General features: G+C 48.6%; 57 protein-coding genes (1 of these 57 running past the window's edge). 40 read left to right on the plus strand and 17 right to left on the minus strand.

Annotated elements, in window-relative coordinates; genetic code table 11:
• Nucleotides 1-168: 168 nt before the first annotated feature.
• The 4 genes from H6F93_RS21410 to H6F93_RS21425 form a co-directional block, all read right to left on the minus strand.
• On the minus strand, nt 169-837 hold the full coding sequence (locus tag H6F93_RS21410) for an SDR family oxidoreductase (RefSeq protein WP_190685087.1): 669 nt from the start codon (nt 835-837) through the stop codon (nt 169-171).
• 230 nt (nt 838-1,067) lie between these two features.
• On the minus strand, nt 1,068-1,346 hold the full coding sequence (locus H6F93_RS21415; RefSeq protein ID WP_190642954.1) for an HU family DNA-binding protein: 279 nt from the start codon (nt 1,344-1,346) through the stop codon (nt 1,068-1,070).
• Between the two features lie 412 nt (nt 1,347-1,758).
• Nucleotides 1,759-2,733, minus strand: a complete 975-nt coding sequence (locus H6F93_RS21420) for a TIGR03885 family FMN-dependent LLM class oxidoreductase (RefSeq protein ID WP_190685090.1) — start codon at nt 2,731-2,733, stop codon at nt 1,759-1,761.
• A gap of 84 nt (nt 2,734-2,817) precedes the next feature.
• Entirely contained in the window at nt 2,818-3,072 is a 255-nt protein-coding gene (locus H6F93_RS21425) for a hypothetical protein (protein WP_190642956.1), read from the minus strand.
• Nucleotides 3,073-3,541: 469 nt separating this feature from the next.
• Here H6F93_RS21425 and H6F93_RS21430 point away from each other — a divergent pair, with 469 nt between their 5' ends.
• From H6F93_RS21430 to H6F93_RS21440, 3 genes are all read left to right on the plus strand, one after another.
• Nucleotides 3,542-4,954: an ATP-binding protein gene (locus H6F93_RS21430; protein ID WP_190685093.1), complete on the plus strand. Its 1,413-nt coding sequence runs from the start codon at nt 3,542-3,544 to the stop codon at nt 4,952-4,954.
• Nucleotides 4,955-5,088: 134 nt separating this feature from the next.
• On the plus strand, nt 5,089-6,714 hold the full coding sequence (locus H6F93_RS21435; RefSeq protein WP_190685098.1) for a DnaJ C-terminal domain-containing protein: 1,626 nt from the start codon (nt 5,089-5,091) through the stop codon (nt 6,712-6,714).
• Between the two features lie 213 nt (nt 6,715-6,927).
• On the plus strand, nt 6,928-7,593 hold the full coding sequence (locus tag H6F93_RS21440) for a DUF2834 domain-containing protein (protein WP_190642960.1): 666 nt from the start codon (nt 6,928-6,930) through the stop codon (nt 7,591-7,593).
• A 199-nt stretch (nt 7,594-7,792) separates the two neighbouring features.
• On the opposite strand, the gene H6F93_RS21445 is transcribed toward H6F93_RS21440, so the two are convergent.
• A complete protein-coding gene (locus H6F93_RS21445) occupies nt 7,793-9,292 on the minus strand; it encodes an MBOAT family O-acyltransferase (protein WP_190685100.1) in 1,500 nt (499 codons plus the stop codon).
• A gap of 707 nt (nt 9,293-9,999) precedes the next feature.
• Between H6F93_RS21445 and H6F93_RS21450 the strand changes: the two genes are divergently transcribed.
• From H6F93_RS21450 to H6F93_RS21455, 3 genes are all read left to right on the plus strand, one after another.
• Nucleotides 10,000-10,269, plus strand: a complete 270-nt coding sequence (locus H6F93_RS21450) for a hypothetical protein (protein ID WP_190685104.1) — start codon at nt 10,000-10,002, stop codon at nt 10,267-10,269.
• A 387-nt stretch (nt 10,270-10,656) separates the two neighbouring features.
• Nucleotides 10,657-10,935, plus strand: coding sequence for a hypothetical protein (locus H6F93_RS35885; protein ID WP_524537992.1), 279 nt, complete (start codon nt 10,657-10,659; stop codon nt 10,933-10,935).
• Nucleotides 10,936-11,282: 347 nt separating this feature from the next.
• Nucleotides 11,283-12,266 carry an alpha/beta hydrolase family protein gene (locus H6F93_RS21455; protein WP_190685106.1) on the plus strand — a complete coding sequence of 328 codons (984 nt, stop codon included), beginning with the start codon at nt 11,283-11,285 and terminating at the stop codon, nt 12,264-12,266.
• A gap of 66 nt (nt 12,267-12,332) precedes the next feature.
• On the opposite strand, the gene H6F93_RS21460 is transcribed toward H6F93_RS21455, so the two are convergent.
• Nucleotides 12,333-12,911 carry a TetR/AcrR family transcriptional regulator gene (locus tag H6F93_RS21460; protein ID WP_242043553.1) on the minus strand — a complete coding sequence of 193 codons (579 nt, stop codon included), beginning with the start codon at nt 12,909-12,911 and terminating at the stop codon, nt 12,333-12,335.
• 59 nt (nt 12,912-12,970) lie between these two features.
• Here H6F93_RS21460 and H6F93_RS21465 point away from each other — a divergent pair, with 59 nt between their 5' ends.
• The 7 genes from H6F93_RS21465 to H6F93_RS21485 all read left to right on the plus strand — a co-directional run bounded on the left by H6F93_RS21465 (nt 12,971) and on the right by H6F93_RS21485 (nt 16,590).
• The gene (locus H6F93_RS21465) at nt 12,971-13,369 is read left to right on the plus strand and encodes a DUF6463 family protein (protein ID WP_190642967.1); all 399 of its coding nucleotides are present in this window, start codon (nt 12,971-12,973) and stop codon (nt 13,367-13,369) included.
• Between the two features lie 132 nt (nt 13,370-13,501).
• Nucleotides 13,502-14,173: an HAD family hydrolase gene (locus tag H6F93_RS21470; RefSeq protein WP_190685110.1), complete on the plus strand. Its 672-nt coding sequence runs from the start codon at nt 13,502-13,504 to the stop codon at nt 14,171-14,173.
• Between the two features lie 18 nt (nt 14,174-14,191).
• Nucleotides 14,192-14,536, plus strand: coding sequence for a gamma-glutamylcyclotransferase family protein (locus H6F93_RS21475; RefSeq protein ID WP_190685114.1), 345 nt, complete (start codon nt 14,192-14,194; stop codon nt 14,534-14,536).
• Nucleotides 14,537-15,247: 711 nt separating this feature from the next.
• On the plus strand, nt 15,248-15,556 hold the full coding sequence (locus H6F93_RS33450) for a class I SAM-dependent methyltransferase (protein ID WP_199313878.1): 309 nt from the start codon (nt 15,248-15,250) through the stop codon (nt 15,554-15,556).
• Complete coding sequence (locus H6F93_RS35380; protein ID WP_524537994.1) at nt 15,557-15,778, plus strand: methyltransferase domain-containing protein; 222 nt, start codon at nt 15,557-15,559, stop codon at nt 15,776-15,778. It abuts the gene before it with no gap.
• Complete coding sequence (locus tag H6F93_RS33680) at nt 15,748-15,942, plus strand: hypothetical protein (protein ID WP_206755753.1); 195 nt, start codon at nt 15,748-15,750, stop codon at nt 15,940-15,942. Before H6F93_RS35380 ends, H6F93_RS33680 begins: the two co-directional genes overlap by 31 nt.
• A 114-nt stretch (nt 15,943-16,056) precedes the next feature.
• Nucleotides 16,057-16,590 (plus strand): type IV pilin-like G/H family protein, encoded by a 534-nt coding sequence (locus tag H6F93_RS21485; protein WP_190685116.1) that lies wholly within the window; start codon nt 16,057-16,059, stop codon nt 16,588-16,590.
• 66 nt (nt 16,591-16,656) lie between these two features.
• Here the strand turns inward: H6F93_RS21485 and H6F93_RS21490 are convergent, their stop codons facing one another.
• Entirely contained in the window at nt 16,657-17,277 is a 621-nt protein-coding gene (locus H6F93_RS21490) for a helix-turn-helix transcriptional regulator (RefSeq protein ID WP_206755754.1), read from the minus strand.
• 149 nt (nt 17,278-17,426) lie between these two features.
• On the opposite strand from H6F93_RS21490, the gene H6F93_RS21495 reads away from it, so the two are divergent.
• Nucleotides 17,427-17,936 (plus strand): MAPEG family protein, encoded by a 510-nt coding sequence (locus H6F93_RS21495; RefSeq protein WP_190685122.1) that lies wholly within the window; start codon nt 17,427-17,429, stop codon nt 17,934-17,936.
• Nucleotides 17,937-18,118: 182 nt separating this feature from the next.
• Nucleotides 18,119-18,475: a hypothetical protein gene (locus tag H6F93_RS21500; protein ID WP_190685126.1), complete on the plus strand. Its 357-nt coding sequence runs from the start codon at nt 18,119-18,121 to the stop codon at nt 18,473-18,475.
• A 108-nt stretch (nt 18,476-18,583) separates the two neighbouring features.
• Here H6F93_RS21500 and H6F93_RS21505 read toward each other — a convergent pair whose 3' ends face one another.
• Complete coding sequence (locus H6F93_RS21505) at nt 18,584-19,198, minus strand: polysaccharide deacetylase family protein (protein ID WP_190685129.1); 615 nt, start codon at nt 19,196-19,198, stop codon at nt 18,584-18,586.
• Between the two features lie 503 nt (nt 19,199-19,701).
• Between H6F93_RS21505 and H6F93_RS21510 the strand changes: the two genes are divergently transcribed.
• The 4 genes from H6F93_RS21510 to H6F93_RS21525 all read left to right on the plus strand — a co-directional run bounded on the left by H6F93_RS21510 (nt 19,702) and on the right by H6F93_RS21525 (nt 23,749).
• Nucleotides 19,702-20,418: an iron-containing redox enzyme family protein gene (locus H6F93_RS21510; protein ID WP_190685132.1), complete on the plus strand. Its 717-nt coding sequence runs from the start codon at nt 19,702-19,704 to the stop codon at nt 20,416-20,418.
• Nucleotides 20,415-21,596 carry a mandelate racemase/muconate lactonizing enzyme family protein gene (locus H6F93_RS21515; RefSeq protein ID WP_190685135.1) on the plus strand — a complete coding sequence of 394 codons (1,182 nt, stop codon included), beginning with the start codon at nt 20,415-20,417 and terminating at the stop codon, nt 21,594-21,596. Before H6F93_RS21510 ends, H6F93_RS21515 begins: the two co-directional genes overlap by 4 nt.
• A 75-nt stretch (nt 21,597-21,671) precedes the next feature.
• On the plus strand, nt 21,672-23,336 hold the full coding sequence (locus H6F93_RS21520) for a GH3 auxin-responsive promoter family protein (protein ID WP_190685138.1): 1,665 nt from the start codon (nt 21,672-21,674) through the stop codon (nt 23,334-23,336).
• 62 nt (nt 23,337-23,398) lie between these two features.
• Nucleotides 23,399-23,749, plus strand: a complete 351-nt coding sequence (locus H6F93_RS21525; protein ID WP_190685141.1) for a DDE-type integrase/transposase/recombinase — start codon at nt 23,399-23,401, stop codon at nt 23,747-23,749.
• Here the strand turns inward: H6F93_RS21525 and H6F93_RS21530 are convergent.
• Nucleotides 23,736-24,491: an SDR family oxidoreductase gene (locus H6F93_RS21530; protein WP_190685144.1), complete on the minus strand. Its 756-nt coding sequence runs from the start codon at nt 24,489-24,491 to the stop codon at nt 23,736-23,738. The two genes, H6F93_RS21525 and H6F93_RS21530, sit on opposite strands and share 14 nt — an antisense overlap.
• 412 nt (nt 24,492-24,903) lie before the next feature.
• On the opposite strand from H6F93_RS21530, the gene H6F93_RS21535 reads away from it, so the two are divergent.
• The 5 genes from H6F93_RS21535 (at nt 24,904) to H6F93_RS21555 (ending at nt 30,435) form a co-directional block, all read left to right on the plus strand.
• Nucleotides 24,904-28,566, plus strand: coding sequence for a WD40 domain-containing protein (locus H6F93_RS21535; protein ID WP_190685147.1), 3,663 nt, complete (start codon nt 24,904-24,906; stop codon nt 28,564-28,566).
• A gap of 286 nt (nt 28,567-28,852) precedes the next feature.
• A complete protein-coding gene (locus H6F93_RS21540; RefSeq protein ID WP_190643753.1) occupies nt 28,853-29,542 on the plus strand; it encodes an S-layer homology domain-containing protein in 690 nt (229 codons plus the stop codon).
• 79 nt (nt 29,543-29,621) lie between these two features.
• Nucleotides 29,622-29,762, plus strand: a complete 141-nt coding sequence (locus tag H6F93_RS21545; protein ID WP_190643754.1) for a hypothetical protein — start codon at nt 29,622-29,624, stop codon at nt 29,760-29,762.
• 42 nt (nt 29,763-29,804) lie between these two features.
• Nucleotides 29,805-30,047, plus strand: a complete 243-nt coding sequence (locus H6F93_RS21550) for a DUF433 domain-containing protein (protein ID WP_190643755.1) — start codon at nt 29,805-29,807, stop codon at nt 30,045-30,047.
• Nucleotides 30,048-30,078: 31 nt separating this feature from the next.
• Nucleotides 30,079-30,435, plus strand: coding sequence for a hypothetical protein (locus H6F93_RS21555; RefSeq protein WP_242043554.1), 357 nt, complete (start codon nt 30,079-30,081; stop codon nt 30,433-30,435).
• A gap of 187 nt (nt 30,436-30,622) precedes the next feature.
• Here the strand turns inward: H6F93_RS21555 and H6F93_RS21560 are convergent, their stop codons facing one another.
• Nucleotides 30,623-31,180 (minus strand): DsbA family protein, encoded by a 558-nt coding sequence (locus tag H6F93_RS21560; protein ID WP_190685151.1) that lies wholly within the window; start codon nt 31,178-31,180, stop codon nt 30,623-30,625.
• A gap of 401 nt (nt 31,181-31,581) precedes the next feature.
• On the opposite strand from H6F93_RS21560, the gene H6F93_RS21565 reads away from it, so the two are divergent.
• A complete protein-coding gene (locus H6F93_RS21565) occupies nt 31,582-33,990 on the plus strand; it encodes a glycoside hydrolase family 65 protein (protein ID WP_190685155.1) in 2,409 nt (802 codons plus the stop codon).
• Between the two features lie 56 nt (nt 33,991-34,046).
• On the opposite strand, the gene H6F93_RS21570 is transcribed toward H6F93_RS21565, so the two are convergent.
• Nucleotides 34,047-34,871, minus strand: coding sequence for a nucleotidyltransferase (locus tag H6F93_RS21570; RefSeq protein ID WP_190685158.1), 825 nt, complete (start codon nt 34,869-34,871; stop codon nt 34,047-34,049).
• A 138-nt stretch (nt 34,872-35,009) separates the two neighbouring features.
• Between H6F93_RS21570 and H6F93_RS21575 the strand changes: the two genes are divergently transcribed.
• The 7 genes from H6F93_RS21575 (at nt 35,010) to H6F93_RS21605 (ending at nt 41,720) form a co-directional block, all read left to right on the plus strand.
• Nucleotides 35,010-35,327: a hypothetical protein gene (locus tag H6F93_RS21575; RefSeq protein WP_190685161.1), complete on the plus strand. Its 318-nt coding sequence runs from the start codon at nt 35,010-35,012 to the stop codon at nt 35,325-35,327.
• 291 nt (nt 35,328-35,618) lie between these two features.
• Nucleotides 35,619-38,141, plus strand: a complete 2,523-nt coding sequence (locus H6F93_RS21580) for a GAF domain-containing sensor histidine kinase (protein WP_190685164.1) — start codon at nt 35,619-35,621, stop codon at nt 38,139-38,141.
• Nucleotides 38,138-38,770, plus strand: coding sequence for a response regulator transcription factor (locus tag H6F93_RS21585; RefSeq protein WP_190685167.1), 633 nt, complete (start codon nt 38,138-38,140; stop codon nt 38,768-38,770). The genes H6F93_RS21580 and H6F93_RS21585 overlap by 4 nt, the downstream gene beginning before the upstream one ends.
• A 300-nt stretch (nt 38,771-39,070) precedes the next feature.
• On the plus strand, nt 39,071-39,484 hold the full coding sequence (locus tag H6F93_RS21590; protein WP_190685170.1) for a helix-turn-helix domain-containing protein: 414 nt from the start codon (nt 39,071-39,073) through the stop codon (nt 39,482-39,484).
• Between the two features lie 147 nt (nt 39,485-39,631).
• The gene (locus H6F93_RS21595; RefSeq protein ID WP_190685174.1) at nt 39,632-40,882 is read left to right on the plus strand and encodes a DUF4336 domain-containing protein; all 1,251 of its coding nucleotides are present in this window, start codon (nt 39,632-39,634) and stop codon (nt 40,880-40,882) included.
• A gap of 287 nt (nt 40,883-41,169) precedes the next feature.
• On the plus strand, nt 41,170-41,535 hold the full coding sequence (locus H6F93_RS21600; protein WP_190643765.1) for a DUF1257 domain-containing protein: 366 nt from the start codon (nt 41,170-41,172) through the stop codon (nt 41,533-41,535).
• 11 nt (nt 41,536-41,546) lie between these two features.
• The gene (locus tag H6F93_RS21605) at nt 41,547-41,720 is read left to right on the plus strand and encodes a hypothetical protein (protein ID WP_190797202.1); all 174 of its coding nucleotides are present in this window, start codon (nt 41,547-41,549) and stop codon (nt 41,718-41,720) included.
• 86 nt (nt 41,721-41,806) lie between these two features.
• Here H6F93_RS21605 and H6F93_RS21610 read toward each other — a convergent pair whose 3' ends face one another.
• On the minus strand, nt 41,807-43,402 hold the full coding sequence (locus H6F93_RS21610; protein ID WP_347277344.1) for a gamma-glutamyltransferase family protein: 1,596 nt from the start codon (nt 43,400-43,402) through the stop codon (nt 41,807-41,809).
• A gap of 384 nt (nt 43,403-43,786) precedes the next feature.
• On the opposite strand from H6F93_RS21610, the gene H6F93_RS21615 reads away from it, so the two are divergent.
• On the plus strand, nt 43,787-45,061 hold the full coding sequence (locus H6F93_RS21615; RefSeq protein ID WP_242043555.1) for a TRAP transporter substrate-binding protein: 1,275 nt from the start codon (nt 43,787-43,789) through the stop codon (nt 45,059-45,061).
• 11 nt (nt 45,062-45,072) lie between these two features.
• Here the strand turns inward: H6F93_RS21615 and H6F93_RS21620 are convergent, their stop codons facing one another.
• The 4 genes from H6F93_RS21620 to H6F93_RS21635 all read right to left on the minus strand — a co-directional run bounded on the left by H6F93_RS21620 (nt 45,073) and on the right by H6F93_RS21635 (nt 49,081).
• Nucleotides 45,073-46,407 (minus strand): TRAP transporter large permease, encoded by a 1,335-nt coding sequence (locus H6F93_RS21620; protein WP_190685177.1) that lies wholly within the window; start codon nt 46,405-46,407, stop codon nt 45,073-45,075.
• 79 nt (nt 46,408-46,486) lie between these two features.
• Entirely contained in the window at nt 46,487-47,071 is a 585-nt protein-coding gene (locus H6F93_RS21625) for a TRAP transporter small permease subunit (RefSeq protein WP_190685180.1), read from the minus strand.
• A gap of 124 nt (nt 47,072-47,195) precedes the next feature.
• Nucleotides 47,196-47,732, minus strand: a complete 537-nt coding sequence (locus H6F93_RS21630) for a YkgJ family cysteine cluster protein (RefSeq protein WP_190685185.1) — start codon at nt 47,730-47,732, stop codon at nt 47,196-47,198.
• A 107-nt stretch (nt 47,733-47,839) separates the two neighbouring features.
• Nucleotides 47,840-49,081: an amidohydrolase family protein gene (locus H6F93_RS21635; protein ID WP_190685188.1), complete on the minus strand. Its 1,242-nt coding sequence runs from the start codon at nt 49,079-49,081 to the stop codon at nt 47,840-47,842.
• Nucleotides 49,082-49,624: 543 nt separating this feature from the next.
• Between H6F93_RS21635 and H6F93_RS21640 the strand changes: the two genes are divergently transcribed.
• The 7 genes from H6F93_RS21640 to H6F93_RS21670 all read left to right on the plus strand — a co-directional run bounded on the left by H6F93_RS21640 (nt 49,625) and on the right by H6F93_RS21670 (nt 57,533).
• Nucleotides 49,625-50,587, plus strand: coding sequence for a hypothetical protein (locus tag H6F93_RS21640; protein ID WP_190685190.1), 963 nt, complete (start codon nt 49,625-49,627; stop codon nt 50,585-50,587).
• A 30-nt stretch (nt 50,588-50,617) separates the two neighbouring features.
• Nucleotides 50,618-51,685 carry a hypothetical protein gene (locus H6F93_RS21645; RefSeq protein ID WP_190685193.1) on the plus strand — a complete coding sequence of 356 codons (1,068 nt, stop codon included), beginning with the start codon at nt 50,618-50,620 and terminating at the stop codon, nt 51,683-51,685.
• A gap of 86 nt (nt 51,686-51,771) precedes the next feature.
• Complete coding sequence (locus tag H6F93_RS21650; protein WP_190685195.1) at nt 51,772-53,160, plus strand: hypothetical protein; 1,389 nt, start codon at nt 51,772-51,774, stop codon at nt 53,158-53,160.
• 59 nt (nt 53,161-53,219) lie between these two features.
• A complete protein-coding gene (locus tag H6F93_RS21655; RefSeq protein ID WP_190685196.1) occupies nt 53,220-54,674 on the plus strand; it encodes a hypothetical protein in 1,455 nt (484 codons plus the stop codon).
• Between the two features lie 52 nt (nt 54,675-54,726).
• Complete coding sequence (locus H6F93_RS21660; RefSeq protein WP_190643775.1) at nt 54,727-55,884, plus strand: hypothetical protein; 1,158 nt, start codon at nt 54,727-54,729, stop codon at nt 55,882-55,884.
• Between the two features lie 336 nt (nt 55,885-56,220).
• Nucleotides 56,221-56,760 carry a hypothetical protein gene (locus tag H6F93_RS21665; protein ID WP_190685197.1) on the plus strand — a complete coding sequence of 180 codons (540 nt, stop codon included), beginning with the start codon at nt 56,221-56,223 and terminating at the stop codon, nt 56,758-56,760.
• The gene (locus H6F93_RS21670; RefSeq protein WP_190685198.1) at nt 56,757-57,533 is read left to right on the plus strand and encodes an amidohydrolase family protein; all 777 of its coding nucleotides are present in this window, start codon (nt 56,757-56,759) and stop codon (nt 57,531-57,533) included. Before H6F93_RS21665 ends, H6F93_RS21670 begins: the two co-directional genes overlap by 4 nt.
• Before the next feature lie 36 nt (nt 57,534-57,569).
• On the opposite strand, the gene H6F93_RS35385 is transcribed toward H6F93_RS21670, so the two are convergent.
• A protein-coding gene (locus H6F93_RS35385) for a LuxR C-terminal-related transcriptional regulator (RefSeq protein ID WP_199313880.1) crosses the window boundary here: on the minus strand, nt 57,570-57,671 show its final stretch. 567 nt of this gene lie beyond the right edge of the window; the window shows 102 of its 669 coding nt (coding positions 568-669); its start codon lies off the right edge, out of view; its stop codon occupies nt 57,570-57,572.

The raw sequence follows: 57,671 nt of genomic DNA on the forward strand, positions 1-57,671 counted from the left end.
GTGGACCATGCCAATTCCTAACTGGAAACCTGCTCTAAACCGTTTCGCTATCCAGTTTGGCGATCGCTTTCCTACCTGATTTTTATCCTTGACACAATCTATTTGACATACCCAATGCAGCATAAGAGGAATTTCCTTCATCTTTCACCTTTACACCTCCCTTCACTTCTACACCTCTAGTTTCTCAAACTCCTTTTGTCCATAAAGCATTTGCTGGTCAACTGCTGAAAGCACGCGATTATTTGCTAGGTCAGATTGCAAACAGCGGCAAACTAGCTCTGCTACATCCGCCCGATGAATCGACCCGGCAATGGTTGGGTCTGGAGTTAACACTGCATTGCCCGTTGCGGGTTCCGATTTTAGCCCGCCTGGACGGATGATGGTGTACGTCAATCCACTAGCAATTAAATGCTGTTCAGCCTTTTCTTTTTCGACTAGAACTTCACCTAATGCTTGCAGGGCTTGAGGAGGCAGCGCTACCACACTGTCACCGCTGCCAATCGACGATACCAAAATGAATTTTTGTGCCCCTGCTTTGACCGCAGCATCGATCAAATTCTTGTTGCCCAGGTAGTCTGCTCGCTCACCATCTTTAGGCAAACCACCGATCGTGCTAATCACTGCCCCAATCGGTTCTCCCTGCATTGCTTGCTCGACTTCAGCCACGTTCAGCGCATCTCCAAGAGCGATCGCAATTCCCATTGCCTCTAGCTCTGCCCGTGCCGCCTCGCTGCGTAAAAACGCTTTGACTGGAAGCGATCGCCCAACTAAACCACTAGCAATCTCGCGTCCTACCCCGCGACTGGCCCCGGCTAGAAATACATATGGTGCTGTCATCAAAGTTGCCTCCCCGTTTGAATCAATTGCTCACAGATTTAGACCTCTGCCACATTAGTGTGCGAGAAATCTTGCGCCTTTGTACAAATTGATTGGAAAAACCGACTAAAAAGATTCTACGCCTGGAACTTCTGCGTCAGTTTGGGGTCAAACACTGAGGAAGCGTAATGCTTCCTACAGGGGGGTTGGGGGCTAACCCCCCTTAAAAATTTCACGGTGCCACCCTACCGTCAAGACTCTGAAACCTTCTCCTTAAATAGCTTTCCAGCCGAAAACACAGGGACAGTCGTAGCCGGAATCGTCATCACTTCACCTGTCTTGGGGTTGCGCCCTTCACGGGATTGGCGTTCTCTTGCTTCAAATGTGCCAAAACCGACGAGAGTTACCTTGTTGCCTGCGGCGACAGATTCCTGGATGGACTCCAGCACTGCGGTTAGCACTGCATCCGCTTCTTTCTTGGTTACTCCTGCCTTATCGGCGATCGCATCCACTAATTCACCTTTGTTCATATAGGTTACTATTTAACGCTTGCAAGGATTATAGGGCACAGACCACGCAGACGCACAGCCAATAAAAAGCAGCCGCTACTGGGGTGGGCTGCTGGCTAGCATGAGTTGCTAGAAGTAGAATATCACATTGGTTAGTACATTTGAACTAAGTTGCTTTACCTAACTGAAGTGATACGGAATCCATTCTGTAGAGAAGCACGATTGGGTGTACGGGCGAAGCATTCGGCAAGAGAATTGTGCTTCAGTGGCAAGGATTATAACCGAATGCTTCGCCCCTACCGATACCGCTACTCTACAGAGGGGGGGACTGATTTGATTTTTGTGTAAGTGCGGACAAAATGCTCACACTTACACAAAAAATTGAACACTCTCATAGAGGGGATGTTGTTTGTGGAATGTATCTAGCCAATACCTAGCCAACCGATACAGGCTGAAGTGCCGGAAGCACTTTCTCACCAAAGACTTCAATAAACTGTTGTTGTTCACGGTTGACGTTATGTAGTAACAGTTCGCTGAATCCCAGCTCAATATCCTGTCTCAGCCAATCAATATGTTGCTGAGGGTCGGCAGAAATGCGAACGGATCCATCTAACTCATGGGGTTGCACAAATTGACCCGCAACCTCAAACTGACGAGGGGATTGCAGTTCTGTCATCAATACATTTTCAAAGATGTTACTGCGCCACTGTTCGTGGGCTTTTTGGCGGGCGGCTGTTTCATCTCGGTCATAGGAAAGTTGGACTTTCAGCAACATTGGTTTTCCGACTCCACCACCTCGACGGAAAGCGTCTACCACTTCCTTAAGTTGGTCGGGTGGGCGCGAAATCGTGATCAGTCCATCAGCCCAACTGCCCAGCCATTCTGCGGTTTTAGCGGTCACGGCTGCACCAATGATTAGTGGTGGAGTCTCAGGACGGGAATAAAGTTTTGCCTCTTCAACACAGACTAGTCCGCGATGAGTTACGGTTTCGCCCGCCCAGAGCGATCGCATGATATCCACACATTCTTTGAGCCGAGTGTTGCGATCGCTTTTGATTGGCCACTTATCGCCTGTGATTGTTTCATTGAGCGCCTGTCCGCTACCAACCGTGATCCAGAAGCGATCGGGAAACATCTCAGCTAGAGTTGCTGAGGCCTGAGCAATAATTGCAGGATGATATCGCTGCCCAGGCGCACAAACTACTCGATAGGAAAGGTTTGTTGCCTGCATAGCTGCCCCTAGCCACGACCAGGCAAAACCACTTTGTCCTTGCTGCTCAGTCCAGGGATGAAAGTGATCAGAGGAAAGAGCATGGGTAAAGCCTACTTGCTCTGCCAGTTGCACGTACTTCAGCAGTTCACTCGGCTTGAACTGTTCATGGGAAGCATGGTAGCCAATCTTTACCATAAGAATTTTTCCTGCTCGTGGTATTTAGTGAGGGCAGCTTTACTACCCTATTTCGCACGAGCATGGATAAAAATTCATCGGTTGTTAGGCATAAACCTTTTCCAGGTTTAACGGACACTGAGGTCTTAAAGGATTGTCTTCCATCGGTGGCTGAGCAATCACGCGCAGCTCATGGGGATAGCGGGGATGTGAATCATTCACCAACCAGATGGGCGGCACCATCATTGCCTCGTAATCGGCGATCGTATCAAAGGTGCCAGGTTGGGCTTTTAATTCAACGATTTGCCCCGGTCTATATTCAAATGCTTCTTCCCAATCTAAATCTGCCCCAGAATTCATAACCGTTATAAATAGTATTATCTTATACGGATTGTAAGGCTTGTTTATCGTTTAGGCAATATTCTGTAGCTATAGATACAATTTTTAATCGCGTTGAGAACACCGCAAATTCGATGCTTGGAGTTTTTAAGGTGTTTCGCAAAATACCTCTACGGGAGGAACAAATATCCGTCGTTAAGATACGTTTCGCATAGGGGCGGTTCGCGAACCGCCCCTACGAGAGGAAGCCCTTCACGGAAATTTCCTTCGCTACATTTGTTCTAGCTCTTTGCCCTTGGTTTCTTTAACCAGGAGGAGCACAAAGAAAAATGAGGTCGCAGCAGCGATGGTATACAAACTCACAATTAGCATCATCATAAAACTCCAACCAGCGGGTTAAACTTCTGCATGACGTTTTTGTCTGTCTTGGCACAGGATTTCTCGCGGTTTCATGAAGTAAGCTGGGCTTAGCTCAATCTGAGGTGCTGTGATGACTGACATCAAAGAGATGTTGCGCCAGGTGTCACTGTTTGCCCATTTGCCCGATCAACAGTTGCAGTGGCTCGCTGAGCAGGGTACTGAAGTTTGGCTAGAGCCAGGAGAATTGATTGCCGCTCAGGGAAGCCCGGCGGATGGCTTTTATGTGATTTTGCAGGGAGAAACCACCTGGACAAAAGAAGTGCAGGGGGAATCGGCTCATGCGGTGACGTTAGGCAAGGGAGACGTTTTTGCAGAACTGATTTTGCTGTTAGATGAAGCCTATCCCACAACAGGGCGAACCGTAACCCGTGTGCATCTCTATAAGTTGACCCCGGAGGGCTTCTGGGAAATGCTGAGAATCTGTCCGTCGATCTTCCGCAGCATTTTAAAAATTTCGGCGCAGCGATCGCAAATTCACGAGTCGGTTACTCAGCAGCAGGCTAAGCTGATTTCCCTTGGCACCCTCTCTGCGGGGCTAGCCCATGAGCTAAACAACCCGGCAGCAGCGGTTAAACGGAATGTATTTTACCTGGAAGAGGTGTTGCAAAAACTCCCCAACCTGGCGCTCAAGCTACACGAGCAGCCGATGACAGCAGACCGGATTAAGTTTTTGAGCGACCTATATCTTCAGGCGACAGAGTCCGCTAAGCAGGGCTGTCTGTTTGACCCGATCGCCCAGAGTGAAGCAGAAGATGCGATCGCCGATTGGCTAGAAGCTCATGATGTCGAGAATGGCTGGAAACTTGCCCCAATGCTGGTCATGGCTAATCTATACCCAGAGCGGCTAGATGAAATCATGACGCACATCGATCCAGACTGTCTGGGCAGCGTTTTGACCTGGCTAGAAGCAACGCTGACTGGAATCAAGCTTGTAGAAGACATTAAGCTCGGTTCAACCCGCATGTCTGAACTGGTGACAGCGATGAAAAGCTACTCCTACATGGATCAGGCACAGCTTCAAGAGTTGGATATACATGAGGGCATCAACAATACACTCACTATCCTGAAACATAAGTTGAAATATGGAATGACGGTCAAACGTGAGTACGGTGACTTACCTAAAATTTGTGCTTATGGCCCTCAGCTAAACCAGGTGTGGACAAATTTGATTGACAATGCTGTCGATGCAACTCAGGGAAAAGGACATCTGTGGATTCGCACTGCGCTAGAGGGCGATCGCGTCCTGATTGAGATTGCTGATGACGGAGGGGGCATTCCTGCTGATATCCAACCCCGCATTTTTGAACAGTTTTTCACCACAAAAGAAGTTGGCAAAGGCACAGGGTTAGGACTAGACATCGTTCGCCGCGTTGTCGTCGGTCAGCACAAGGGTGATGTTCACTTTGAGTCAAAACCTGGGGATACACGCTTTCAGGTGCGCCTGCCCCTTCGTCCACCCAAAAGTGCTGCTCCCAGCAATTAGGACACTGCACTCAATACGTAAATCCTGTTTCTGCAATTGAATCTACTGTATATGTCCAAATGCTTTGGGGTTTAGGTAACTAACTGTACTTTATCCCAGATGTATATACACATTAGATAACCAAGGGCTGAAACATGGTAGCGCGGCGCGGCGAAGATCTACGGTTTGATTTGACATTGGATTTTCGTAAGGCAGTTTTTGGTGGAGAAGAAATAATTCGGATTCGCCATTTAGAAAGGTGCCATGCTTGTGAGGGTTCTGGGCAACGACGAAGCATTGGCAGTTGGCTAGGAATGCAGCCAGGTATCTGTAATACCTGTGGGGAAAGTGGTCGAACTGCGATCGCCAAAAACTTGACGATTACTATTCCAGCAGGGGTTGATCAGGAGACTCGTCTCAGAGTTTCACGAGAAGGAGATGTTGGAGAAAATGGTGGTGAAGCTGGTGATTTGTATGTTTACCTGTTTGTGAGTCCACATCCTGAATTTCAGCGGGAGGGAACCCACTTATCATCAGAAGTGACGATTAGCGCTCAACAAGCGCTCTCTGGATGCGACATACAGGTCAACACCATTGATGGAGCGACAACGTTGACCATTCCTCCACAAACCCAGCCCAACACGGTCTTCACCTTACAGAACCGGGGGGTTCCCACACTAGGTAATCCTGGGCAACGCGGTAACCATGAGGTGACGGTCAAAATTGACCAACAGTCCAACCCCTTGTGTAGTAAACCTGATTTCTCTGACTCAACTGACCTGGATGGAAGATCCTATCTTCCGTCAAAAGTTCCTCCAGAAACTCCGAACGATCTCCTGAATCAAGGCGTTGAGAAGTTTAAGCGTGAGGATTATCGAGGAGCGATCGCTGATCTCCGACAAGCGATCGGATTAGATCCTAATTTTGCATTAGCGTACTCTGCTTGGGGCAATGTTTGTATCGCGATGCAGGACTACCAGAGTGCGATCGCCTGCTTTGCTCAGGCTATTCAGCTTGCTCCTAATCTGGTTGAAGCTTATGGTAGCCGTGGACTGGCGTATTATCTTTTGGGCGATCGACAACGAGCATTAGAGGAGTTAACTTACAGCATTCAAATTGATCCCTCGTTAGCTAACTCTTACTACACACGAGGGCAAATCAACCTGGAACTCGATCATATTCCCCAAGCTTTAGCAGATTTTGAGAGTGCGATCGATCTGTATCTTTCAACTGAAACTTGTTATCTAGCCGACGATGCGCTACCTCGAATTCAAAATCACTACCGCTCAGGAATCGCCTCCAGGCACTCACCAGTTGAGCCGTTGATTCAACAAGCAGCCGAGGCGCAGAATGCAGAAAACTTCCAGCAAGCGCTCAGTTACCTCACTGAGGCAATTCAGTTAGAACCAGAACTGGCTGATTTATATTACTATCGCAGCGCAGCCTATCAAGGATTGGGGCAGAGGCAATATGCGCTGGCAGATTTATCTCAGGCAATTCAACTCAATCCTAGAGTTGCTGACTATTACTACAACCGGGGCGGAATGTACTTTGATATAAAAAATGACGCCTGCATTGCTGACTTCGACCAGGTGATCAAGCTTGACCCCTACCTAGCTGAGGCACACTTCAACCTTGGCAGTGTTTATGTTAATCAGGGCAGGAAGCAGGATGGGCTGCCTTACATTCAACGAGCGGCAGAGTTATTTCAGCAACGAGGAGACAGGCAGAGCTATGAGCAAGTTGTTCATGTAATAAATCAAGTCACTACTTTGACATGATGACTGCAATTCTGATTACATAGCAGCGCTACACGCATACTTTAGAGATACGCCAACCCTTAGCTGCCTGAATTGCAGCTAAGGGTTGCTTCTACTACCTGAAGTTGCTCTGAAGTGCAGTCAAGAATATCCTACTACTACGCCTTCTCACCCCCGCTGAATCTTGCTATAGATGAGAGTGTGTAACGATCATTGGAGATAAAAGCGAGGGCTATGGTTAGAAGGATTGCGTTTTGGTTGCTGTGGGCGGGTTTTTCTGCCTATGCTTTTTTGCTGGCTCCGCCCAATCAGCCAGATACGTTTGCGTTAATCAAAGATCTCTCTACTGGACAGTGGGATGGCATTAATCCACTGGTGATTGCTTTGTTTAACATCATGGGCGTTTTGCCAATGCTCTACGCTTGTCTAGTGTTTATTGACGGCAGAGGGCAAAAGGTTCCAGCTTGGCTGTTTGCGTCGGCTTCGTTTGGTGTAGGCGCGTTTGCTCTGTTGCCTTATCTGGCTTTACGGAAACCCAATCCAACTTTCGTCGGTGAGAAGAATGCTTTACTCAAACCGCTCGATTCTCGCTGGACAGCGTTGGCGCTGGCGTTAGGAGCGATCGCCCTCCTCACTTACGGTCTAACTGCCGGAGACTGGAGCAATTTCATTCAACAGTGGCAAACCGATCGCTTTATCCACGTCATGAGCCTAGATTTTTGTATGCTCTGTCTGCTATTTCCAGCACTGATTGGTGACGATATGGCACGACGGGGTTTGCAGGATAAGCGAATTTTTTGGGCAGTGGCACTGGTGCCATTGCTGGGGGCGATCGCCTATCTCGTGCTGCGTCCACCATTAGAGACTGCTCCAGAGCGCGAATTGTCGCCTCAAAGTTAAATATTGGGATGTCAGGTCTCACACTTCAACCTAAGACCTTAAGCTTGACAGCTACTACTTATACCAAACTCGTCTGTAGAATAGCGGCATCTGTTGGGGCGAAGCACTTGGTCGCAATCCCTGCCACTGAAGCACAATTCTTTTGCCGAGTGCTTCGCCCTTACACCAAATAGTGCTTCCTTACAGAACGGATTCCGTATTAGAAATCAAAATAGATGTAAGGCGCAGCTTCATTTGGAGCCAGTAGCCATGCAGCAAATAGACAAATTGGCACCAGCAGAATTTTGACTGACCAGTTTAACTGCACTTTTAGCCCTCGCTGAATCAGATAGGCGATCGCCATTCCCACCACGATCAGTAAGAGTAGAAAAGTGATTTGGAGGCGATCGCTCCCTAATGCTTCTGCGTAAATCTTTTGAGCAAATTGAGCGTCTGCTGGATGTCCCCAGAGCCGCTGTACGACCAGACTCGACTCACGCAGGTCAGGCAAACGGAAGAAAATCCACGAGGTGAACACCATAAATTGTGTGAGTGCCCAGGCCGTTACTGTTCCGGGGAGGCTTTGCCACCAGTTCTTGAGCGCTGGGAATCGTTGAGACTGCGCCTCGGTTAGCCGATGCACAACGAGCGCTAGACCGTGCAGCAATCCCCACACCACAAAACCCCAGGCGGCTCCGTGCCAGATTCCGGCAATCAACATGACGATCGCCAGATTTACACAAGTCCGGATTAGGTTCTTGCGCGAACCGCCCAGTGGAAAGTAAAGATAGTTGCGGAGCCAGTCGCCCAGGGTAATATGCCAGCGTCGCCAAAAGTCAGCAATACTGGTGGAGAAGTAGGGGAAGTTAAAGTTTTGCGGTAGCTCAAATCCCAGCAGAATAGCGCTGCCCCGCGCCACATCCACATAGCCGCTAAAGTCGAGATAAAGCTGTAAGCCATAGGCAAAGGTCGCTAGCCACAGGTCGCCGCTGCCTGCCCGCTGGAGGTTGTTGAAGCTGAGGTCAACCAGAGTGCCGATGTGGTCGGCTAGCAGCAGTTTTTTCACCGCACCGCAAGCAATTAGCCAGAGTCCTTCGACAATTTGGTTGGGCGGCGGAAATTTCAGCGTCTTGATCTGGTCTGCTAGGGGATGGAATCGGGTGATCGGACCGGAAATCAACTTGGGAAAGAATAGCTTGTAGCTGGAAAACAGCAGAAAACTACGGGTTGGTGGCGCACCGCGATAGATGTCTACGAGATACGCGATGCATTCAAAGGTGAAGAAGCTGATTCCTAGTGGGGCGATGAGGCGATCGCCAATCCAGGCGGCATTCTCCTGGGCTACGGGTAGATTCAACACTGCGCCTACCGAAGACACCAGGAACGGCACATACTTAAAGCTCACTAGCAGCAAGACGTTCAGAAAAACGCCTATACACAGAAGCTTTAAGCGGCGATTGTTCCAGTCTTGCTGGGCAAGCTGCCAGTCCTCGCCTGCGGGGGCGCGCCAGTCGCATGGGGCAGCGATCGCCCGTCCCAGCCAAAAGTTGAGCAGCGTCATTAATAGCAGCAGCGGCACATACTGAAGCTGCAGCGAACTGTAGAAGACCAGGCTGGCAACCAGCAGAATCAGTAACTTGAGCGATCGCGCCTCTAGTGACCAGTAGATGCCCAGAACGCTCAACAGAAAAATGCCGTAAAGGATTGAGAGAAAAGTCATAGGTTCAGAGCAAACACCCCTGTAAAGCCAGGTTGTGATGACAACCGTATTCAGGTTGACTGCAATCGCTAATAAAAGTCCTTACAGTCTCGCCAGTATAGTCCCGTCTGTAAATTAAACATCCATTTTATGGCACTGCGTGCCTGAATCGAGCAGCTGTGCAGGAAAGCTTCCCTACACAGGATTTCCTTGAAAAATGGCTCTGTAGGACAGACCAACCAAAGTTTTTCTCGCTCCTAATTCACTGCAAATTTGACCTATGACAGCAACTAAAACCTGGGAAACAGAACTGTTTTGGGGTCTGGGCTATGAGTTTGATCCGCAGTAACTATTGACTCCGGCACAGCAGGCACTACAGGCAAAGCTGATTGACCTGTACGCGACGGTGCTGCAACCGAATGCGACCGCTTCCCTTCTCTCTCAAAAAAATCCGTAGTCTGTCATCTTGACTAAATACCGTTTGCTCAGATATGCTCTCACGTTAAGGTTGTCAATTTTACGCACAGACAGCCCTACACTACCCAAAGATCTAGCGCTACCCAAGGCTGCGGCAACAGCCCTGAGCAGCTAACCCCCAAACTGTACCGAGCAGTCTGGCGGCTAACGGTGAATTTTAACACTCCCTTAGCCACCCCGACTTGTCGTGTCAAAAAAGCGGGGTGGCTAGGTTTTTGGGGTTTCCTCAAAAACCTTAAGGAGTACAACTCATGTCTCAATGTTTTTTGGAATCTCCCAACGCCCCGACTGTTGAGAGAGAAGTTTCTGCCCTTCAGAATAGTGAGCGCGATTACCCCATAGGGGGAACTGCTTCGCATCGCCTGCGAGTTCTGATCATCGGTTCTCGTGATGGCGTAATAGAAACCATTCACGACCTGCATCGACGTGGCTTTGCCCAAGTGGGAATGTGGAGTCCGTTGTTACCTGCTCCTAGTTCTGGTGAGGTAATGAGTATTTTGACACGCGATCGAAGAAGGTAAGAAAAGAGGGAGGAGAGGGGGCGATCGCCCTCTCTCCTTTATCCATCCAACGAACTTCTTGCTCCACGTCCACTCCAATTGAGCTTGAGCAGATCGCGGAATCTTGCTGTAAATCCTCCTCAGATCAGGGAGATCCGTAGCAAGGCTGCTGTAGATCGACCCCTTGTTAGCAAATCTACAGCAAAGTAGTCGTTGCTCTATCCAAATTTGGGCAGATCTACAGCAAAGCTCCGTACAATAAGTTGTTAGATAACCTTAACTTGTTACATCTTAACCAAGCCACATTACTTCCAAATCCAATGAGGTAGGATTTGAATGAATACTTTCCTGAAGTGGGAATGCTGAAATTAATGTTGCTTAAGCACTTAATGAAAGGCTTCCAAGTTCATGTTGATATATGTTGGTGACGGTCGAGATGTAATTAAAAGGATTAGAAACAACCATTTGAAGGGTAATGTTGAAGCTTCAAGTTTGCGGAAACATCTCGCAATTGAAATGGGTTATCAAATCTCAGTTTCTAAACGTTCAAGTGGTTCTCAACGAATACGAATAGCTTTGCCAGAACCCGAGAAAGGAGAAAGCATTGTTTCTGCATATCTAAGTGGTGGTCTGTGGCAATACATTATTTGTGACTCATATGAGGAAGCAAATGTCTTTCAGGTCTAAATTTGAAATACTACTGCACAACCTACAAAATAGCCAGTTCTATGAGTTTGGTGGGCTTGCTGGTTTAATTTCTGGTGCTGGAGTATATGCTTTTCACCATCATCAATATCCTACGACTAGCTAATAGTTCGGATGCAACGGATTAACCGAAGCCGCTTAGGTTCGGTTCAAAGACCCTGGAACTGCTGACCCGAACCGTTAGCGGTCACAAAGTCATATCGTTTGTTGGAGGTAAGCAGCGACCTGGAAACAAAATAATTGCTCAAACTGATCGTAAAGCCCCTCTAAAGGGGGATGCTTTAGAGGAGCATTAAAGCCACGTTGGTTTGAGTAGCAAGATCAATATTATGAATGTACGAGCATTTTTCCGAGCCGCTACAGTTGAAGATGCTGCCCCTCCTTACAACAACATTCAACTGAAGGTTTTCTACCCCGCCCAGTTGACAGGTAGCGACCAGGAGCAGGACATGGGCATTGTTCCTGCTGATGCTCAACACTCCCCCTTCAAGGTCGTTATTCTTTTCAACGGTATCAATTGCGGTCCTGAAGTGTATCAATGGCTGGCTGTTAAGTTGGCAAAGCGTGGATTAGTGGTCATTACATTTTCCTGGATTGCCGAAAATCTACCTGGAATGGTGGCGCTTACTCCTGGGGTTGACATTAATATGCTGACTCCAGCTATGTATGGTAAAGCTCCGACGGCTTCTGCTTTACCAACTTTGCTGAGGGAGCTAGAGAGGCTCCAGGGTGAAGGGGTGCTGGCGGGTCTGCTCGACTTAAATGGTGTCATTCTGGGAGGACATTCTGCTGGAGGTAGGGTTGCAATTGAAAGCGCAGATTCACGCTTTTTCCCATCTGTTGTCGCTGCTTTCGCCTATGGCGCTCATACTGCAGCGATTACCCAGTTAGGTTATGCAGCAGGCACGATCCTATCTCTACCAGATTCCTTACCCCTTCTACTAATCGGGGGAACTCGTGATGGAGTTATTGCTAATAGTAGCCATCGCTATGGAGTGGGTTGGGAAGAAGCTACAACACCAGTTAAGCTGACCTTTCAAGAGGCGATCGTAGGTGGCAGAAGTGATAGTTATTTGCTGCTTCTAGAAGGAGCCAACCATTTTTCGATTGCTGATCCATTCGATTTCACAACAGGCAGACCATTTCTAGACTTTCCAGCTACCCAATCAGAAGAACAACTGCGGGATTTAATGGCGGAGGCGATCGCCATGTTCATCGATGCTCATGTTCGTGACGAGGCAACAGCTCTTGAAGCTCTCAATCAATTATTAGTATCTAACAATCCTTTGATTGCATCATTTGAGCGCAAGTAATTTATAGTTTCAAGTCTGGTGATTTGAGATTGAGTGACTCTCGGTGATCAGTAGCGACTGTACCTATCAATCTCGCCGAGTGAGGATAAGATGCTGGAGCCGTACCTCAGCTAACCGTTCAGATGGGTTAGTTCGGGTACCGACTGTAAACTCTCCAATCAACGCGTAATAAACCATCCGGGCGCGTACCATTGCTTCAAAGGGTGTAAAGCCTAGTTCTAAAAACAAAGTTTTCGTGTAGCTCAAACGCCGCTGGTCAACTTGCTCAAGTAGCAACGCAACTTTAGAATCGTTCGCTGCCCAAGATCGAATCGCGTGTTCGACTTGACCATCATCTTGAATCGCCAGTTCAAACAAGTAGAGCAGTTTCGTTGAAGCATCACCGCCCGCCACTTCAACTTGCTCAATAATGCTATCTGTTTCACGACTGACCCAATCTTGTAAGATCGCCTCCAAAAGCTCTTCTCGATTCTTGAAATGCCAATAGAAACTACCTTTCGTCACATTCAATAGTTGAGCCATTGGCTCAACTCGCACCGACTCCACTCCTTTTTCTGCTAAAACCTTTAGACCCAAATCAATCCAGTCTTGCTGTCCAAGCTTAGAACTCTCTTTTTTCTTGACCATACGGTAGCGTATTGACATCTACGTTATGTGAATTCTAACCTACAAACATACGGTAGCGTATGTAAGAAAGGATTGAGATGAAGATGCTTCAAGTGAGTGGATATTGGTTAATTTGTACAGGTGTTTTACATGCTTTAATCACTGGATGGCAATTTGCTGACCCTTTAATGGATATTGTGCAGGCGGGTTGGTTCAACGCAGTTGCACCACATCCATCGACTCCTTTTTATGACCGAGAAGATGCATTTTGGTGCATGATGATCACACCATTTCTTCTCTTAATTGGGCAATTGTGCTGTTGGGCGCATACAAACAACGTTCCCTTGCCAAATTTTCCTGGCTGGATTCTCCTTCTAACGGCTGTTGTTGGAATTACTCTTGAACCAATTTCAGGATTTTGGCTCATCATTCCTCCAGCGCTATTGATTCTAGCTAATTCGCATAACCGTAAGGAATCCTTAGGGAAAGCGCCATAGCGCTTTCCCTAACGCGATGTTACATAGCAGCTAACAATCGTCCTGCAAACGTAGCAGCTTCTGAACACGGTCGTTAGCTGTTTCGTTTCGGTCGTGGGAGCATAGTTAGAAACAGTGTTGGGAGTTCGATGGATGATTGAAGCAGTTCTTTTCGATCTCGATGGAACGTTGCTCGATCGGGATGCCTCAATTAAGCGATTTATTGCAGCCCAATATGGCAGACTCGGCAACTACTTAAGCCACATTCCTAAAGCCGATTACGTTAGCAGATTCATTGAACTAGACTGTCATGGTCATGTTTGGAAAGATAAAGTTTGTCAAGAACTGGTTGCGGAGTTTGGGGTAAGAGGTTTAGGTTGGCAGGCGTTACTTCAGGATTACGAGACACAGTTTCAGGCTCATTGTGTTCCATCTCCTTTTCTCGCTGAGGTATTAAGTGAACTGAAGCAGCAAGGCTACTTGTTGGGCATCGTGAGTAATGGTTTGGGAACGTTTCAAACTCGTGCGATTGAAGGATTAAAAATTCAAGATTATTTTGAGGTGATCTTAATTTCTGAAATTGAGCAAGTGAGAAAACCACAAGCAGAAATTTTCCACAGAGCTATGAAGCAATTGGGAGTAACTTCTATTAGAAGTGTGTTTGTTGGCGATCATCCTGAAGCAGATATTATGGGTGCAAAGAATGCTGGAATGAGAGCGATTTGGAAACGGAGTTTGAACTGGGAGGAGGTAAAAGGAGCAGATGCAACTATCACTGAACTCAATGAAATTCCCTTCGTTCTTCAGCAGTTTGAGAGTAGTTGACAACAGGTAATAATTTCAATGCACCACCGACTTTTCGTTTACGGAACGCTCGCCCCAGGTCGACCCAATGAACACGTTCTAGCGGATGTTCCGGGAGAGTGGGAGCCAGCAACTGTCACTGGCATGTTGCTTCCAGAAGGCTGGGGTGCAGCGGTTGGCTACCCAGGCATTGTCTTGGATAAGGATGGCGACGAAATTGAAGGTTTTCTCTTTAGCTCCGAGAGGTTGACTGAGCACTGGACTCGCTTGGATCAGTTTGAGGGTGAAGGCTATGAGCGCGTCCTAACGACAGCGAAGCTCAAAGACGGAACCACTGTGGATACCTACATTTACAGGCTCCGCACAAAGCTTTTGCACTCGTAGATCAGGACAATTGGCATAACTGTAACTTTCCAGTGCGATCGCCATCTCACAGGGTGCGCAATAACGCGCTTTTAACTTTGTGTAGCTACAGTCAGAATCACTGTTGAACGTTCAAGCCTTATGAGCGAGTGCGTTTGCTTAGCAGCAGTGCACCCTACCTTGACTGCTCCAACACCACAAGTACGTCTCGCGCAAACGTTTGTGAATTCTTGAGGCTATGGAGGGCGTAGATAGTCTCAAGGAATTTCTGTGTATCTCGAAGGGTTAATGCTTCCATAATGCGAATCAGCCTTTAACAAAGTGCGATCGCCAATAGCAGAACACTATGTATAGTAATATACTTCGGTTGCTTGTAGAAGAAATATCATGAGTAGCATTCATCTTGCCCATTTTTGCCAACCGTTAATAGGGCTGCCCGAGATATGTAACTCTCAACACATGGTCATTATTCCATTGGGATACCAGGCAGTTGATGTAGAACTGATCTTAGAGGGGGATAAACCAGTGCGATGCCGTTTTGTAGAGTACATTGCTGATAAGCAAACGTACCATTTGATTAGGCTGAGATTGTAGAGATATCACTTTATCATCCAAGTCATCCACTAGCGCTAATCTTTACTGAGTTGTTGGGCTGCTCTCCGTTACACCTTACGGTATTGTTCCTATACTGCGTATAGGCAAGCAACAGAAAGACAACGGAGAAACACTACAATGGGCAAGGCATGTCCAAGCTTCTATGATGACGAGATGGTGTTTGCAACCTATATGCGACATCGCCATCGTTTAGACGCGCCCAACGAAACGCTGGAAAAGCCAGTCATTCTAGAGCTTGTTGCCCCTATTACGAACAAACGCATTCTCGATCTTGGCTGTGGTGATGCTGCAATTGGGAGAGAATTCCTCCACTACGGAGCAGCAAGTTATATGGGTGTCGAAGGTTCACACAAGATGGTTGAAATTGCCACCCAAACGCTTACTGGCACGTCAGGTCAGGTCATTCTACAGACAATCGAAGACTAGATTTATCCACCTGCAGCATTTGATCTAGTACTGGCAAGACTTGCACTCCACTATGTTGCTGACCTTGCACCAGTTTTCACCAATATCTTCCGTACACTCGCTGCTGGAGCACAGTTTGTCTTTTCGGTTGAACATCCCGTGATCACATCATGCGATCGGGGTTGGGTTGATGGAACGCCCGTCAAGATTGGGTGGTTGACAACTACTTTTCAACCGGAGTAAGGGTTGCCGATTGGTTGGGGAATACTATACAAAAATATCATCGCACCATCGAAGACTATTTTCATCTGCTTCAGACTGCAGGGCTTCGGGTTGAAGAACTGCATGAAGCAAAGCCACAACGCAACCACTTTTACGACAGGCAAACGTATGAACGACGTAAGTGAATTCCACTTTTTCTTATCTTTTCTGCACGCAAGCTTATGTAATAGAGCATCTGTATAGGAACAACTGTGTCTACTTTGAGATTCAGAAACTATTCAAATATTAAAATCAAAGAAATGATGAAAGCTTATCTTCTGCTACTCAGTTTAATCAGCACGGTAATCACTATCTCAGCCTGTACAAGTCAATCGGCATCAGAATCAGCAGCAGAGCCTGGGCAATTGTCAGATTTATCAGCATTGGAGTCTGCCGCCCTAGCAAACTTATCGATGATGATTAACGAACAATTCTCAATTTATGGCACCCAAGTAAAATTCTCTGCCACGGGCGGAGAATTTAGGGAAGGACTTCCCCCCTCAGACGATAACTACAGCTACCAAATCGCTCAAGTAACACCAACGAAGGTTTACATGACGGCTATAGCTAATCAATCTAACCTCCGTAGTTTATCTGCTCAGATTTTTGTTATTCCTGAAGCTAGTCGGGCTCAAGCCTATAGCAACAGCCCAATTAGTGGCTCTATTTGTGTTACTAACACCCCTTCTCAATCTGCCCCAACTGAACCTGCTGATGCTACTGTTGCCGAACCACCCTGCCCATCAGGGTCGTTTTCCGCTGGTGTGTTCTACCCCTATGGCGGCAACCAATGAAGCTAGGGCTTGGTTAGAGTAGCTGCCGAAAGCTCATTTGTCGTGTTTAGAGTTAGACCCGTGAAATCAAACCTTTAACTTCGCAACCATTTCAGCACGGGCAGAAACGTCTAGCTTCCGAAATATTCGCTTGAGTACCTGTTTTACAGCATCACGACTGATATTCAACTTTAAGGCGATTTCTCGATTGCTGAAGCCTTGGGCAACTAATTCCGCAATGTCAATTTCTCGTGGTGTTAAACCGTTGACTATAGATGGAGCGATCGCAAGACGCAAAGTTGCTAAACGCACGGATAAATGTTGACATAGAGAACTGACTTGAATTAGATCAGGGTCACCAAAGGCAGGAAGCTCTTTCCCACGCATAAAATAGATTCCACCAATCAGCCGACCTACCCCGATTAGTGGTGCAACCATGCCATGTTCGACCCCATAAATACGGAATACATTCTGATAAAGGTCGCTTTGGTGCCAATCCTCTAAAGACTGAACTGATAGATGGTGAACCGGAATTTGCTGCCGTATCATTTGTTGGCTCACTAAATCTGCACTTTGCCCAATATCTTGATAGTGATCTCGAAACGTATCTGGCAGTCCCCAAAGATCTGACTCAAATACTCGAAAACGGCTATCGAGCAAATCCAAGCCCCAAGCCGTAGCTCCTACCAGCTCACCCGCGTAGCTCATGAAGCAAGAGCGTAATTGTGCTTCATTTGAGACCGTAGTGATTTTTTCGATCAAAGGGGCAAATTTCATAGATTTATACCCAGTTGGGGACTTGGTTAAAGGGTTGTAAGACTTTATTTTGTAGAACTGGTCTGCAATTTAGATGTTCTATGTCTATCCCCATTTCAACCTTTTTCGTTGGGCTTAATGGTTTTATTGCGTTTGCTTTGTCTTACATTGTCGTTATGGAACGTACTCGAACTCGCATCTGGCATGGAGAAACTGAAGCAGCACTTATAAACCAGCCTAATTACCTTGAACGTCCCAACAAATGGGCAGCTTTTGTGGAAAACTGTACTCAAAAATCCCTGCTCACCAAAGCTGACGATGGCATTCTTCAGCGCAAGGTACGTGCCTATGGAAATTTTACGGAATACGTACCATTAGGGCTGTTGTTTATCATAACCTTAGAGTTGATGCATTCGTCGCCTTGGATACTTTGGCTGATAGGGAGTGCGCTAACAATAGGACGGGTAGCCCACGCATGGGGCTTAATTACCACCTATGGTCCCTCACCTAGTCGCGCAGTCGGATTTTTCCTAACTTGGTTTGTTTACATTGTTGGTGCTGCTGCCTGCATATACTCCAGTGCGATCGCCATCCTGTGGGATGCGTCATGATGCACCTTTTTGTATGTAGTTATATGTAGTCACTGCTTGAGCTTCAAGGCTTAGTTCGGTACTAATTTGAATAACATCTGGCGAGGAAATAGGAACGCGAAACAGCTGATTATTAAAGTCAAATAACTGGGTTCTAAGTAAAATAGAGAGTAAAAGATAAGGGTGAAGACAGGAGGGGATAAGTGGAACTTACATCTAAGCAAATAGCAGAAGCATTTTCTAGTCACAAATTTGAACTCACTTATCCATACTGGTCAGATCATATTCGACGGAATAATGTAGGTGGTCAACAGTTTGACGGCAGAGACAATGTAATTCAGTCCTGTGAAAAGTCGGCAACGCATTTAGCAACGGTTAAAACAAAATTTAGCAAATTCAGAACTATTCTCAGTGAGAACTGTGTAGTAATAGATAGCCTCGCCGAATACGGATCGACTGGCAATGAATTGTCTACAGTTGCATCTTGTGACATTTACCACTTTGCCAAGGGTAAAGTGCCTGAAATTACTTCAATCAACATTGAATTAAATCAAAGTTGATTGAACCACTTGAAGGCGTACAATAACCCCAAGACACATCGATCGCTGAAAGATTATCAGTGCGATCGCCCCCAGTTTTATGTTGACAAGAAAACCTAACTTCTTAACCTAATTCACTAATGGATGTGAAGGCAAAGCATTCAGGTCACGAACAGTGACAAACTGATAGCTGCGATCGCGTAAAGCCGTAAAGATATTACGCATCGCATAAAGAGTAGGCTGCTTCCAAGTGTGAGCAAGCACGACCCGACCATCAAATGCTCTACTCACCATCATGCGTTGCATAAAAGCAGTATCGGCACTATCTTTTTCATCGTGGGGAGTGTGCCAACCGACGCAGCGATAGCTCGGAAACTGTCTAACAATCTCATCATGCAGCTTCTTCGTTAATGCTCCATAGGGCGCACGGAAATAAGTGGGAGAACGTTGAATCGTTTGGGTGATGAGATCATGATTTCTACGCACATCATCAATAGCCTCATCCACAGATAGCTTTGCCAGGTTGCGATGGCTAAAGGAGTGATTGCCAATTTCATGACCTTGCTCAGCCATTGCTTTGAGCAGATCAAGGTGCTTTTTAGCATTCACACCGACCACAAAAAAAGACACTTTTATGTTGTACTGCTGCTGATTGAGTTCGCGAATTACCCGCAACAGTTCAGGGGTTCCTGCAATCGGCTCTGTTTTAGGATCATCATCAAAGGTAAAAGCAATCCGTGGCATCCTGACTTCCTCACTGATGCAAGTTTTAAGTTGCGTCTGGCTGCACTGCGATCGCCTTTATTCGGCGCTTGAGTACGGCAGACGCTCTAGGCAGCAGCGATTGCCCTGCCCTTCTGTGTCTACAGCGCATCATGACTAGATTCCGTATTAACCCCGAGCGATAAGCTCATCAAAAATGGCAGTTGCTCAAGTACTGTTTTTACCATTGACGTTCCTAGTAGAAAGGAGACCTGATTTAGTGAAGAATTGGGCGGGTTGAAAGCAGTCGGGTGGGTTGAAAGGCGCTTTAAAACTGACAAATAGCTCTTTAATGGACAGCAGATGGATATAAGCTGGAGTTTCAGTAACTTTTATCCATCCAGAAGAAGAACGAAAATTTGGGACAACTTGAAAAGCTCAACACTGGCTGCGCTCGTCCACGGTGAATTTTTCAATAATGTAAGGCGCAACACAACCAGAGAATACATCAACCAGCGCATTCCCAAACACTACGCTTCAACATTATGACTATTCACTCCCTAATCGAATCTCAGTACGCAGCACAGGCTAAATTCTTTGAACATTCATCTAGCTTTCAGCAGTTAGAATCTGGCAAAGCTCCTGTCGAGTTCTACGACCAATTCATTGCTAACTTGTGTCAAACCCATTTAAAGAGCCCGCAGATTTTGGCATTTCTCTATGCAGTTTCTCCCCCGGAAGCGGCACCGCAAATCAGGCACAACATGCTGGAAGAGCTGGGACTAGATGAAGCAGGAATCTCCCATCCAGGGTTGCTGTACCAGTTAGCAGCAGCAGCAGGGTTTGATGAAACAGCGCAGGCTGAGCTGACTCGTGCCGCCCAAGAACAGCTCCGGGTGATGTGTACCGATCCCCTGATGTTTGGCACGATAAAGGAGTTGGGGTTATCCATCCTGTTAGAAGTAACCTGTTTTGAGTGGATGTTATCTCGGCTCTCAAGCCGCATCGGTAAAGCGTTAGAAACCCATCGGCAGCTATCCCCAAATCATCTGGAATGGTTTTATCACCACTCTGAAGTGGATATTCGCCATGCTGAAGAGGGCTTACTGTCAGTCGCGCACTATGTGGACTACTACGAGATTGACCCATCAGAACTAGAGGCTATTCTCGACATCACCTTCCGCGAAAACATCTTCATCAAACGCTATTTTGGTGCGATCGCCCTAGCAACAGAAACTCAAATGATGGAGCCAATGGCATGAGAATCATTGAAGCAACGCTGTTTGCACTACGGATTCCGTTTATAGAAGCCTTTGCCCACAGCATTAAATCTCGCACCTATTCCGATTCGATCGTCGTGCGCCTCAAGGCATCAGACGGCACCGTTGGCTACGGAGAAGCCGTGGCTCGTCCTTATGTGACTGGGGAAACGGTAGAGTCTTGCCTTGAGTTTATGGCAGATACGCTATGGGCAGCCGTGCGGCAGGCAGATTACTCTACTGCTCCTCTCGATCTGGAGTCGTCATTGGATTGGTTAAAGGCGATCGCCGCCACCCTTCCTGCCGGGACTTCTGATACTGTTGTTGCCTGGAATGCCGCCCGTACCGGATTTGAACTGGCATTGGTCGATTGTTTGCTCAAGTCTCAGCAACGCTCGCTAGGAGAATTGCTTCCTCCTCAGCGTTCTCTTATCACCTACAGCGGCGTGATCACATCTAGCACGGTTGAGTCAGCCGCAAAGAACGCCAGGCGATTTAAGCAACTGGGAATTTCGCAGCTCAAAGTGAAAGTGACAGGAGAAAACGATCGCGATCGCATTGCAGCCATTCGTGAGGTAGTGGGAGATGACCTATCTCTGCGGATTGACGGCAATGGGGTTTATTCAGTTCAGTCTGCCATTGCTGCCTGTCAAACGTTGGCAGAATTCAAAATTGACAGCGCTGAACAGATGATATCGCGCGGCAATCCGGCAGATCTAGCAGCCGTGCGCTCAGCCTCTCCCATTCCTCAAATGGCAGATGAATCTTTGATTACCCTGGAGGATGCTCAAGCACTGATCGCAGCAAAAGCGTGTCAGTTCTTCAACCTGCGGATTTCCAAATGTGGAGGATTGGCACATACCATTGCGATCGCTCAACTGGCTCAAGCGTCTGGAATTCGGCTTCAGGTCGGCTGTCAGGTGGGTGAAACGGCAATTCTTTCAGCAGCAGGACGACACTTGGCGGCATGGCTACCAGAGGTGGTGTTTGCGGAAGGCTCCTATGGCACATTGTTGTTAAGTGAAGATGTCAGCCGCACCAGCATTCACTTTGGGCATCGTGGACAGGCAAAAGTGTTGACTCGACCAGGATTAGGAGTTGATGTTAAAGATGCCGTTTTAGAAAAATATGCTCACCAAACGATCAATCTAGCCACCGCATCGGTGCCCGGATTGGGCTGATGAGGGTAAACACAACACCTGCATCGGTGGCGCTGCTGCTAATCCATCCTACGAATCCTTAGAGCATTTATTCCCATGTCTATCCTACTCAGGGCTGCTGTTCAGTGGAACGGTCAATTTCTAGGGCAACGATTTGATGCAGCGGCACAGGCACCAGAAGCGGTTCAGCGATCGCTGCTTCAACAATTGCTGACTCGTCATCACACCACTGTATTTGGGCAGGCACATCATTTCGCTCAAATCCATACACCAGAGGACTATCGCCATGCGGTGCCCATACAGGACTATGAAGGATTTCGTCCCTACATCAACCGCATGATGCGAGGAGAACTCAACCTTTTGGTGAATGAACCCGTGCGGATGTTTACCCTCACCAGCGGCACAACCGGGCAACCCAAATACATTCCCGTTACCCCTTCGTCTGAGCGGGGTGGCTCCAACCTGATGCGGCAATGGCTCTACCGTACCTTGAGCGACCATCCTCAGTTTCTCAATCGTGCCAGCGCAGGGATTGTTAGTGCCGCAGTCGAAGGCTACACCGCCTGCGGAATTCCCTACGGCAGCGTCTCTGGGCGGATTTATCAACAGATTCCCTGGATCGTTCAACGCTCCTATGCCATTCCCTACCCCGTATTTGAACTAAAGGATTACGATACTCGATATCTGGCGATCGCCCGTTTTGCCCTGGCGCGGCAGCTTTCCTTCTTGACAACACCCAATCCCAGCACGCTGATGCGATTGGCGCAGGTGATGATGACTCATCGCGAAGGGTTGATTCGCGCCATTCACGATGGCACATTAGGATTTGCGGCAGAACCACCCTTACAACGGCGGCTACAAGCCCGGTTGAAGCCCCAACCGCAGCGATCGCGGCAACTAGAACAAATTGTAGAAGCCACCGATGCCCTGCATCCCAAAGACTGTTGGACTGATTTAAAACTATTGGGCTGTTGGACGGGCGGCAGTGTAGGAATCCAAGCACAACGGTTGGCAACTGAATACGGCAATGTGCCAGTTCGCGATCTGGGTTATATGGCAAGCGAAGCTCGGGTTACATTACCGCATCAAGACCATACCCCCAATGGCATTCTCGACCTAACACTCAACTACTATGAATTTATTCCAGAAGACAAGATTAATGAACCCAATCCACCTATTTACCTAAGTCATGAACTAGAGCTGGGTAAACAGTACAGCATTTTGCTAACCACTTCCGCTGGACTCTACCGCTACCATATCAATGACATTGTAGAAGTCACCGGATTTTACTATCAGGCTCCTATTCTGGCGTTTGTTCGCAAAGGAAAAGACATGAGTAACCTGACGGGAGAAAAGCTACATGTCAACCACATCCTCATGACCATGAAGCAAATGGAGCAGGAATTTGATCTGGCGGTTAAACAATACTGTTTGGTGCCTAATTTGGATGAGATGCGCTATCACCTGTATCTCGAATTGCTGGAAGAACGGAGCGATCGCTGGATACAACACACTCTCATGCCTGCTATCGAGCGCTCACTTGCTCAGGTAAACGTAGAATATGCCCAAAAGCGAGACTCTGGGCGACTACATGCCCTCTGTTTACACCTCATGCATCCAGGCTGGGCAGAAGCGTTGCAACGGCAGGCGATCGCCAATGGACAGCGGGATGTGCAATACAAATGGAAAATCCTCTCTCCTGAAGTGCCATTGGGCGATCGAGCGGACATCCTCAAAACATTTGAATCTCAGCCCAGGTAATGTGTTCTAAACCTTGAAGTATAGATTGAGATACAAACTAATGAGCCATAACTTGCAATGCCTTGACTCTACTCGTATTAGACGACGCGTGGCGCGTGGACGAAACTTACATCAAAATCAAGGGCGTGTGGAAGTACCTGTACCGAGCGGTCAATTTAGAAGGCAATACGCTGGACTTCATGCCCAGTGCAAAGCGGAATAGCAAGGCAGCAGCACGATTCCTTCGCAAAGTCCTCAAAGCTCAGCACACTCAAACTCCACGGGTAATTATCGTGGACAAGAATGGCGCTTACCCAGTGGCAATGGATACTCTCAAACAAGATGAGGTGATTGGAAAAGCGACCGAATTGAGGCAGAGCAAATATTTAAAAGCAACTGTTGAAGGAAACGTAGTGTTGGCTAGGCCGCTTTAGCTTGACGGTCGAGCCACAGATCGAAGTTCGTCGCCCCAACACGTGGCTTGTCGCTAGGGGTGAGGGAGTGATCGTTCAACTCTATGCCAAAGTAGCGGGCGTGGATGTCTGTGATTACCTTGCGTGTGTCGTTGTTTGCGATCAAGAATCGTTGGACGAGTTCATCGAGACGGAACTTTTCGGGACCAGCCACCTCGATCGTGCCGTTCAGGGGTGCCCCGACTGTGAGATCAGTCAGTAGGGTAACCACATCATCTGATGCGATCGGCTGCACTAGCGCAGGTGACAAGCGAACTGTTTGCCCGTCGGTGCTTGATTCGGCGATGCCACTCAGAAACTCGAAGAACTGCGTTGCACGCAGGATCGTATAAGGAATCTTGGAATCCTTAATCAGCTTCTCCTGGGCAACCTTTGCCCGCATGTAGCCGCTGTCGGGCAAGCCATCGGCATTGACAACCGACAGCGCTACGTGATGTCCCACACCAGCCGTCGCTTCTGCGGCAAGCAGGTTACGTCCTGATGTCTCGAAGAACTCCAAAACTGGCTTGTCCTCGAACGAAGGCGAGTTCGCCACATCAACAACAACCTGAGCGTCCACAAGCACTTCAGCCAATCCCTCACCTGTGATGGTGTTGACCCCTGATCTGGGTGATGCCGCCACAACCTCATGACCAAGCTGACGAAGGTTGTTCACAAGCTTGGTTCCGATTAGCCCGCTGCCACCAATAACTACAATCTTCATATCGAACCTCTTTTGTTTGTTGTTTTGAGTGAATCCGTTGCAGCAGAAACTTAGCCTGTCAACCGGGTTGGGGTCGTAAGACTGAATTACTACTAGAATTCGGGGAATTGTGCAGGTTGTTCAGCGGTTAGGAGCTAATGCGTTGCTCATTCCTTTCCCTTGCGCCTTTGAACCTGATGTCACTACATTAGGGAAGTTTTTTAGGTTTGTCGTTACCTACCAGTTCACTACTTTGAGGTCAACATGATGAATCTAAACCCTAGAAGAGAGGTGAACTTTTTTGCCATTAATTTTGGTTTGAATTGGCTAAATTCCTTTTCCTGCATCAGTTCTAGCCTTGTCGTGCTGGAAACAAAAAGTTCACTTTGACTCAGGTAAAATCAGGTCACTACCGTTAATGGAGTAAAAGACAATGGATTTAGAGCAAGCGCTGCAAGTTGCTAATTCCGTAGTCTTTGCCAGAGTGGGTAGACGGCTCAATGAAGTAGAAGCCGCCATTCTACTAGGAGCCTTGCAAGAGCAGACCTACGAGCAAATTGCTGAAGTGTCTGGCTACTCGCTCAGCTATATCAAGCGCAACGTCGGTCCCAAACTCTGGAACCTGCTAGAGCAAGCCTTCGGGGAGCACGTCAGTAAAACCAACTTTCGCGGGGCGTTAGAACATCAGTGGCGTCAGTCGCTGATTGGTGCGACCCAAACCCAGGCTCTAGGCGTTGAGCAATCGACTGCCCGATCGCACGCGCCAGATTGGGAGAGTCCTATTGATACGGCTACCTTCTGCGGACGCAGTGAAGAACTGATGCGCCTCAAGCAGTGGGTGTTGGAAGAACAATGCCGCCTCGTGCTGCTGCTGGGCATTGGTGGGATTGGCAAAAGTACTTTGTCTGCCAGACTGGTGCAGCAAATTCAAACCGAGTTTGAGGTGGTGGTGTGGCGATCGCTGCAAAATGCTCCACCGTTTGAAGAGTGGTTAGAGACAGTGTTGCCGATGCTATTGCAGGCACAGGGAAAAGACATCGCCGTGCCAAGTACCTTGGATGGGAAACTGCAAAAGCTGATGGAGGGGTTGCGGCAAAAGCGCTGTTTGCTGATCCTGGACAATGTTGAGACAATCCTGAGTGCTGGGCAACCGACACAGTATCGACCAAGCTATGAGGGGTATGGTCAGCTATTCAAAGAGATTGGGGGAGTCCCCCATCGGAGTTGCTTGCTGCTCACCAGTCGCGAAAAGCCTAGAGAGATTGTGCCACTAGAAGGAATGCAGCAATCAGTCAGAACATTCCTGCTCAAAGGACTGAACCCAGAAGCAGGACGAGAACTATTTCTCTATAAAGGGGCATTTGCGGGAACAGATTCAGAATGGGAGCAATTAGTAAATCATTACAGCGGCAACCCCCTGGCACTGAAGCTGCTAGCAGCCACAACCCAAGACCTTTTTAGTGGCAGCATTGCTGGGATACTGAACTATGTGCAGCAGGGGTTAGCGGTCTTTGATGATATTCGAGACTTGCTCCAGCACCAGTTTGATCGCCTATCAGAAGTTGAGCAGGAAATGCTCTTCTGGTTAGCCATTGATCGGGAACCCGTCTCGCTGTTCGAGTTGAATGAGGATCTTGCAACCAAGGCTTCCAGACGCAGATTGCCGGATGCGATGCAGTCGTTGTTGCGACGCTCGTTGATTGAAAAGGAGGGTGAACAGTTCTTTCTCCAGCCTGTGGTGCTGGAGTATGCAACCGATCAGTTCGTGCGGTGTATTTCTGGGGAAATTGCCAGCCAAACGCCAGAGCGGTTAAGAACTCATGCGCTGCTCAAAGCCCAGGCAAAAGACTATGTGCGGGAGATGCAAAAGCGGTTAATTATTGAACCAATCGCTGAACAATTGTGGCTCCAGTTTGCCAATTCACAAGCCCTTGAGCAGCAGTTAAAAACTCTGTTGGAGCAGCAACAACAAGCACCTCAGCCAGATTATATGGCTGGTAATCTTCTGAACCTGCTGGTGCATCTGCAAAGCAATTTACAAGGCTGTGACTTTTCTGAGCTAGCCGTATGGCAAGCTGACTTGCGGCAGGTCAACCTGGCAGGGGGCAATTTTCGCAACGCTGATTTAGCCACATCTGTGTTTGCAGAGACCTTATGTAGCATCATGTCAGTCAGCTTTAATCCAGATGGCAGCTTGCTGGCAACCGGCGATTTGGATGGTAAGATTTGCCTGTGGCGTGTGGTCAATGGTCAACAGGTTTTGACATTGCAAGGACATACAGGTTGGATCTGGGCAGTCACCTTCAGTCCCGACGGAAAAACGCTAGCAAGTTGCAGTCATGACTCGTTGATTCGGTTGTGGGATGTGCAAAACATCGATTTTGAGCAACACAATCCTGCAAACTTGGACCAAGCGAGTGCTTCCAACCATCTCCCAGGAGCCTGTCTCAAGACACTGCGGGGGCATCTCAGTCGGGTTTGGACGATCGCCTTCAGCCCCGATGGTCAAATGCTGGCGAGTGGCAGTGATGACCAGATTCGGCTCTGGAATGTACGCGACGGCACCTGCCTAGCAGTTTTGCAGGGTCACACGGGTGGGGTCACTTCAGTCAGCTTTAGTCCCAATGGACAGATTCTGGCGAGTGGCAGCGAAGACTCCTCGATCCGATTGTGGAGTATTGATCACGGAACCACCCTCAAAACCTTGCAAGGACACGCCCATTGGGTGAGGGCAGTTGCCTTCAGCCCGGATGGTCAAACCCTCGCTAGCAGTAGTGACGATCGCACTGTTCGGCTATGGGAGGTAAAGACGGGCACCTGTCGCCGAACACTGCAAGGGCATACGGGTTGGGTCACCTCACTCAGTTTTAGTCCTAATGGTCAAATGCTTGCTAGTAGTAGTGAGGATGCCTCAGTGCGGTTGTGGAGTGTGCAGGACGGAACGTGCTTCACACTTCTACAAGGTCACAGCAGTTGTGTTTGGGAAGTTGCCTTTAATCCAAATGGTCAAACCCTCGCGAGTGGCAGTGCAGACCGTTCAGCTCGATTGTGGGATGTCCAGGATGGCACCTGCCTCAGGACGTTTCAGGGGCAAACCAGTGGAGTCACTTCAGTCAGCTTTAGTCCAGATGGCTCTATGCTAGCCAGTGGCAGTTATGATGCCCTCGTGCGGCTATGGGATGTGCAGCAAGAAACTTGCTCCAAGAATCTGCCAGGACACACCAATTGGATTTGGACGGTGGAATTTTGTCCGAACGGTCAAATGCTTGCGAGTGGCAGCAATGATCAAACTGTGCGGCTCTGGGATGTGCGATCTAGTGCCCCCTCCAGAACCCTACAAGGACATACAGGTTGGGTTTTATCCGTTACATTTAGTCTTGATGGACACACCCTTGCGAGTGGTAGCAACGATCAAACTGTGCGGCTTTGGGATGTGCGCTCTGGCACCTGCCTCAAAACCCTACAAGGGCATACGAGTTGGGTTTGGGCAGTCGCCTTTAGCCCTGATGGTCAAACTCTTGCGAGTGGCAGCAACGATCAAACTGTGCGGCTCTGGGATGTGCGATCTGGCAGCTGTCTCAGAACCTTACAAGGGCATACAGGTTGGGTTTTGTCTGCTGCCTTCAGCCCCGATGGTCAGACTCTAGCGACTAGTAGCCAGGACGGCTCAGTTCGATTTTGGCATGTGCAAGACGGAACGTGCTTGGCAACGTTACACAACCATACCAATGGCATTCGCTCCGTTGCCTTCAGCCCCAATGGTCGCATTTTAGCCAGTGGTAGTGATGATCGAACTATCCGGCTATGGGATGTCCAAGACGGCACCTGCCAGAAAGTCCTGCAAGGGCACACCAGCCGAGTCTGTTCTGTTCAGTTTAGTCCGGTTGATGTTAGCCTGCCATCAGGTGCAGGTCCGATTTTAGTCAGTGGTAGCCAGGATGAAACCATTAAGCTGTGGAATCCGACAACAGGTGAGTGTCTCAAAACGCTAAGAGCTGATCGCCTTTATGAAGGCATGAATATTCAAGGCGTAACCGGGTTAACGGTCGCTCAAAAAGCCACCCTCAAAACGTTAGGGGCAATTGATGTACAGTGACTTTTTATTTGACATAGAGACACATCAGTGTCGTTGAAGAAGCAAAGTTAAAGTTAGTCTGCTTTTTTGCCTCAAGTCAGATTGGCAATGCTGATGGACAGATGCTAATCCACTGAGCAACATCTCCCTGTAACCCTGCAACAGAGGAAATGTTGCTCGACGACACGAATTTGTCTCAATGTCATTTAATTTGGCACTGTATAGAAGATTTTATGCGGCAACCAGCGATAATGAGGGAAGTTTTATATCAATTCATTTCCACCCCAGCATTGACTATTTATCGCTCGTGTCTATTCACACTCAATTTTTGACTCGCTCTATCCGCTTGATGGCGCTGAGCTTCGCCACTGCCACACTTGCCGCGTTGGCATGGCACATTCCAACTCAAGCCCAACCTGCTTTTTCAGATGTGCCCTCGGACTATTGGGCAGCACCGTTCATTCAAGCGCTCGTCGATCGACAGGTGATTCGCGGCTTTACAGATGGTCGCTTTCGCCCTGATGAGCCGATCACTCGCGCTCAATTTGCTGTGCTGGTCGAGCAAGCATTCGATCGCCCGACTGTCCGCAGCGCGATTCGCTTTCGCGATGTGAGCGATCGTTACTGGGCAGCAGGCGCAATCCAAAGCGCTTACACTGAGAGCTTTCTCAGCGGCTATCCGGGCAATGTCTTTCTGCCCAATCAGCCAATGCCCCGCGCTCAAGTCTTAGTGGCACTGACGAGCGGTCTGCAACTTGAACCCAGTGGAACCAATGAGAGTGTCATTGGTGGATTCCGTGACTATAGTGCCATCCCGGAATATGCCAAAGATGGCGTAGCGGCGGCGACCTTCCGCGACATGACCGTGAACTATCCCGATCTTGATTTCCTCAGTCCCAATCGCGCTTCGACCCGCGCTGAAGTTGCGGTCTCAATTTATCAAGCTCTGGTGGCGACGGGCAACGCTCCCCCGATCGCCTCTCCCTATATCTACTGATCTAGAGCTAGAAGCTTCCCATCGCAGAGCGAGTTTGATCGAGCCGTACCCCGCATCGACGGTTAGATCGGCAGGATCGATGGTTGTGCTAGCAGACGAACAGGCAATTACCCGTCACCACTGGCTCACTAGCATCTTGCTAAACAGAACCTACTCATTAGCTGGCGTTGAAGCTGTGCTAGGCAACGGTTGCGGGGTTAATGTTACCGTTGAGAAGTAGCTTCTTGCCACTGGTGAGAATAACAAAACCTGAGAATGAGATATGGCAACGACAAAGATTAGAAAGACTGCTGGAATCTGCAATGGAGCTGCTTGCATTGGTCGAACGCAAATTCCCGTATGGGAGTTGGTTGCTTTGCGATCGCAGGGATGTTCAGACGCTAACTTACTCAGCGACTACCCCCAGCTAACCCGCGATGACTTGAAAGCTGCTTTTGCCTACTACGCTCAAAATCCAGAAGAAATTGATGCGGCGATCGCAGAAGCTGAGGATTTAGAGAGCTAGTCAACAGTGCTGACAGCACTTTCTCTCACTCATGATTGTGCAGAATGATCAGGCGATCGGAGTTTTAAACATGCAAAATACAGATCGCTTGATCCAACTTCGCAGTCAGTATCTTGAATTAGCCAATCATGTTTTGCCAAACTTGGCAACTTCTCGCCATTTTCCGGTACGTGAAAATCATTGTTTTCAGCGCATTATTCTAGATAACTTATTTGGTCGCTGCTGGTATGAAGTGTTGGAACACAAGCGAGAACCGGCTTATAAGCAATTGTCTGAAGCGCAGCTAGAGGAGGCGATCGCCTTGGCTAATTGCATCATTTCTCAACCTGATTCGTACTTGCGATCCCTAAATCAGAATAGTTTGAATTGGCGGCAAAAGAGCAGGTAGAGCAGGTTACAGGATTGAAAGCTGATGTATAGCAATTCTAAATGGGTTGCTGCCAAATTCAAGTTTATCTTCGACTAAGAATAAAAATAATTGGCTTACCTGTGTCCCAGCCACGTATAAGAAGTCAAACGTTTGACTCAACTTCTATATAGGTCATGTAGATTTCCTCAAGATGTAAGCAGGAATTTTAGGCATCAGACTCATGAGATAGTGCGATGACCTTCAAAAGCACCTGTTCCAGACGCTCAACGTCACCACACCGAATGCCAACAAAAAAGGTGGGAGTTTCGGCAACCCCATTTTGCTGCCCACTTTCGATATCTGCTTCCACCCGCTCGGCATGAACATGTTCTGATAACTCCCTCAAAAATTGGGGAATATCAAGGTGCAGTTGAGCGGCATAGGTGACAATGTCGCTGTCATCAAGTGCTTGCTGATTTTCAAACAGCAGGTCGTGCATTTCCCAAAACTTGCCCTGATTAGCTGATGCTTCTGCGCTCTCGGCGGCTCTATAGGATTGTGGATGACGGTGAGGTTGTGGAAAATGGCGAAAGACAAAGCAAAACTGCTCTCCCAATTGTTGTTGTATGGTTTTGATCAGTTGATGAGATCGCCCCGACTGCGGACACTGATAGTCGCCGTATTTCATCAAAACAAACCTGGCGTTAGGCGACCCTCGAACGTGATCGCGATCGCTTAAGGGCGGAATCACCTGACTTGTTTCACCATAAGGATGGGTAGACATTAAACATATTGCTTTGGGTGGATAGCTTTAGCCTAAAGGCAATGCTTACCGCTGTCACCTAGAGTCGAGTCAGCCCGCTTCCCCTAAAAAGGATCATCCTAATTGCCATTCTCAGAGATAGTTTTATGCCTAACCAAATGGTCAGGCAGCTAGTGGAAAAGGAGTAGTTGCGTTGATTAGCACTGCTCTAAAAGTTAACTCTGGTTAGATGTCAAACACCTGCAAAAGGGTGTTTAATCCAACAGATAGATTAGGTCAATTGTCTGACAGGCAATTGCCAGCTTTGCCCAGCGTTCATTAGAGCAGGAGTACTGCTTATGTTGCTGTAAAAGGCTCCCAGTCTGCTGATCCAACGCGATCGCAACTAAATTCTCTGTTTGAAAAATTATCTCACCATGCCCATGTCTTTTCCTGATAACGCAGCCATTCTCGAAGATTCCTGGTGTATTTTGTTTGAAGGTTATGACCCTGAAGCAGAAGGCTATCGAGAAGCTCTTTGTGCATCAGGAAACGGTTATTTTGTGACTCGTGCTGCTGCACCCGATGCAACAGCAGATGACATTCACTATCCGGGCTGTTACCGGGCAGGTCTTTACAATCGTTTGGTGAGTCACGTCAATGGCGAGGACGTAGAGGACGAATCCATTGTTAACCTACCGAACTGGTTGCCGCTCACGTTTCGGATTGGTGATGGCGACTGGTTCTCCATTGATCAGGTTGAGATTCTTGCCTATCGTCAAATTCTGTATTTGCGATCGGGAATTTTGCAGCGTGATATCCAGTTTCGCGATCGCCAGGGAAGACAAACAACCCTACGTGAGCAGCGGTTTTCCAGTATGGCACAGCCCCATCTGGCTGGACTGCGCTTAGAGCTAACTGCTGAAAACTGGTCGGGTGCTTTGGCAATTCGTTCAGCGCTCGACGGACGGGTGAATAATAACAACATCGAACGCTACAAACACTACAACAAGCAGCATCTAGAGCTATTAGAGGTAAATGTTCTAAAACCGGAAGTCCTCCGGCTGGTGATGCAAACCAACCAATCTAGAATTGAGGTTTCGTTAGCCGCACGAACTCAGGTCTTTGTGAATGAGAACCGGGTTGAGTCAGAATGGATACCTGATCAAGAAAATACTTATATTCAAGAACAGACGCAGATTTCAGTGGCTCAGGGTGATGTAGTGGCGATCGAGAAAGTTGCTGCATTGTATACATCACGTGATCCGGCGATCGCCAGTTGCATAGAGGCGTCGCACAAAGCCGTTCAGGATGCACCTGGTTTTACCGATCTATTGGGGGATCACCAACACGCCTGGGAACGTCTCTGGATGCGCTGTGATATCGAATTTGAGCCAGTAGACTACCTGCGCGTAACACGGCTGCATCTGTTTCACATTCTTCAAACCATTTCACCGCACACCGCAGACCTGGATGTTGGAGTGCCATCACGGGGTTGGCATGGAGAAGACTATCGCGGACACATCTTTTGGGATGAAGCCTTTGTACTGCCCTTCCTGATCTATCGTTTTCCTAGCATTGCCCGCTCGATGTTGCTCTATCGCCATCGTCGTCTCAATGCAGCGCGAGATTTAGCTCGTCAGCATGGCTACCGGGGCGCAATGTTTCCCTGGCGCAGTGCCAGTTCTGGTGGCGAGGAAACGCCCCGCTACCAGTTCAGTTTGTTTTCTGAGAACTGGATGCCGGACCATACCTGGTTGCAGCATCACATTAGTGTGATCATTGCCCATACTGTCTGGAAGTATTACACCATTACCGATGATATTATTTTCCTATGCGATCAGGGTGCTGAGTTGTTGATAGAGATTGCTCGATTTTGGGCAAGTCTCGCAACTTATAATGAGGAGTGCGATCGCTACGAAATCCGGGGAGTGATGGGTCCAGATGAATATCACACGGCTTACCCTGACGCAAACACGCCTGGTATTGACAACAACACTTATACAAATGTGATGGTAGTGTGGACGCTATGTCGAACTCAAGAAGTTTTGGACCTGTTGCCAAACTCTCGTCGCATAGAGCTCTTTCATGCTCTATCTCTAAACCAGGATGAGATCGATCAGTGGCATACAATTAGCCAGAAGATGCACGTAGTCGCTGAAGATGACAGGTTGAGCCAGTATGAAGGGTTCGATCGCCTACAGCCATTAGATTGGCAGCAGTTTGACGAGGAGCGAGTTAACTGGGTATTAGAGGAAAAAGGCGACGACATTAACCGTTACCATGTCGCGAAACAGGCAGATGTGGCGATGCTGTTCTTTTTGTTATCCGTGCCGGAAATCCAGGCATTATTAGAACAATTGGGATATGCCTGCGATCGCACTCAAATGCAGCGCACAATCGAGTATTACTTTGAGCACACAGTTCATGAATCTAGCCTGTCGCATTTGATTTATGCAGGTGCATTCGCCAAACTAGACTGCAAAAGATCCTGGCATCTCTTTACTAAAGTTATCCATACCGACCTGGCAGGCGATAGCAGTGGTGAAGTTAAGAATGGTATTCATCTAGGAGCAATGGCAGGAACACTGTATATCCTTCAGCACCATTATCTCGGTTTGGAGATCCATAAAGGCAGCATTTACCTAAACCCGTCATTTCCAGAACAACTCACCCATCTGCGACTGAACTTACAACACCATTACAACGATCTGGAAATCGAGAAAACGGATCATCATCTGCATCTCACAGCCGCAGACTCTAATCCATCCTCAGTCACCATTGTCTACCAAGGAGAAGCAATGAACTTAGAACCAGGAGTTTCAAGATCTTTTGCCTTAGAGGAGATTTGAGTCTACCTGGTTACAGAATTTGATATCATATTCGATATTACATCAGATTACACTTCTTACACTTCACAAGGTTCATTTGTATCGGTTTCCTGATGCAAGTGATCGATCCACTCATTGATATCTGCTTGGGTCAAATTTCCTCTAGGCTTTAATCTTGCATCTTTATACTGCCATTGCTCCACGTCGGGTCTGTATTGCAAGGGGGCTAGCAATGTTCCCTGGCACAGCTTTTCAGTAAGGTCAGGTTGGCTGCTTTCCTGTCCAAGTTTCTGACCCAATTGCTGCATTACCCAGCCAGGAATGCGCGATCGCTCTCCTGGATAAATAAAACCAAACAACACCAGATGACTGAACAGTACCCGCCAGTGCTCCCCAAACCGAGCTACGAGCCGTGACCAATCCATGCGATCGCTATACGCCAAAATCAGGTGAGCAACATCTGCTCCATCAAAGCGATCGCGCGCCATGATATATGCCTTTGACCAGATCATTTCCTCTGGCGCACACACCTGCACTGGCATCCCTAACACCTCATCTGAAATCGCGTGTTCAAACCAGGCATCGGTCACGGGCAAGCAACCGTGAGCAGAGTTAGAAATGATATCCACATAATTTTCACCGTGGTATGCCTTGGCTAACCAGTGTGGCACCGCAATTTCTGTCTGATATCCTGCCTGAGCAAAGACATCTAGAATCGGTTGAACATCGGTAGAACGGGCGAAAATGTCCAAGTCCTTAGTGTGGCGGGCAATTCCTGTGTAACGCTCAAAGGCGTAAGCACCACCCACTAAAAACGGCAATTGTGCTCGATTCAAAATACCCAATGCTTCGCAGTAAAATTCGCGAGTTTGAGGATCAAGTTGTGCTTGAGAAAATGGCATAAGTTCTTTTATCAGTTAGAAGAACTGCTTCCGTGATAACTTGTTGAAGCATCCAGGAATTATCTATAGTGGGCGATCGCCTGACACGATTCCTCAACCTAAAGACCGAACTTCAGCCATCTTTACTGAATCATCAAAATGCACCCAAAAGGCTTTGGCGGAGGGTTTGGCTCCCGAATGCTGCAAGCCTGGGGAGAAGCACCGATCAAACAGTTTGTGCATGAAGCCGTAGAAGAAGCCCTCAGGCTAGAATCAGCCCTGGCAAAGCTAGACACCTCGCAGCGGGTCGCTGTACTACACTATTCCCCCATTCAGGAAACGGTGGAGGGAGAACCTTGTGATATTTTGCCGTTTCTGGGCTCTAGCCGCCTGGAGGAACCTTTAAATCGCTTTTCGGTAGCGTTTTGCCCTACACGGTCATGCTTACCACGGACAGGTCGAGGGGCGAACCAGTAGCAACATTCCGGTTTACAACGTGTTCTATGCCGCTGTTGAAGAAGCATTTTCCTGACCAGCCCCCGTTTCGTTTGCTGGAAGTTCCTACATAACTTGGGTATTGCACTTTTGACGAACGATTTTCGTAGGGGCATGACATTGCCGAGCCCCTGCGGGGATTTGTGGTTGATCCAAGTGGAAATATGCTGTAAATCCCTATTTACGATTGGAAGTCTGCCCTCAGGCACTTTATATTGAATCTGAAGGCAAATCATTTCTTCTAAAAAATTGGTCAAGCTGGAGTCAGCACCGATGCAGGAACCATTCCTTCAGGATGATTCAATGGCCCAATCGCCGCACAGTCCCCTGACTCCAGAAAATGACAGATGCAATGACCTTCAATTTGGTTTTGCCCAACCAGGGCAGCATAAGACTAACTCGCTTAGCCACAATCCTCAAAGCCACAATCCTCAAACGGAAATACGGCGCGATCGCCTCCTGGAAACCACTGCAACCGTAGCTCACCTATTGCTGACCGCAGCAAACCTGGATAGCTCCATCCAACAGTCCTTACAGTTGCTCGGTGAGACTCTGGAAAGCGATCGCGTTAACGTGGTTGAAAACTTTGCCCCGGATTCAAACTTTCTATTTCCCCACTGGCGCGTGTTGTACGAGTGGGATTCACCTGGAACTCCTTGTCAATTTTCTGATTCGACTGCGGCTCAGGGTAGTTATGAAGAGATTCCAGAGATATTTGAGCGATTGCAACAGGGGCAAACCGTTGCCTATCTGATCGAAGATTCCCCTGAACCTTTCCGCAGCAGTCAGCTTGCCGTTGGTGTAAAAGCAACTTACCTCGTACCCATTCAAGTTGAAGGACAGTGGTGGGGAGTGATTGGATTGGATGACTGTCAGAAAGTGAGACACCGCAGTTCAGCAGAACTGAGCGTGTTAGGAGTTTTGGCAAACTGTGTGGGTAGCGCCATTCAGCGGCAGCGAACCCAGCAAGCTCTGCTACAAGCAGAACTGGTGCGAGTCACAGAACTAGCCAGATCGAATGAAGCCTTGCAGCAGACCATCGATACACTCGGTTCTTTAGATAACTTTGATGACTTTATCCCTGCGGTGCTGACGATTGTAGCGCGAACATTTAATGCTGCTGATTGCGCTTACTACGAACACAAATGGGATCAAACGGTATACTTGCGCTACTGGTATAGCAGTGGCAAAATCCTCAATCCTATGGAACTGCAACTGCTTGACCCAGAGCATCATCAAGTACTCCATCAACTTGCCACTGGATTCACCGTGCCGCTAGAGCATCTGCATGGCACAACCGTTCGAGACCGCACACACGCCGTTATTATCGACCACACTTGTGCTAAAAGCGTGCCAGATTTTCATGCCTTTGCCATTTCCCAGGGCTGGGGACTGGAACTCAACCAACCTCTCCTGGTTGACGGCAAAGCAGATGGGGCACTGGTAATCTATCGGGGAATCAATCAGCCCTTTTCAGATGCAGAAATCATGCTGGCTGAGGGACTTGCGAAACAGCTTGCACTCGCGATGCAAGCCAGCCGACTTTCTGCCCAGGCTCGCAATCGCGCTGTGGAAACTGCGATCGCCCGTGAGCGGGAGAAAGCTGCTCAGCAGCAAGCAGCCGAGTTAAGTCGAGCAAATACCTTGCTACGAAACAGTTTGAGTCGTTTGTCTACCGAGCCTAACTTAAACGACGTGCTGGGGCAGTTGTTGCTCGAAGTCACTCGCTATGCAGGCGCATCGGTAGCACATGTGTTTAGCTATGATGCCACTCAAGATGCACTCACTCTGAAACTGCGGGTGCGAGATGAACAGGTGTTTTGGACACCTGCTGACGATGAACCTGTCATTTTTCGATCGCCCATTTCTGTCACCACCACACCCGTCTTTACTCACCTTTGTCAACATCCTCAACTTGCAACCCTCAACATCAGTGAGTTTTCAGGCAGACTGTGGACTGGTGTTTCAGAATGGTTTCAAGCCAAGAGACTTCGAGGAACGAGTAGCTGCGTATTGCTGGTAGGCGATCGCCCCTTTGGTTTCCTAGCGATGGCGTTCTCCCATCCCGTTGCCCTGCGCCTGGTGGATGAAGAACTGATTTTGGCACTGGCGCAGCAAATTGCCCTGGTGATGCAGCTTACCACTCTTGCGGAAGCCGCAAAAGAAACAGCCTTGTTAGAAGAACGCAACCGTTTTGCCCGCGACATTCATGACACAATTGCTCAGGCTTTAACAGGAATCATCCTGCAACTGGAAGCGACTAAAGGTATTGTGGCCACTCAACCCGAAGTTGCCCATGAACACCTGGCACGAGCCCGTGCCCTCGCCCGTGACGGCTTGGCAGAGGCCCGTCGCTCGGTTTGGGCACTGCGTCCAGAAGCGTTAGAGTCACAAGATTTGCCGACCGTCCTCCATTATTTTGCACAGCGCATGACCACAGGTACTCGGTTAAAAGCAACCGTTGAGGTGACGGGTACTCCCTTCCCGCTCTCTCCCATGATTGAGATGAACCTGTTACGCATCGGGCAAGAAGCTTTGACCAACGTTTTAAGGCACGCTCAGGCAACAGCAGTTTACCTGACGCTGCATTTCGGATCTGAAGCGGTGCAGTTAGACGTGGTAGATGATGGACAGGGCTTTGACCCAGAGCAGATTACAGTAGATCAGGGGTTTGGGCTGATTGGAATGCAAGAGCGATCGCAACGACTGGGCGGTCGTTTCAGCCTGATTAGCCACCCTGGATCGGGCACTACAATTTCAGTAACCGTACCCCCGTCGGGAGGGCAAGCAACATGACCTCTTCACCCATTCGCATTCTCGTGGCAGAAGACCATGCTGTAGTTCGGGATGGTTTAGTAGCAATTCTCAATCGAGAAGCAGATATGACGGTTGTTGCCGAGGCAGAAGACGGTCAGCAAGCGGTAGAACTCTACGATCTGCATCAGCCTGACCTGACGCTGATGGATTTGCGAATGCCCAATCTAGATGGTGTGGAGGCGATCGGCCAAATTCGAGCGACTGCCCCTCAGGCAAAAATCATTGTGCTGACCACCTACGACACCGATGAGGATATCTATCGGGGGCTGCAAGCTGGAGCGCGAGGCTATTTGCTCAAGGACACCACTTCTGAGAAACTGTTGCAGTCCATTCATACGGTGCATCAAGGACAGCGATATGTGCCGTCTAACATTGCCCTGAAACTGAGCGATCGCCTCGGCGCAACCGCGCTCACCCAGCGAGAACAGCAGGTGATTCAGCTATTGGTGAATGGCAAAGGCAATGCTGATATTATGTCTGCCCTGAACATTTCTGAAGGCACCGTCAAGTTCCACATCAACAATATTTTGAACAAGTTGAATGTGAGCGATCGTACCCAGGCCGTCATTGTTGCGCTTAAACGGGGACTGGCTCGACTCAACCCCTGACGACGTTTGGCAAATGACCTGATCGTTTGATCAGGAATAAAGCTTTTCTCTAGTACAGGAATTTTGATGCTCCTTTAGATAGGGAATGGGCTAACTTGGCTCTAGGTGACAGCAGTGGGCATTGCCTTTAGGCTGAAGCTGTTTGCTAGTAATACCGATTTAAACAAGATTTCGCGACACACCAATTTCTGTAGGGGCGCACTGCGGTGCGCCCCTACCTACATCTGCAACCTATTCAAATCAAATTGGCATCCAGAACGATAGAGAAGCTTCATGGTGCAAATCATCAGTAAAAAGACGATGAATAACAACTTACAGCAGCCCCCTATCCTGATCGACCGCCCCCTCCCCACTAGTGGTGATCTACCGATTAATTCCCTTTCAGCCAAAGGACTATCACCCCGCAAGTTGAGAGCAGCCCTTGAGTATATCCATCTGCATATGAATGAAGGGCTCTCTTTAGAGGCGATTGCTGCTCACGTTAATATGAGTCAATTTCATTTTTGTCGTCTATTTAAGCAATCAATCGGGGTATCGCCCTATCACTACTTGCTGCAACAGCGGGTAGAACGCGCCAAACAACTATTATTGCAAAACCAACTCAGCATTGCTGACATTGCGCTGGAAGTTGGCTTTTCTAATCAAAGTCACTTGTGTTTTCATTTCAAACGCTCAGTGGGCACTAGTCCTAAACAATTTGCTCAGCGATCGTAGCCAAGCATCGGTTCCTCATAATACGCCTTGGACCCTCCGCCGAGGGGCGTGAATTTTGTTGAAACAAGTAACAAGTAATCCCTGAAGACACACATTCTGCTCATAGTGTTACAAACTTGGAGAAGGACGTGAATGTAGTCAAGAGTTATGAGCGCAGAGCATGGGTCAAAAAGACAACCGCAGGAGCGATCGCCTGATCTGAGTCTTAATCCCAAAGACTGGTCATGGAACTTTTGGCCCGCTGTACCCCTGTACCCCTACAGCAAGCGACGCACCCTTCGACGGGAAGTGGTAGCAGACACCATTTGGACGTTTGATCAGCTTCAGGGCATCCTTTACACGATTGTGCCAATCCGGATGACCGTCGTAAAGCTGGAAGCAGGTGGACTGCTCGTCTACGCCCCGGTTGCACCGACCAATGAGTGTATTGAGTTAGTTAAAGAGCTAGTGGCAGTTCATGGAGAGGTTCAGTACATCATTCTGCCGACTTCTTCAGGGTTGGAGCACAAGGTTTTTGTAGGTCCGTTTGCCAGACGCTTTCCGCAAGCGCAGGTGTTTGTTGCACCGAATCAATGGAGTTTTCCGCTCAACCTGCCGCTCAGTTGGCTTGGCTTTCCCAAAGGTCGAACTCATGTGCTGCCAGAGGACAGCAGCAAAGCGCCTTTTGCCGATGAGTTTGACTACGCAGTGCTGGATTTTAACTTGGGGCGAGGCTCCTTTGCAGAGGTGGCAGTCTTGCATCGGCGATCGCACACGCTGCTCGTGACGGATTCCGTGCTTTCTGTGCCAGAGGAACCACCTGCGATCGCCCAACTCGACCCATACCCCTTGCTGTTTCACGCCAGAGAGAGTGCCCTTGAACAACCAGAAAACACCGAAGCCAACCGCCGTAAAGGGTGGCAACGGATTGCACTATTTGCTCTTTACTTTCGTCCAGGTGCACTAGAGACCGTTGGATTGGGGCAGACACTAAGCGATGCATTTAAAGCACCTGAGCGCTCCAAAAAATCATACTTTGGGCTATTCCCATTTCGCTGGAAAGATACCTGGAAGCAGTCATTTCGGGCTTTACGGAGTGATGGAAGACCCTTTGTTGCCCCTATTTTGCAAACACTCATTCTGATTCAGGCACCCAAACAAGTTCTTGAGTGGGCAGATCAGGTTGCAGCATGGGATTTTCGCCAAATTATCTCCTGTCACTTTGACGCACCCTTTAAAGCCAGCCCACAACAGTTTCGACAGGCTTTTAGCTTCTTGGAGAAAGAGGCTTCTACGAATGCAGATTTGTTGATTAGTAGAAATCAGCACTTACCCGAAACAGATTTTGAATTCATCAGGAATCTGGAAGCCAATCTAGTCAGGCGTGGTATTGCTACCCCACCTAAGGAGAAGGTGTAATAGGAGTGTTATCTACGCAGGCAGCCTGATTCTGATTGAGCAGCCTGGGATGTATTTATTAAGCAGTCAAGTATTGCGATGTACGAGAAACACCTTGAACAGAGCACACTGCTCCGTACTTTGGAGGGTTGTGATTACCAGCAATGTCTCTCTTTAGAGCAATAAAACTTAACAATGTCTTATTTATCTTGGTGATAGACATACCTTCCAGGTTTGGGAATTATCCCACGCCTGTAGGTAGTGTCACTCACTTTAAAGAATTGGATTAATCATCAAGGAAATCTGATATGTCTCACTTTAGTACATTACGGAGCAAACTAACGGATGCTGAAATCCTAAAAGCATCATTACAGGATTTAGGGATGGAGGTGAAAACAAATACTGAGGTACGAGGACTATGCAATCAAACCGTTCAAGCTGACATTGTTGCCGTGCTGGATGGGGACTGTGATCTAGGCTGGTTGCGTCACTCAGATGGTTCACTTGCTATAATCGCTGACCTTTGGGGTGTCGCGAAGAAGCACGATCTGACAAAACTGATGGATGTGGTGAATCAAAAATACGCAATCAATAAGACGTTGGCAGAAGTGAAACGTCCTGGCTTACAACATGCAAATGTCAAACTCTCACTGCAAAATCATCTAACTGCATAAGTCCTACAGATATGAATGATATGAATGCTACAAAGTCACAAAAGCAGGAATCCGCTGATCCAACCAAGCGTGATGTGATTACTCCTGAAAAATTGCCGAATCCAATCTTTCGTTTTGCTGTAACGCTAGCGGTTCTGCTTCCCATCTTATTTATTGCTGTCATTTACTATAGCAGCATCAGTTAACCTGCTTGATTTGGTTACTTCTTTGTATCTCACGGAGGGAGTGCTCTGGGCGATCGCCCAGAGCACTCCCTCCGTGAGATAAGGTATTACCAACCGATTGCAAGACCATCTGCACGAGGTTCTGAGGCAGACATCAACACATCATCATGACGCAAGATCATTTGTCCTCTGCCGAAGTATGAGGACTCTGTAGTGGTACCGATTTTGTGTCCCTTATTTTGCAGTCCTGCCACCACATCTTCAGGCGTTTGTGGCTCTAACAACACCTTGTTGTCTTCCATAAATCGCCAGCGAGGGGCATCCAGAGCAGCCTGCGGATTCATTACATAATCAGCTAGGTTGACCACCACTTGAAGATGTCCCTGTGGCTGCATTGCCCCACCCATCACTCCAAACGGGCCTAAAGGCTTTCCATTTCTTGTGAGAAAACCCGGAATGATAGTGTGAAAGGGGCGTTTCCCAGGTTGGAAGCAGTTGGGATGATCAGGCCGCAAAACAAATCCAGTTCCCCGATTTTGCAGTGCGATACCCGTATCGGGCACTAAGATACCGCTGCCAAAACCTGCGTAGTTTGATTGAATGAAAGACACCATCAGTTCCCCATCTGCCGCAGCCAGATAAACGGTTCCTCCTTTGGGTAAACCTGGCTGAGCAAGCGGCAAAGCATTCGTTCCAATCAGCTTGCTGCGCTCTTGAGCATAGGACTTATCCAAAAGCCACTCGTAGGGAAACTCCATGTGTCGCGGGTCAGCAATATAGCGATAGGCATCTGCAACCGCCAGTTTCATCGATTCGATCGCCAAATGATAGCTCTCAACCGAGTCACGTGGATGATTAGCAAGGTCAAAATTCTCTAGAATGTTGAGTGCTAAAAGTGTGGTTAACCCTTGACCATTCGGTGGAATTTCCCACACGGTTAAGTCACGATAGGTTGTAGAAATCGGGTCTACCCAGTCTGGTTGATGAGCAGCCAAATCAGCTTGCGTTAGAAACCCTCCGGTCGCTGCTGCAAAAGCCGCCATTTTTTCTGCTAGCTCTCCTCGATAAAAGCTCTCCCCCCCGCTGCTGGCGATCGCCTCCAAAGTTTTGCGATGTAAGGGACTGCGCCATATCTCACCCGGTCGAGGTGCTCTCCCCTCCGGGAAAAAGACAGCCTTAAAAGGTTCAAATTCAGCAGCGGTTTGAGGCAAATAAACCTGCTCAGCTTGCTTCCAGGCTTGGGCGGTCACAGGTGAAACCGGAAACCCTTCTGCACATCGAATAGCAGGCTCAAACAAACGTTCAAAGGGAAGTTTGCCATATCTTTCCCAGAGGGTTCTCCAGGCTGAGACTGCCCCTGGCACGGTGACGGGTAGCCAACCTAGCTCAGGTACACTTCTCATCCCATCAAATTCTTTAAGGCTGAGGGCGGCGGGGCTGTATCCAGAAGCATTCAACCCTTGCAGCTTACCGTCCCAAACTAAAGCAAACGCATCAGAGCCAATGCCGTTGGAGGTTGGTTCAACAACGGTGAGGGCGATCGCAGTGGCGATCGCAGCATCGACAGCATTTCCCCCAGCAACCAGCATCTCCATTCCAGCCATTGCCGCTAGCGGTTGGGAAGTCGCCACCGCGCCGTGTTGAGATAAAACAACTCGACGAGTTGAGGGATAAGGGTACTGAGTCAGGTCTACAGGATTCACAAGCTGTCCATTAAAGCAACATTCATACTGTAAACCTCCTACATCGATCACTTTTTGAGGTGTAATACCGTCTCTCTAAAAAGAGGTTACAGATGGAAGGGCACCCCGCGGAGCGGGGTGCCCTTCCATCTGTAACCCCAATTTTTGGAATTGTGTGAGTGGTAGCACGGCTCCGCCACGTACCACTCACGCAGGAAGTCCTGTGTACTACCCTGTACCCCGATAATCTGTACCTGGAAAATCGGAACTCTTTCTGGTATGGGGACAAGCGCATAATCTGAGAAAATATTTAGGCTCCGCCTCTAATCGAGTTGGGCGATCGCCGTTTACAAAGGTTGATGAAGGGAAAACACCATTCCCGCGATCGCTTCACTGCTTGCACCCATGCTGCTTGAAGTCATCTCTTCAGACTTCTGGAGTCGGGCAGCCCTCATTGACGAGGAAATGGTTCTCGTCATAGTTGAGCCACCCAACTCGGTTAACCAGTCGATTCAGCCGATCAAAATCAATCCCGTCACGTTGGAGAAACCCGCCATGAAACGCCGCACGTTGAACCAGATTGCCCTTGGAACCATCAGTGCAGCAGGACTTGCCGCCTGTCAGCAGTCTAATTCTGCCACTGGAACATCCAATGCCAGCAGTACCACCGATTTACCGACGATCGAGTGGGAAATGGCGACGAGCTGGCCCGTTGCTCTGGATACAATTTTTGGGGGCGCTCAAGTGTTTAGCGATCGCCTCGCTAGCCTGACTGGCGATCGGTTTAAGATCACTCCCCGAGCTGCGGGTGAACTGGCTCCTCCACTTGAAGTGCTGAATGTTGTGTCTCAAGGTGCGGTTCCCTGTGGGCACTCGGCTTCATACTATTACCTTGGCAAAAGTCCGGCTCTCGCCTTTGGCACAACAGTTCCCTTTGGGCTGACGGCGCAACAGCAAAACGCGTGGCTCTATGAAGGCGGAGGGCTGCAAAAACTGCAAGAACTCTATGCCAGCAAGTTTAATGTGATTCAGTTTCCCGCTGGTAATACGGGCACCCAAATGGGCGGATGGTTTCGCAAAGAGATTAAGTCCGTGAATGACCTGAGAGGCTTGAAAATGCGTATTCCTGGACTGGGTGGGCAGGTAATGGCAAAACTAGGCGTGACCGTGCAGAATTTACCCGGTGGGGAAATCTTCCAGGCACTTCAAACGGGGGCGATCGATGCCGCAGAATGGGTGGGCCCTTATGATGATGAAAAACTTGGATTGAATGAAGTTGCTCAATACTACTATCATCCCGGCTGGTGGGAACCGAGCGCAACTTTAGAGGTACAAATCAACCTCAACGAATGGAACAACCTTCCCCCCCAATATCAGTCCGCCGTGCAAACAGCCGCTTATGAAGCGAATGTAACCATGCTCTCACGCTATGAAACCCGTAACAATGAAGCGTTGCAGCGGCTAGTAGATAAGGGCGTTCAGTTACGGTCTTACAGTGATGAAATTATGGAGGCTGCACAACAAGCTGCCCTGGAACTCTATGACGAATTTGCTGCCCAAGATGCTGATTTTCAGTCTGTGTACTCGGAATGGAGAGAATTTCGCGATCGCGTTTATGCCTGGGACAATCTGAATGAATCCAGCTTTACCCGTTTCACCTACAGCAAGTTAAACGGATAGCATCACCAGCTTTACTGAAACGACGCATTCACAAGCCAACTCACCGTTTGGGGAAAGGCAATCACGATCAACAACACCACAACTTGTAATGCCATAAAAGGAAGGGCACTTCGGTGAATGTCGATCGTGCTAACTTCCTTGGGCGCAACCGTTTGCAGGTAGAACAGGGAAAACCCAACTGGGGGTGAGATAAAGGCGGTTTGCAGATTAATTGCCATAATCACCCCAAACCAAACCATATCGATTCCCAAAGCTTGTGCTGCGGGCACTAGTAGCGGCATCGCGATAAAGCAAATCTCGATAAACTCTAGAAAAACACCCAGCAAAAAAATCACAATATTACTGACAATCAAAAAGCTAAGATAACCACCCGGTAAGCTGACCAGCAATTCGGTAATCAGTCGCTTGCCACCCAAGTCATCAAAGACAAGGCTAAACAAGGAAGAACAAAAAAGAATAATCAACACGAGAGCCGTAATCGATGCCGTGGAATGGGCTGCATCACGGATAAGTTTTTGATTCCAGCGTCGGTTGAGGGCTGCTAACACGCAGGCTCCAACAGCTCCAACGGCTCCTGCCTCAGTCGGAGTTGCAATGCCAAAAAAGATGCTGCCCAGCACTGCAAAAATTAACAAGATGGGTGGTAGAACCGCCTTTAAAAGTTTTTGAAATAAAGCCATACCGCCAATCATTCGCACTTCTGGAGGGAGTGCCGGAGCCGTCTGAGGTCGCATTAGCGCCACTACCAAAACATATAGAGCATAAGACCCCGCTAGCATGAGTCCAGGAATTAATGCGCCTAAAAACAAATCTCCTACTGACACGCCAATCTGATCACTCAGAACGACCAATACCAGGCTGGGAGGAATCAACTGAGCAAGAGTTCCAGATGCGACAATCACACCAGAGGCAAGCTGCTTGTCATAGCCATAACGCAGCATGATCGGCAGTGAAATCATTCCCATCACAATCACGGTTGCAGCAACTACACCTGTTGTCGCGGCGAGCATGGTTCCTACAATTACAACTGCTAGGGCTAATCCGCCACGCAATCGCCCCATCAAAATGCCGATTGTTTCTAGCAATTCCTCAGCAATGCCAGATTTCTCTAAAATGGCTCCTAAAAATACAAAGAAGGGAATAGCAAGCAGGGTGAAGTTTGACATCGTGCCAAACCAGATATTCGGCAGCAGCAGCAAGCGGTTGAGGTTAAAAGCACCCACTGCCAAACCGATCGCCCCAAAAATTAAAGACGTTCCCGCAAAAGAAAACGCTACGGGATACCCGCTGATTAGAATGATAAAAAAGACGACAAACATGGCGATCGCCAGCCACTCAAACCCCATACTGGTCTTGCTCCCGATGATTAATTAGTTATCTTTTAAGCTGTAAAAGTGTGCATTCTAAGGGCAGTTTTAGCCAACTTTATTCGTAGGGAAGTTGTTCTGCATCTTGCTGCACATGGACTGGCCGTCCTGATAGAAGGGCAGCATACTTAATGGCTTGGGCGATCGCCTGTAACAACAGCAGGGCTAATCCTACCAGTAGCATGGTTTTGATTGGGGCACGGGGCAACCCATTGGCATCAGAAGAAACCTCCCAACTTCCCCACGTTCCATCTGGAAGCTGTCCCCAAGATGCCAACACGGGATTGAGCGCAACATAAAGACCCAGAATGCAAAACGGAATTAGAAATAACACCGTTCCAATCAAATTAATCCAGGTTTTTCGTCGTTCGCTCCAGTGGGCATACCAAAAATCGACCCGGACATTCTGGTCGTGCTTCAAGATGTAAGCAAAGCCCAGCAAAAAGATGATTGAGAACAAATACCATTGCAGCTCAATGAGAACATTGGAGGAAAGCTGCAATCCAATAAATCGTCCGATATATCGGACAGCCACGTTATAAAAACCAACGGCAACAGTTAGGATTACGAGCCAATCTGCCCCTTGTCCCAAGACCTCGATCAGGCGATCGATCGCCCGTGCAAACTTAAGTAAAATTCGCATTTAAATTTGTTCGTCTAGAGTTTCACAAATCCTACATCTTTATGAGTCCAATGTTGCAACAGAAAAGGGCTACAGCGGGAGAGACAACCCACTGTAGCCCTAATTCTCAGAATGGGCATCGAACTCATTTCGACGGATTGAGGTGAAGGCGATCGCCGTAGTGTTTCTCAAATGCGATAGGTGCGCCACTCATCTGCTCAAGGTCATGACGAACTGCCTCCGCGTTGCCCCACACGATTGCATTCTCCCCACGCTGATTAATCTCGGTCTCAACCTGCTGACAGTACTGGTCTTGATCACGGGCAACAAAGAAACCATAGGTTCGACAGGCGATCGGGCGAGCATGATAAATTCGGCAAGCTCCCTCCTCATTCAGATAGGGACACACAACGGATAAGCCGAGGGTGTTTTCTGCAATCTGTTGCAGAAGGGCAATGATCTTCTGTTCGACGACAACCTGTTCTAAATTTGGGAGTTGCGCGACGGCCTCATCTACCCGTTTCCATTCCGCAGTACTGAGTTCAGGAGGATGGGCAAGGTGAAGGCAACAATGGTCGCACCCCCGTCGGCAGGGCCACCAGTCTCGCTCAGATCGAATAGCCTGAACCCTCGATTCAATGCGTTCGTCTAAATCCTGTAGCAACTGTTGTAATTCGTCCATCTCAAAGTTGATTGTTTTCCCCTACTATTCTCCCCAACCCTGCCAGCATTTTAGGGCTGCTGCCATTGTTTGTATTAGAATTCATGCTCCTGTTTAGGACAGCACGATCACAGAGAAACTAGCTTGGGAACAAACCACTGTTGTTCTACTTTGCTTTGTGCCACAACAACTCCATTTTTAATAACAGTGCGTCCCATTGGGGCAGCACCGATCGCCTCACTGACTGAACGCACATTCAGCAATACCAGATCAGCTACATTGCCGACTTCAATTTCGTGATGCTGGATGCCGATCGCCGCTGCTGCCTGACTGGTTGCCATTTCCAGACAAAGCTGGTGGCTCAATACGGTTCCCAGGTGCAGCACTTGCGCTAGTAAGGTACATAGCTTCAGCACATCGCCGTCTCCAAATGGAGTAAACAGATTGAATACATTGTTGGTTGCTAGCCCAACCGTGACTCCTAATTCTGCTAAACGATGCACGGGCGCAATGCCACGACGAACATTGTGAGTATCTTTGCGAGCCATCATATATAAGTCAGTTGCAGGTAACGCCAAAACAGACACTCCTGCCTCTTGCATTGCAGCAGCAAACGTCTCTAGTTCTGAAGGTGTTAAGGCTGCTAGCTTGGTCATGTGTCCCAGGCAAACCCGCCCCTGCCAGCCTCGTCTGACCGTTTCTTCTATCACGAACGGTAAGAGTAACGGCTCATTGTTATCTAAAAAGTCAAGATGAAAGTCAACATCACAGTCAAACTCCTGCGCCAGATCAAATACAGTTTCAATGTTTTGCTTTGGATCTGGATCGACGTAAGGGGCAGAACCAATCGCATCTCCTCCCATTGCTAACGCCTGACGGAGTTGATCCACTAATCCATCGTGGTTTGTAATTCCCTCTTGGGCAAAAACGGCAAGCTGTAGGGTAATGCCCCAGGAGTAAGCTTTCCGCAAAGGCAGCAATGCCTCCATCGCATCAAGCCCCATCGTTGGATCGACTTCAACATGAGTTCGCATGGCAGTTGTGCCAAAGGCGATCGCCTGCTCAATCACTCTTCTTGCCCGATTTTGGATATCCTCAATCGTAAATGATTGCTTCAGTTTCAAAGTTTCGCGTAGGGCTTCATCAAATGTGCCATCTAAAGCTGGATAGCGATCGAGAATCAAGGCTTTGTCGAGGTGAATGTGCCCATCCACCAGTCCTGGAATCAGCAGGTTTCCTTGAGCATCTAGAGTTTGAGTTGCGGATGCGGCTAGAGTTGGGGCAATGTGGGTGATGCGATCGCCCGCAATTCCCACATCCCACTGTCCTTGCCGTCCGGGCAGAATTGCATTGGTAATTTTTAGATCCATTGAAAAACTGTTAAATCGTGACAATACGCTCTTAAAACCATAGCCTTTAGTTTGCTTTAGGGAAAAACTTTGGGCGTTGCTAAATATACGGGTGTGATTCACGGCTCTCAATCCTCTTTGTAGGGGGATGGCAATGTGTTACCCGACGAAATTCATACATCAAATCAGCAACACTGGAAGGGCACTCCGCGTCGCGGAGTGCTCTTCCCTCTGTAGCCTAATTTTTAGGGAAACGTTGCTAAACCCTGTTTAGCTTTTGTTGATGCTACTCATTTTGTAAGAGACAAGTACCCCACGAGGGTACTGACACCTCTAAAAACATCCTCTAACTTGGTGTTTATGGCATTCAGCCATATCCAGAGCAAGTCCCACAACGTCTGCTCTGGCTCAACTCGCAGCGCTCCAGAAACTAATTGATATGGCGTTTTGGTTTGATTGATGTACCTTCTTGCATTAATCAAATCCGTAGTTTGGGATATTTTCAGTACCTAGTACTGAAAAGACTTAAGAAATTACACCCCTAATCAAACTGGGAGATCAAACATGACAAACGGGTATGCCAACGGCAGAGCAAGTACTGCTGAAATGGAATTTGAGTCACCACCCTACTCAAACCTAGAACTAGAAGATGAGTGGGAGATGCAAGAATCCACCAATTACTCCAACTCGGAGTTTGCTAATGAATGGGAAGTGCAAGAATCAACTCCCTACGCCAATCCTTACTCCAATCCGGAGTTTGAGGATGAGTGGGAAGTCCAGGAAGCTCTGCATTCGTCTAATCCTGAAATGGAGAGTGAGTGGGAAACAGAAGGTGAGTATTTCTTCAAAAAGGCTTTACGAGGAATTGGAAAAATTGCCAAAGTAGCCGCTCCCCTAGCAAAGCGTCTGGCCCCCATTGCTGCCAAAACACTCATCGGAGCTATACCCGGTGTCGGAGCTGCTGCCGGCCCCTTAGCCGGAAAACTTGTGGGTGCCTTGCTGCGAGAAGGCGAAATGGAGGCAGTCCAGATGGAAGCAGAATTCTTTGGGACAAACGAGGCAGAAGCAGAAGTTAGCAATACAGAAGCTGCCTACGAAGCCGCCTTGACTGAAGTGCTAGCTGCCGAAGCAAGCCACAGCCAAAGTGAAAGTGAAGCTGAGGCATTACTGGGAGCTGCCGTCAGTAGCACGGTTAAGAGTATGAACGGACAGCGACCCTTACGTTACATCATCCCAGTTCTAGTGCAAGCGAACGCTCGACTTGTTCGGCTCTTACATCGTCAAGGTCCGGCGGGTCGTCAGCTTTTGCGGCTGATGCCAACCATCATGCGTCGCACGATCGCCAGTTTACGGGCGGCTCGACGTGCAGGTCAGCCAATCAATGCGGCATTAGCTCAGCGATTAATGGCGGCTCAAGCTGCACGAGTATTTGGCAACCCCAAAACTTTGACCAAGGCAATGATTCGTAATGCCATTATTCGTCAGCGTACCGTTGCTCCGGGTCGATCGACTTCCCGTTCCGCATAGTTCATTCAAACAAAAGGAGACTGTTGAATTATGGTAATGCAAAACGAGGCTGTATTTGAAATACCTGCTTCCCATGAAGTTTCTCAGTATAGCAATCCCTTCTCTACTGCTGAATACGAGAATGAGTGGGAAATGCAAGAAGCCTCTCAGTACAACCCCGAATACGAGAATGAGTGGGAAATGCAAGAAGCCTCTCAGTACAACCCTGAGTACGAGAATGAGTGGGAGCAGGAAGCTTCCCAGTACAACCCTGAATACGAGAATGAGTGGGAAATGCAGGAAGCTTCCTTATACAATCCCGAATACGAAAGTGAGTGGGAGCAGGAAGCTGCTTTATACAATCCTGAATTTGAGGATGAGGGTGAGTATTTCTTCAAGAAGTTGGGCAGAGGGCTGAAATCACTAGCCAAAGTGGCAGCCCCGATCGCCAAAAGGCTTGCCCCAATGGCAGCAAGAGCATTAGTGGGAATGATACCGGGTGTAGGAGCGGTTGCAGGACCACTAGCCGGAAAACTCACCAGCGCCTTATTAAAAGAGGGTGAAATGGAGGCGGCTCAACTAGAAGCTCAACTATTTGGCACAAATGAGTTTGAAGCAGAAGTTGCTAACACTGAAATTGCTCATGAAGCCGCTCTAACTGAGGTTTTAGCAGCACAAGCGGCAGAAGCCGCAACAGAGGCAGAGGCAGAAGCCGCTGCGGCTGCGGCGTTGCCGATCACAATTACGATTATGGGTGGACAGCGGGCACTCAGACCCGTTACCCCTATTCTGGCTCAAGCCAATGGTCGATTAGTGAAGACACTACGCCAGCAGGGTAAGGTCGGCAAACAGCTCTTGCGGACGGTTCCTGCCATTCAACGGCGAACAGTTGCCACTCTAAAGGCGGCCTCCCGTGCCGGTAAGCCCATTACTGGAGCAATGGCAGTCAAAGCAATGGCAGCCTCAGCACAACAGGTATTAAACAATCCTCGGACTGTACAGCGCTCTATCACGCGGAATGCAGTCTTGCGTCAGCGTGTTGCTCCGCCAAATCCCCGCCGCGCTGCTGCCCAGGCTGCCCGCTGTCCTAGTTGCGCCAGCAAAAGGGCTGTTCGCTAACTAACAAGGTTACGAGTTCTAAGTTTTGAAATGTAGCTCGTAACAGAATGCATCAAACCGTCCCCACTTCCAGCCACTAATCGAATATGGTATCCTCACCTGCTTCATCTAAGGTGGCATCTGCACCCGCCACTCTAAAAACCACTACAGCAAAGCCTACCCCACCCCCGAAGGTTGTTTCTGGTAATAACCTCCAAGGAGCTGCCACTCCCAGTGAGCAGCGCCTGATGGATAATTGGCTAAACGTCCAAGCCATTAACCTGATGCGGCATTCCAAATCGCTGCGTCCGTTTGCTAAAGATGAGTTTGGGACTGGACCAGCAGCCCCTAGCGAGGCTCACATTGAAGCCGTAAATCGGTTCATTGAAAAGTTTCGCAGCCGACTGACCGAGAATGCACGTTGGGTGGAAGCTGCTGCTAATGCAGCACGCCGTGAGCCTGCAAGCCAGCAGTTGCGGGTGCTGCTGGAGCGTAAACAAACAGTGAGTAACCAAGTCCTTTATTTGGAAGGCATTTGGGATTTTTACTTTGATTTATTTGTGCAGCGGCTTTCGTCATTTGGGGAACGGTTGCGAACGATCGATCGCATTGCGATCGGTTGCTACGAACGAGTCTACAGTGGTCTCGGTACGGCTCAGCCCACCCCCAGCTTGTTGCCATTTAGTTATGCTGACAGCGGTTTCAGTCCAGCCACCTTCCGCCGGGGAGTGCCGCTGTCAAAACTACGTCGCAACTCAAATCTGTTTCCGCTGATTATGCTGCCTCAGCATCGTTTGGATAATGTGTGGGCACTCTCTAGCGTGCTGCATGAAGTGTCTCACAACCTCCAAGCAGATTTGGGTTTGTGGGAGGTCGTTCCTGCCCGTCTCTATCACCGCTTGACGACAGAGGGACGCTTTTCTCCTGGGATTGCTCAGGTGTGGGCGCGATGGCACAAAGAAACCATGGCAGATATGTTTGCGCTGGTGCTAGGTGGTCCTGCTGCTGTGGAGTCATTGATGGATGTGGTGGGGCGATCGCCTGCTGATACAGTCCAATTCAACCCGCTGTCGGTGCATCCAACGCCTTACCTGCGAGTGCTGATCAATTTGATTTTGCTAAAGCGGCTGGGGTTCACCAAGATGGCAACCGAGTTAGAGCGAGTGTGGCAGCGGCTTTATCCTCGGATTACGCCAAATGACATTCCCCCCAGTTTCATGAAGACCTTTTATCCGGCGGCTGAAATGGTGGTGGATACACTGGTGTTTCAGCCTTACAAACAGTTTGGCAACAAGTCAATGGTGCAGGTGGTGAACTTTGACCCGGCACAAATGGGGCTAATTGAGCTGGCAGGTCGGCGGCTGGCAAAGGGTGAAGACCCTGGTACCGTTCCAATTCGATTAATGATTAGCGCTGCTCGGTTTGCGCTCGATCAGCGTCTCGCCCCACCCCAAACGATTACTGACAACTTCTACCGCATCTTGGGACGACGTTAAGCGTTAACTTTCAAGCGGTTTCTCAAAACATTCCTTTCAATATTAATGAGGTTGCAAAGATGGCATTTCCTTTCAAGGACACAGCAGGTTCCGAAATAAGCCTCACTCCTGAGAATTTACAAAAACTGCGTCAGAGTTTTATCGATAAGTTATTTGGACCGTCTGCCACTATTGCAGGTACGCTTCCCAGGGAAGCTTTGATTGCCGACCAACTCGCGCAAATCACGCGCGTTCTGGGGCGTTCTGCCACCAATGAAACTACTGTTTATGACAATGGCTCAGTTCGATCAGGGGCATCCAGCGCTGCAAGTTCACTCACTTTGCAAGTGGAACGAGCACTAACGCAAGTACTGGGGCGATCGCCCGGTCGTGGTCCCGATGGGTTTATCAGTGCGCTGAACAGTGCCTTTCCCACGGCAAAAGATGGGCAAGTGATGATGCAGCCTGCCCGCAGCTTAGTATCTCTGCACTCACCCATTACTGAGGGATCAACCGGACAGCTTTCGGTTGAGCAGGCAAATCTGTATCGTCAAGCTTCAATTATTGGTAGTGATACCTTGAAAGTGCTAGACGGACTGACTCCGTTTGACCCCAAGGCAGACATTGATGCTGTGGAAGCCTTACGTGCTTTGGTGCGATCGCAAATTCGCAGCTTAATCGACGAATTTGGACGGCTTGATGAACCCCGCAAACAGCGAGTCGATACTTATTTCAAAACGCTGCTTGGCAGAGATGAAACTGGACGGGAAGATGGTTACTTGTATCGCTTAGGCGAAGAAGCTCACTTGGGACGGGGTGAGGCGTTTGGTCTGGAACTCAAAGTTGTCCCGGTTACGCTTGAGGATGAGACACAGGTTGCAGGCTTTGAACTGTTGATTGGATATGTTACAACGTTGCTTCAGAGTTGGAGAAATTACGAAGTTGCCAAGACAAGCACCAGCCCAATCGCCGGACGCTACAGCGATCGTTTATCGCGTACCAGCATTATGTTGCCTGTAATTGCCGACAGCAACGCCAGCTTAATGTCAGCAATGGATTCGATCGGCTTTACCCAAAGCGAGCGACGCTCAGATTCAGCCCTATTTAGTAATCTGCAAGCTCCAACGGAAGATCCAAACATTCCAGGCAAGATTACCCTGGGAAATACCCAAGCCGCGATCATCTTACCCGACATTACTGTGAATGATTTTGATGAGTGGGTCGATCGCTTCACCAGTCTAGAGGCTCCTTCGGTGCTGTCAACCTCTGGTCAGTTTGGCTTAGATTTTGTCACCGACCAGGCTGATACGCTGTTTTGGACGATTGGTGTAGTTCTGTATGCAGTTCTGCCACAAAAGGATCAGGCTGGCAGACTGCTCAGCAATAGAAACCAAGGCAAGCTGCTCGGCAAAGTACTGGCATTTGAGCGCGTACAGCAAAGCTTGAGCGAACTAATCTATCAGCTCGACACGCTAGCCAGCCTGGGCGTAGGCAGCATTTCATCAGAGCGGCCCTTTGAAAGCAGCTTGACGTAAGTTTTGTTTGCACTCGTGAATTTCGTTTGCACTATTGATAAGGAATCTGATTATGAAAGCACGCGACTACGATCGCCGCAATGACCAGATCGCGGCACTGTTGCAAAACACAATCGAACAACTCGGACCAGAACTGGTTGCTAACCCGCAGTTGGCAGAAGTGCTCAACCGCATGGTCGATGACCAGCTACAAAAATATGACGCTTCTCAAAATGGGAAAGGTGCTCCAGCAGATGGGGGACTGGCTGATTTAATTGGATTCGGTAAAGATGCCACCACCGATCTTGGTGATGCACGAGTATCAAGTGGGGTAGTGGATTATGATGATACGGTCAGGAGTGAGCGTATCCTGGCGAGCGCCGACCTCTATTACCTCTACATGCACGAACGGCTCGGCGTGTTCCGCGTGATCGACAAACTGCAAGAACTCTTTCAAGCCGGTACACTGCGAATTTCTAGCGGTGAGGGTGCTTATGGGCTCTACCGCTTCGACAAGCACAACATCTTGCGCTATCACAAACGCGAACGGATGCGAGCCTATCGGCGCGTATTTGGCTACACCACGGTTGATCCTGGACCCGGTGCGCGTCCCAATCCCCAGTTTCACGGATTATTCTCACACTTCATTGGCGAAGCGGCAAAATATTGGCGTGATAAGCGCATCAGTGAGGTAATTCGCGAACGCGCTACCGATCCAACATTTGGCTCAATTGCGATCGTTCGCCGCTCTGGACTAGACCTCCGTAACAACCTGAAGAACTCATCCTACGGCTACATCAACGTCTTGCGCGTTGAAACCAGTCAAGCACTAGCTGAATGCTTTAAGATCCTGGAATCGTCTGATGTTCGCGCTCAATTTGGAGCCGACAACGCCTGGGAACTGATTGAACTCGTTTTGTGGCAGTACTTCCACGAATCAGTTCATGCTAGTACGATGAACCGGATGGCGGTTGCTGGACGTGAGATTATTCGCTGGTTAGCAGAACCGTTTGTGCTTCAGAAAAACCGCAGCGAGTTTGAAGCTCTGCTGCTGCGGATCGCCGAATACGCCGAAGAGTGGATTTCGAGCGAAGAGGGAATGCGCGTTAGCCGCCCAACTCCGCCACCGCGTCAGGTTTACATGCCCGGTGCGCCGCCCTCTGGAATGCGTCGCGAACCGATAATTGGCAGACCCAGGGGAATGATGCCTGGCCCAAAAATGATGGGCTAGGGCAGCGTGTTCAATATGCGGGTCCGAAACACCAAGCTCTGAGTGTCCAGTTTGAATCTTTAAGTCCCATGCGTAATAGCTTGGCGATCGCTGACGAGTCTCAGATATTCGTCAGCGAGATTCAGACACTTATTAATGAATCTTTAAGCCTCATTCATGAGCCTCAGCTATCTCATCCCCGAGCCTCAAAGACTCATTCTTGTTTGATCAGGTATCTGAGCCTGCAAACGCGGCTCTTTGAGCAGGCTTTACCGCCTTACTGAATCACTCAATTTCTATAAGTACCCGCGAAGAAACTGATGCCGTCTCCAGAGATTGTTGGATAAGGAGAAAACAATGACGCTGCAAAATCAATGGTTGTTCGAAGCACCTCTTCGCTCTGATACAGAATACATGGCTGCGCCCGTTAAAGCTCCACCACTAGTTGAGATTACCAAGGGAGCTAAACCCTTTACTGGTGAAGCGGCTAAATTACAAGCTGAAATAATAAAGTTAGCAAAAACTGATCAGAACTGTGCAGGTTGTGACTACGAACGGCTTGTAAGGGCACAGTTCAGGCTCAAACCAGGAGAGAAAGTAATAGGTACAGGGCACCCAGACTCTCAATACAGAGGTACCCCTGTCGAAATTACACTTGCTGAGAAAATGAACGGTCGCAAGATGGCGCAGATTACAAGGTATTTAGCAACATTTGGCAAAGTTTTAGTGGTTACACCAAATTTATCCCGTAGGCTCCAATCGACCCTTGACACAATTGGCAAGAGCGCACAGGGGCTGGTTAGAGCAGATAAGAAGAAGAAGTTTGACAAGCTTAGAATTAGGATATTGACAACTCAGGAGGTTCCCTCGAAAAATACGGCGGGGGCTTATCGATGATCATTGATTGCCACTGTCATGCTGGAAAAGGTGATTTACTCACGGGCCCCTGGGATACAGATGCACCTGTTGAACTCTACTTGAAGCGGGCACATACTGTGGGAATTAACAAAACAGTCATCTTTTCGCCCTTTCACAGTAACTATGGACAGGCGAACGCCCATACGGCTCGAATCGTCGCCAGGTATCCCGATCGCTTCATTGGTTTTGCTTTTATTCATGCTCAGCGCGATCGCGGTCGTGTCTATCAAATTATTCAGCAAGCAGTTAACCAGTGGGGATTTTGCGGCATCAAAGTTCACGGACATGAAGCCCCTGCTACTCGCGAAGTGTGTGAGGTTGCCCATCGCTTTCGGCTTCCCCTCCTCTACGATGTTGCTGGCAAAACAGATGTCATTGAACTGTTGGCTCCACAATACCCAGACGTGAATTTCATCTTGCCCCATCTTGGCAGTTTTGCTGATGACTGGCGTGCTCATCTGAGAGTCATTGATCAAATTGCTCGATTTCCCAATGTTCACGCTGATACATCAGGCGTTCGACGCTTCGATTACGTGGTACAAGCAGTGAAGCGCGGCGGTGCCCACAAAGTTCTCTTTGGTTCGGATGGTCCCTGGTTACATCCCGGTCTAGAGTTACACAAAATTCGTTTGCTCGGTTTACCTCCTAAACAGGAAGCATTGATTCTGGGTAGAAATCTATTACGACTGCTTCAAAAAGTGCAAACACCGTCAAGACCGAGAATAGGGGCAGAGAATACACTGGTGTCGTAATACCACTACTTGAATTAGCTCTGAATTGAAGCTGAATTAAATAAAAATAAGTCCCTGCCGCATTCCCAGCGTAACTGCTTCGGTGCGACTAGAAGCGTTGAGCTTAGAGAAGATCGAGCTAATGTGAAACTTGACGGT

The organism is Leptolyngbya sp. FACHB-671 (assembly GCF_014695745.1).
Taxonomy (GTDB): domain Bacteria; phylum Cyanobacteriota; class Cyanobacteriia; order Elainellales; family Elainellaceae; genus JAAUTN01.

Coding starts and splice junctions, on each gene's coding strand:
- H6F93_RS21410 (WP_190685087.1), bottom strand. CDS start 837: ATGACAGCACCATATGTATTTCTAGCCGGGGCCAGTCGCGGGGTAGGA.
- H6F93_RS21415 (WP_190642954.1), bottom strand. CDS start 1,346: ATGAACAAAGGTGAATTAGTGGATGCGATCGCCGATAAGGCAGGAGTA.
- H6F93_RS21420 (WP_190685090.1), bottom strand. CDS start 2,733: ATGGTAAAGATTGGCTACCATGCTTCCCATGAACAGTTCAAGCCGAGT.
- H6F93_RS21425 (WP_190642956.1), bottom strand. CDS start 3,072: ATGAATTCTGGGGCAGATTTAGATTGGGAAGAAGCATTTGAATATAGA.
- H6F93_RS21430 (WP_190685093.1), top strand. CDS start 3,542: ATGACTGACATCAAAGAGATGTTGCGCCAGGTGTCACTGTTTGCCCAT.
- H6F93_RS21435 (WP_190685098.1), top strand. CDS start 5,089: ATGGTAGCGCGGCGCGGCGAAGATCTACGGTTTGATTTGACATTGGAT.
- H6F93_RS21440 (WP_190642960.1), top strand. CDS start 6,928: ATGGTTAGAAGGATTGCGTTTTGGTTGCTGTGGGCGGGTTTTTCTGCC.
- H6F93_RS21445 (WP_190685100.1), bottom strand. CDS start 9,292: ATGACTTTTCTCTCAATCCTTTACGGCATTTTTCTGTTGAGCGTTCTG.
- H6F93_RS21450 (WP_190685104.1), top strand. CDS start 10,000: ATGTCTCAATGTTTTTTGGAATCTCCCAACGCCCCGACTGTTGAGAGA.
- H6F93_RS35885 (WP_524537992.1), top strand. CDS start 10,657: ATGTTGATATATGTTGGTGACGGTCGAGATGTAATTAAAAGGATTAGA.
- H6F93_RS21455 (WP_190685106.1), top strand. CDS start 11,283: ATGAATGTACGAGCATTTTTCCGAGCCGCTACAGTTGAAGATGCTGCC.
- H6F93_RS21460 (WP_242043553.1), bottom strand. CDS start 12,911: ATGTCAATACGCTACCGTATGGTCAAGAAAAAAGAGAGTTCTAAGCTT.
- H6F93_RS21465 (WP_190642967.1), top strand. CDS start 12,971: ATGAAGATGCTTCAAGTGAGTGGATATTGGTTAATTTGTACAGGTGTT.
- H6F93_RS21470 (WP_190685110.1), top strand. CDS start 13,502: ATGATTGAAGCAGTTCTTTTCGATCTCGATGGAACGTTGCTCGATCGG.
- H6F93_RS21475 (WP_190685114.1), top strand. CDS start 14,192: ATGCACCACCGACTTTTCGTTTACGGAACGCTCGCCCCAGGTCGACCC.
- H6F93_RS33450 (WP_199313878.1), top strand. CDS start 15,248: ATGGGCAAGGCATGTCCAAGCTTCTATGATGACGAGATGGTGTTTGCA.
- H6F93_RS21485 (WP_190685116.1), top strand. CDS start 16,057: ATGATGAAAGCTTATCTTCTGCTACTCAGTTTAATCAGCACGGTAATC.
- H6F93_RS21490 (WP_206755754.1), bottom strand. CDS start 17,277: ATGAGCTACGCGGGTGAGCTGGTAGGAGCTACGGCTTGGGGCTTGGAT.
- H6F93_RS21495 (WP_190685122.1), top strand. CDS start 17,427: ATGTCTATCCCCATTTCAACCTTTTTCGTTGGGCTTAATGGTTTTATT.
- H6F93_RS21505 (WP_190685129.1), bottom strand. CDS start 19,198: ATGCCACGGATTGCTTTTACCTTTGATGATGATCCTAAAACAGAGCCG.
- H6F93_RS21510 (WP_190685132.1), top strand. CDS start 19,702: ATGACTATTCACTCCCTAATCGAATCTCAGTACGCAGCACAGGCTAAA.
- H6F93_RS21515 (WP_190685135.1), top strand. CDS start 20,415: ATGAGAATCATTGAAGCAACGCTGTTTGCACTACGGATTCCGTTTATA.
- H6F93_RS21520 (WP_190685138.1), top strand. CDS start 21,672: ATGTCTATCCTACTCAGGGCTGCTGTTCAGTGGAACGGTCAATTTCTA.
- H6F93_RS21530 (WP_190685144.1), bottom strand. CDS start 24,491: ATGAAGATTGTAGTTATTGGTGGCAGCGGGCTAATCGGAACCAAGCTT.
- H6F93_RS21535 (WP_190685147.1), top strand. CDS start 24,904: ATGGATTTAGAGCAAGCGCTGCAAGTTGCTAATTCCGTAGTCTTTGCC.
- H6F93_RS21545 (WP_190643754.1), top strand. CDS start 29,622: ATGGTTGTGCTAGCAGACGAACAGGCAATTACCCGTCACCACTGGCTC.
- H6F93_RS21550 (WP_190643755.1), top strand. CDS start 29,805: ATGGCAACGACAAAGATTAGAAAGACTGCTGGAATCTGCAATGGAGCT.
- H6F93_RS21555 (WP_242043554.1), top strand. CDS start 30,079: ATGATTGTGCAGAATGATCAGGCGATCGGAGTTTTAAACATGCAAAAT.
- H6F93_RS21560 (WP_190685151.1), bottom strand. CDS start 31,180: ATGTCTACCCATCCTTATGGTGAAACAAGTCAGGTGATTCCGCCCTTA.
- H6F93_RS21565 (WP_190685155.1), top strand. CDS start 31,582: ATGTCTTTTCCTGATAACGCAGCCATTCTCGAAGATTCCTGGTGTATT.
- H6F93_RS21570 (WP_190685158.1), bottom strand. CDS start 34,871: ATGCCATTTTCTCAAGCACAACTTGATCCTCAAACTCGCGAATTTTAC.
- H6F93_RS21575 (WP_190685161.1), top strand. CDS start 35,010: ATGCACCCAAAAGGCTTTGGCGGAGGGTTTGGCTCCCGAATGCTGCAA.
- H6F93_RS21580 (WP_190685164.1), top strand. CDS start 35,619: ATGCAGGAACCATTCCTTCAGGATGATTCAATGGCCCAATCGCCGCAC.
- H6F93_RS21585 (WP_190685167.1), top strand. CDS start 38,138: ATGACCTCTTCACCCATTCGCATTCTCGTGGCAGAAGACCATGCTGTA.
- H6F93_RS21590 (WP_190685170.1), top strand. CDS start 39,071: ATGAATAACAACTTACAGCAGCCCCCTATCCTGATCGACCGCCCCCTC.
- H6F93_RS21595 (WP_190685174.1), top strand. CDS start 39,632: ATGAGCGCAGAGCATGGGTCAAAAAGACAACCGCAGGAGCGATCGCCT.
- H6F93_RS21600 (WP_190643765.1), top strand. CDS start 41,170: ATGTCTCACTTTAGTACATTACGGAGCAAACTAACGGATGCTGAAATC.
- H6F93_RS21605 (WP_190797202.1), top strand. CDS start 41,547: ATGAATGATATGAATGCTACAAAGTCACAAAAGCAGGAATCCGCTGAT.
- H6F93_RS21615 (WP_242043555.1), top strand. CDS start 43,787: ATGCTGCTTGAAGTCATCTCTTCAGACTTCTGGAGTCGGGCAGCCCTC.
- H6F93_RS21620 (WP_190685177.1), bottom strand. CDS start 46,407: ATGGGGTTTGAGTGGCTGGCGATCGCCATGTTTGTCGTCTTTTTTATC.
- H6F93_RS21625 (WP_190685180.1), bottom strand. CDS start 47,071: ATGCGAATTTTACTTAAGTTTGCACGGGCGATCGATCGCCTGATCGAG.
- H6F93_RS21630 (WP_190685185.1), bottom strand. CDS start 47,732: ATGGACGAATTACAACAGTTGCTACAGGATTTAGACGAACGCATTGAA.
- H6F93_RS21635 (WP_190685188.1), bottom strand. CDS start 49,081: ATGGATCTAAAAATTACCAATGCAATTCTGCCCGGACGGCAAGGACAG.
- H6F93_RS21640 (WP_190685190.1), top strand. CDS start 49,625: ATGACAAACGGGTATGCCAACGGCAGAGCAAGTACTGCTGAAATGGAA.
- H6F93_RS21645 (WP_190685193.1), top strand. CDS start 50,618: ATGGTAATGCAAAACGAGGCTGTATTTGAAATACCTGCTTCCCATGAA.
- H6F93_RS21650 (WP_190685195.1), top strand. CDS start 51,772: ATGGTATCCTCACCTGCTTCATCTAAGGTGGCATCTGCACCCGCCACT.
- H6F93_RS21655 (WP_190685196.1), top strand. CDS start 53,220: ATGGCATTTCCTTTCAAGGACACAGCAGGTTCCGAAATAAGCCTCACT.
- H6F93_RS21660 (WP_190643775.1), top strand. CDS start 54,727: ATGAAAGCACGCGACTACGATCGCCGCAATGACCAGATCGCGGCACTG.
- H6F93_RS21665 (WP_190685197.1), top strand. CDS start 56,221: ATGACGCTGCAAAATCAATGGTTGTTCGAAGCACCTCTTCGCTCTGAT.
- H6F93_RS21670 (WP_190685198.1), top strand. CDS start 56,757: ATGATCATTGATTGCCACTGTCATGCTGGAAAAGGTGATTTACTCACG.